General features: G+C 28.5%; 52 protein-coding genes, 4 tRNA genes and 1 other RNA gene. 41 read left to right on the forward strand and 16 right to left on the reverse strand.

The features are described 5' to 3' along the window. Positions 1–78 precede the first annotated feature (78 nt). Genes VBM86_RS00635 through VBM86_RS00645 form a run of 3 tightly spaced genes read right to left on the reverse strand, consistent with a single transcriptional unit; the run spans position 79 to position 1,461 of the window. Positions 79–492 (reverse strand): hypothetical protein, encoded by a 414-nt coding sequence (locus tag VBM86_RS00635; protein ID WP_323189523.1) that lies wholly within the window; start codon positions 490–492, stop codon positions 79–81. Then, positions 473–979: a hypothetical protein gene (locus VBM86_RS00640; RefSeq protein WP_323189524.1), complete on the reverse strand. Its 507-nt coding sequence runs from the start codon at positions 977–979 to the stop codon at positions 473–475. Before VBM86_RS00640 ends, VBM86_RS00635 begins: the two co-directional genes overlap by 20 nt. Beyond that, positions 979–1,461, reverse strand: a complete 483-nt coding sequence (locus VBM86_RS00645) for a hypothetical protein (RefSeq protein ID WP_323189525.1) — start codon at positions 1,459–1,461, stop codon at positions 979–981. The genes VBM86_RS00640 and VBM86_RS00645 overlap by 1 nt, the downstream gene beginning before the upstream one ends. Positions 1,462–1,527: 66 nt before the next feature. On the opposite strand from VBM86_RS00645, the gene VBM86_RS00650 reads away from it, so the two are divergent. Beyond that, positions 1,528–2,397 (forward strand): Cof-type HAD-IIB family hydrolase, encoded by an 870-nt coding sequence (locus tag VBM86_RS00650; protein ID WP_323189526.1) that lies wholly within the window; start codon positions 1,528–1,530, stop codon positions 2,395–2,397. Positions 2,398–2,484: 87 nt separating this feature from the next. Here the strand turns inward: VBM86_RS00650 and rpsT are convergent, their stop codons facing one another. Both rpsT and VBM86_RS00660 read right to left on the reverse strand, forming a co-directional pair. Further along, complete coding sequence (gene rpsT, locus VBM86_RS00655) at positions 2,485–2,745, reverse strand: 30S ribosomal protein S20 (RefSeq protein WP_257088867.1); 261 nt, start codon at positions 2,743–2,745, stop codon at positions 2,485–2,487. Positions 2,746–2,800: 55 nt separating this feature from the next. Next, positions 2,801–4,486: a hypothetical protein gene (locus VBM86_RS00660; RefSeq protein ID WP_323189527.1), complete on the reverse strand. Its 1,686-nt coding sequence runs from the start codon at positions 4,484–4,486 to the stop codon at positions 2,801–2,803. A gap of 236 nt (positions 4,487–4,722) precedes the next feature. On the opposite strand from VBM86_RS00660, the gene VBM86_RS00665 reads away from it, so the two are divergent. Together VBM86_RS00665 and VBM86_RS00670 are read left to right on the forward strand one after the other, a co-directional pair. Next, positions 4,723–6,240, forward strand: coding sequence for a phospholipase D-like domain-containing protein (locus tag VBM86_RS00665; RefSeq protein ID WP_323189528.1), 1,518 nt, complete (start codon positions 4,723–4,725; stop codon positions 6,238–6,240). 106 nt (positions 6,241–6,346) lie between these two features. Continuing rightward, positions 6,347–6,610 (forward strand): HPr family phosphocarrier protein, encoded by a 264-nt coding sequence (locus VBM86_RS00670; RefSeq protein ID WP_257088861.1) that lies wholly within the window; start codon positions 6,347–6,349, stop codon positions 6,608–6,610. An 88-nt stretch (positions 6,611–6,698) separates the two neighbouring features. Here VBM86_RS00670 and VBM86_RS00675 read toward each other — a convergent pair. Further along, a tRNA-Leu gene (locus VBM86_RS00675) sits at positions 6,699–6,783 on the reverse strand. 104 nt (positions 6,784–6,887) lie between these two features. Here VBM86_RS00675 and VBM86_RS00680 point away from each other — a divergent pair. The 13 genes from VBM86_RS00680 to VBM86_RS00740 all read left to right on the forward strand — a co-directional run bounded on the left by VBM86_RS00680 (position 6,888) and on the right by VBM86_RS00740 (position 24,249). Continuing rightward, on the forward strand, positions 6,888–7,967 hold the full coding sequence (locus VBM86_RS00680; protein WP_323189529.1) for a M42 family peptidase: 1,080 nt from the start codon (positions 6,888–6,890) through the stop codon (positions 7,965–7,967). A 47-nt stretch (positions 7,968–8,014) separates the two neighbouring features. Then, a complete protein-coding gene (locus tag VBM86_RS00685; RefSeq protein ID WP_323177362.1) occupies positions 8,015–8,260 on the forward strand; it encodes a YneF family protein in 246 nt (81 codons plus the stop codon). 207 nt (positions 8,261–8,467) lie between these two features. Further along, positions 8,468–10,039, forward strand: a complete 1,572-nt coding sequence (locus tag VBM86_RS00690) for a potassium transporter TrkG (protein WP_323189548.1) — start codon at positions 8,468–8,470, stop codon at positions 10,037–10,039. Between the two features lie 14 nt (positions 10,040–10,053). Next, positions 10,054–10,731 carry a TrkA family potassium uptake protein gene (locus VBM86_RS00695; RefSeq protein ID WP_323189046.1) on the forward strand — a complete coding sequence of 226 codons (678 nt, stop codon included), beginning with the start codon at positions 10,054–10,056 and terminating at the stop codon, positions 10,729–10,731. A gap of 311 nt (positions 10,732–11,042) precedes the next feature. Next, positions 11,043–13,448 carry a P68 family surface lipoprotein gene (locus VBM86_RS00700; RefSeq protein ID WP_323189530.1) on the forward strand — a complete coding sequence of 802 codons (2,406 nt, stop codon included), beginning with the start codon at positions 11,043–11,045 and terminating at the stop codon, positions 13,446–13,448. Between the two features lie 87 nt (positions 13,449–13,535). Beyond that, positions 13,536–14,951: a thermonuclease family protein gene (locus VBM86_RS00705; protein WP_323189531.1), complete on the forward strand. Its 1,416-nt coding sequence runs from the start codon at positions 13,536–13,538 to the stop codon at positions 14,949–14,951. A gap of 70 nt (positions 14,952–15,021) precedes the next feature. Further along, on the forward strand, positions 15,022–17,100 hold the full coding sequence (locus VBM86_RS00710; protein WP_323189049.1) for an ATP-binding cassette domain-containing protein: 2,079 nt from the start codon (positions 15,022–15,024) through the stop codon (positions 17,098–17,100). Continuing rightward, positions 17,084–18,151: a carbohydrate ABC transporter permease gene (locus VBM86_RS00715; protein WP_257088846.1), complete on the forward strand. Its 1,068-nt coding sequence runs from the start codon at positions 17,084–17,086 to the stop codon at positions 18,149–18,151. Before VBM86_RS00710 ends, VBM86_RS00715 begins: the two co-directional genes overlap by 17 nt. Beyond that, positions 18,075–19,097, forward strand: a complete 1,023-nt coding sequence (locus VBM86_RS00720; protein ID WP_257088844.1) for a carbohydrate ABC transporter permease — start codon at positions 18,075–18,077, stop codon at positions 19,095–19,097. The genes VBM86_RS00715 and VBM86_RS00720 overlap by 77 nt, the downstream gene beginning before the upstream one ends. 3 nt (positions 19,098–19,100) lie before the next feature. Then, positions 19,101–19,373: a hypothetical protein gene (locus tag VBM86_RS00725; RefSeq protein ID WP_257088842.1), complete on the forward strand. Its 273-nt coding sequence runs from the start codon at positions 19,101–19,103 to the stop codon at positions 19,371–19,373. Between the two features lie 6 nt (positions 19,374–19,379). After that, entirely contained in the window at positions 19,380–21,422 is a 2,043-nt protein-coding gene (locus VBM86_RS00730) for a hypothetical protein (protein ID WP_323189532.1), read from the forward strand. A gap of 175 nt (positions 21,423–21,597) precedes the next feature. Next, positions 21,598–23,400 (forward strand): hypothetical protein, encoded by a 1,803-nt coding sequence (locus VBM86_RS00735; protein ID WP_323189533.1) that lies wholly within the window; start codon positions 21,598–21,600, stop codon positions 23,398–23,400. A gap of 105 nt (positions 23,401–23,505) precedes the next feature. Continuing rightward, the gene (locus tag VBM86_RS00740; protein WP_323189534.1) at positions 23,506–24,249 is read left to right on the forward strand and encodes a hypothetical protein; all 744 of its coding nucleotides are present in this window, start codon (positions 23,506–23,508) and stop codon (positions 24,247–24,249) included. A gap of 41 nt (positions 24,250–24,290) precedes the next feature. Here the strand turns inward: VBM86_RS00740 and VBM86_RS00745 are convergent, their stop codons facing one another. From VBM86_RS00745 to gap, 5 genes are all read right to left on the reverse strand, one after another. Further along, positions 24,291–25,061: a hypothetical protein gene (locus tag VBM86_RS00745; protein ID WP_323189535.1), complete on the reverse strand. Its 771-nt coding sequence runs from the start codon at positions 25,059–25,061 to the stop codon at positions 24,291–24,293. A 75-nt stretch (positions 25,062–25,136) separates the two neighbouring features. Next, complete coding sequence (gene asnS / locus VBM86_RS00750) at positions 25,137–26,492, reverse strand: asparagine--tRNA ligase (protein ID WP_323189536.1); 1,356 nt, start codon at positions 26,490–26,492, stop codon at positions 25,137–25,139. Positions 26,493–26,505: 13 nt separating this feature from the next. Further along, on the reverse strand, positions 26,506–26,967 hold the full coding sequence (locus VBM86_RS00755; RefSeq protein WP_323189537.1) for a YhcH/YjgK/YiaL family protein: 462 nt from the start codon (positions 26,965–26,967) through the stop codon (positions 26,506–26,508). Positions 26,968–27,121: 154 nt separating this feature from the next. Next, positions 27,122–27,892 carry a hypothetical protein gene (locus VBM86_RS00760; RefSeq protein WP_323189538.1) on the reverse strand — a complete coding sequence of 257 codons (771 nt, stop codon included), beginning with the start codon at positions 27,890–27,892 and terminating at the stop codon, positions 27,122–27,124. Positions 27,893–27,983: 91 nt separating this feature from the next. Next, positions 27,984–28,985: a type I glyceraldehyde-3-phosphate dehydrogenase gene (gene gap, locus VBM86_RS00765; protein ID WP_323189549.1), complete on the reverse strand. Its 1,002-nt coding sequence runs from the start codon at positions 28,983–28,985 to the stop codon at positions 27,984–27,986. Between the two features lie 197 nt (positions 28,986–29,182). Between gap and VBM86_RS00770 the strand changes: the two genes are divergently transcribed. From VBM86_RS00770 to VBM86_RS00855, 18 genes are all read left to right on the forward strand, one after another. Next, positions 29,183–29,959 (forward strand): class I SAM-dependent methyltransferase, encoded by a 777-nt coding sequence (locus tag VBM86_RS00770; protein ID WP_323189539.1) that lies wholly within the window; start codon positions 29,183–29,185, stop codon positions 29,957–29,959. Between the two features lie 108 nt (positions 29,960–30,067). Further along, positions 30,068–31,111, forward strand: a complete 1,044-nt coding sequence (locus VBM86_RS00775; RefSeq protein WP_323176531.1) for a heat-inducible transcriptional repressor HrcA — start codon at positions 30,068–30,070, stop codon at positions 31,109–31,111. 36 nt (positions 31,112–31,147) lie between these two features. After that, entirely contained in the window at positions 31,148–32,044 is an 897-nt protein-coding gene (grpE, locus tag VBM86_RS00780; protein ID WP_323189540.1) for a nucleotide exchange factor GrpE, read from the forward strand. A gap of 102 nt (positions 32,045–32,146) precedes the next feature. Beyond that, on the forward strand, positions 32,147–33,949 hold the full coding sequence (dnaK, locus tag VBM86_RS00785; protein WP_257088817.1) for a molecular chaperone DnaK: 1,803 nt from the start codon (positions 32,147–32,149) through the stop codon (positions 33,947–33,949). Between the two features lie 211 nt (positions 33,950–34,160). Continuing rightward, positions 34,161–34,235: transfer RNA gene (locus tag VBM86_RS00790), tRNA-Cys, on the forward strand. A 5-nt stretch (positions 34,236–34,240) separates the two neighbouring features. Beyond that, positions 34,241–34,317: transfer RNA gene (locus tag VBM86_RS00795), tRNA-Arg, on the forward strand. A gap of 95 nt (positions 34,318–34,412) precedes the next feature. Continuing rightward, a tRNA-Gly gene (locus VBM86_RS00800) sits at positions 34,413–34,486 on the forward strand. Between the two features lie 122 nt (positions 34,487–34,608). Continuing rightward, the gene (locus VBM86_RS00805; protein WP_323189541.1) at positions 34,609–36,027 is read left to right on the forward strand and encodes a hypothetical protein; all 1,419 of its coding nucleotides are present in this window, start codon (positions 34,609–34,611) and stop codon (positions 36,025–36,027) included. A 105-nt stretch (positions 36,028–36,132) separates the two neighbouring features. Continuing rightward, complete coding sequence (locus VBM86_RS00810; RefSeq protein WP_323177381.1) at positions 36,133–36,576, forward strand: transcription antitermination protein NusB; 444 nt, start codon at positions 36,133–36,135, stop codon at positions 36,574–36,576. Further along, positions 36,576–37,094, forward strand: a complete 519-nt coding sequence (locus VBM86_RS00815; RefSeq protein ID WP_257088811.1) for a hypothetical protein — start codon at positions 36,576–36,578, stop codon at positions 37,092–37,094. The genes VBM86_RS00810 and VBM86_RS00815 overlap by 1 nt, the downstream gene beginning before the upstream one ends. Further along, complete coding sequence (locus VBM86_RS00820; RefSeq protein WP_323189542.1) at positions 37,094–38,248, forward strand: aminotransferase class V-fold PLP-dependent enzyme; 1,155 nt, start codon at positions 37,094–37,096, stop codon at positions 38,246–38,248. The genes VBM86_RS00815 and VBM86_RS00820 overlap by 1 nt, the downstream gene beginning before the upstream one ends. Next, positions 38,238–38,660 (forward strand): Fe-S cluster assembly sulfur transfer protein SufU, encoded by a 423-nt coding sequence (gene sufU, locus VBM86_RS00825; RefSeq protein WP_323177383.1) that lies wholly within the window; start codon positions 38,238–38,240, stop codon positions 38,658–38,660. The genes VBM86_RS00820 and sufU overlap by 11 nt, the downstream gene beginning before the upstream one ends. After that, entirely contained in the window at positions 38,644–39,858 is a 1,215-nt protein-coding gene (locus VBM86_RS00830; protein ID WP_323177384.1) for a DNA polymerase IV, read from the forward strand. The genes sufU and VBM86_RS00830 overlap by 17 nt, the downstream gene beginning before the upstream one ends. A 5-nt stretch (positions 39,859–39,863) precedes the next feature. Next, positions 39,864–40,988, forward strand: coding sequence for a nicotinate-nucleotide adenylyltransferase (locus VBM86_RS00835; RefSeq protein WP_323177385.1), 1,125 nt, complete (start codon positions 39,864–39,866; stop codon positions 40,986–40,988). Then, the gene (locus VBM86_RS00840; RefSeq protein WP_323177386.1) at positions 40,988–41,707 is read left to right on the forward strand and encodes a pseudouridine synthase; all 720 of its coding nucleotides are present in this window, start codon (positions 40,988–40,990) and stop codon (positions 41,705–41,707) included. Before VBM86_RS00835 ends, VBM86_RS00840 begins: the two co-directional genes overlap by 1 nt. Before the next feature lie 324 nt (positions 41,708–42,031). Then, a complete protein-coding gene (gyrA, locus tag VBM86_RS00845) occupies positions 42,032–44,470 on the forward strand; it encodes a DNA gyrase subunit A (protein ID WP_416234934.1) in 2,439 nt (812 codons plus the stop codon). Between the two features lie 141 nt (positions 44,471–44,611). Beyond that, positions 44,612–45,037 carry an MscL family protein gene (locus tag VBM86_RS00850; protein ID WP_257088799.1) on the forward strand — a complete coding sequence of 142 codons (426 nt, stop codon included), beginning with the start codon at positions 44,612–44,614 and terminating at the stop codon, positions 45,035–45,037. 554 nt (positions 45,038–45,591) lie between these two features. Then, complete coding sequence (locus VBM86_RS00855) at positions 45,592–47,445, forward strand: transglutaminase-like domain-containing protein (protein ID WP_323189544.1); 1,854 nt, start codon at positions 45,592–45,594, stop codon at positions 47,443–47,445. Between the two features lie 70 nt (positions 47,446–47,515). Here VBM86_RS00855 and whiA read toward each other — a convergent pair whose 3' ends face one another. After that, positions 47,516–48,388, reverse strand: coding sequence for a DNA-binding protein WhiA (gene whiA / locus VBM86_RS00860; RefSeq protein ID WP_323189545.1), 873 nt, complete (start codon positions 48,386–48,388; stop codon positions 47,516–47,518). A gap of 472 nt (positions 48,389–48,860) precedes the next feature. Between whiA and infC the strand changes: the two genes are divergently transcribed. From infC to rplT, 3 genes are all read left to right on the forward strand, one after another. Next, positions 48,861–49,409, forward strand: a complete 549-nt coding sequence (gene infC / locus VBM86_RS00865) for a translation initiation factor IF-3 (RefSeq protein ID WP_416234920.1) — start codon at positions 48,861–48,863, stop codon at positions 49,407–49,409. 1 nt (position 49,410) lies between these two features. After that, positions 49,411–49,599, forward strand: a complete 189-nt coding sequence (gene rpmI, locus VBM86_RS00870) for a 50S ribosomal protein L35 (RefSeq protein ID WP_257088789.1) — start codon at positions 49,411–49,413, stop codon at positions 49,597–49,599. 62 nt (positions 49,600–49,661) lie between these two features. Continuing rightward, entirely contained in the window at positions 49,662–50,012 is a 351-nt protein-coding gene (rplT, locus tag VBM86_RS00875) for a 50S ribosomal protein L20 (protein WP_257088787.1), read from the forward strand. Positions 50,013–50,129: 117 nt separating this feature from the next. Here rplT and VBM86_RS00880 read toward each other — a convergent pair whose 3' ends face one another. After that, positions 50,130–50,783, reverse strand: coding sequence for a hypothetical protein (locus VBM86_RS00880; RefSeq protein WP_323176545.1), 654 nt, complete (start codon positions 50,781–50,783; stop codon positions 50,130–50,132). 458 nt (positions 50,784–51,241) lie between these two features. Between VBM86_RS00880 and rplJ the strand changes: the two genes are divergently transcribed. Together rplJ and rplL are read left to right on the forward strand one after the other, a co-directional pair. Next, the gene (rplJ, locus tag VBM86_RS00885; protein ID WP_257088783.1) at positions 51,242–51,739 is read left to right on the forward strand and encodes a 50S ribosomal protein L10; all 498 of its coding nucleotides are present in this window, start codon (positions 51,242–51,244) and stop codon (positions 51,737–51,739) included. Between the two features lie 31 nt (positions 51,740–51,770). Next, positions 51,771–52,142 (forward strand): 50S ribosomal protein L7/L12, encoded by a 372-nt coding sequence (gene rplL, locus VBM86_RS00890; protein ID WP_257088781.1) that lies wholly within the window; start codon positions 51,771–51,773, stop codon positions 52,140–52,142. 129 nt (positions 52,143–52,271) lie between these two features. Here the strand turns inward: rplL and ffs are convergent. From ffs to VBM86_RS00905, 3 genes are all read right to left on the reverse strand, one after another. Further along, positions 52,272–52,366: signal recognition particle sRNA small type (ffs, locus tag VBM86_RS00895), an RNA gene on the reverse strand. A 15-nt stretch (positions 52,367–52,381) separates the two neighbouring features. Further along, entirely contained in the window at positions 52,382–53,092 is a 711-nt protein-coding gene (locus VBM86_RS00900) for a pseudouridine synthase (RefSeq protein ID WP_257088779.1), read from the reverse strand. 1 nt (position 53,093) lies between these two features. Continuing rightward, positions 53,094–54,371, reverse strand: a complete 1,278-nt coding sequence (locus tag VBM86_RS00905) for a hypothetical protein (protein WP_257088777.1) — start codon at positions 54,369–54,371, stop codon at positions 53,094–53,096. A 219-nt stretch (positions 54,372–54,590) separates the two neighbouring features. Between VBM86_RS00905 and VBM86_RS00910 the strand changes: the two genes are divergently transcribed. Both VBM86_RS00910 and VBM86_RS00915 read left to right on the forward strand, forming a co-directional pair. After that, positions 54,591–56,462, forward strand: coding sequence for a ribonuclease J (locus VBM86_RS00910; RefSeq protein WP_323189546.1), 1,872 nt, complete (start codon positions 54,591–54,593; stop codon positions 56,460–56,462). A gap of 170 nt (positions 56,463–56,632) precedes the next feature. Next, a complete protein-coding gene (locus tag VBM86_RS00915) occupies positions 56,633–57,538 on the forward strand; it encodes an SPFH domain-containing protein (RefSeq protein WP_323189547.1) in 906 nt (301 codons plus the stop codon). The last annotated feature ends 34 nt before the right edge of the window (positions 57,539–57,572 follow it).

A 57,572-nucleotide genomic window follows, 5' to 3' on the forward strand; every position in this document is an offset into this window, starting at 1 on the left:
TAAACAAAAAGTAGACAGTTTTTTATTTTCTGTCTACTTTTCTTGTCCTAGTTTATAATTCAGTTTCATTCATCCATTTTATTCAATAATTTGCTTAATAACTTCGGTATCATCATCAGTTATTTGAGTTTGTTCTTTAAACTCTTTTAAGAATTCAACATTTCTTGAAATCTTATCTTTATATTCATTTGTCTTGTTTGTTATAGCCAAGAAGCTTTGAATTGATACAAGCATTGTTATGATAACAGAGAATAAAGCAATCGCAACAAACAAGTCCATTGTTTTATCAGGCAAGATATTAAATCTAATTGAATATAAGTTTAGAACAATAATTGAAGCAGATAAGAAAATAGAAATAACGTTTAATAATGTAAATAAAGTTTTACTTGTAATGTACTTAAAATAAACTCTATTTTTGACCTTATCAATATCATTAATGCTGTTTATTTGTAATTTATTTTTCTTTTGTTCTTTAGTTTTGTTTTTGTACATTATTAACCTCTTTTTCAATGTCGCTTGATTTATATCTGTCTATTTCTAATATGCTCATTGTTCTTTTAAATAATGTAAAGTTTGCTTCTTTATTATTTAAATCCTTATATATGTGTAATTTAGATTTGTATAAAAGGTGCTCAAGTTGAATTGCTTTAATTTTAGATTGGTAAAAGATTGCTTTTTTATTAATAACAAAGAATGATAATATACCTGAAGTAAAAGTGATTATTGCATTAACAATTGTTAACAAGATAATGTAGTTACTATTTGAGTTTAAAAAACTTGTGTACGGATTAGTTACACCGTCAGGATAATAAGAAGATGCTCCTGCAAGGAATAAAATTGCTATCACACCGTTTAAAAGTGTAAACAAGATTATTGATGCATTTAGTAAATAATATAGAACTGAATACACAATAAGCTTAAGTTTTGTTTCTCTATAAAGCTTGAAATAAGCATTCAATGTAATGTTTTTCTTTTTCATTATTTCTTACCTCCTGATGGTGAGGTAATTTCATCCTGAATAACTTCTAAGATTACTAATTTCTTGAATGATTTAGCTTCAGTGTACATATAGTCAATGAACTTAATTAAGTTTTCTTCTGAAATTAAACCATTAGCATACTTAATTTCAAGATATTCCAAGCTTTCATAAACTTTCTTATAAGTTGACATCTTAGTATTGCTGCGATAAATAGCTATTCCAATGTTTAAGAAGAATAGAATAATCATAAACACACAAAGTAAGATAACTGAAATGTATGATGAGTTTCTTTGCAATTCAAGATTTCCATTTATTTTTCCATGTGACACAATGATTGAAAGTGCAATTGCAGCTATGATAATTGATGAAATATTAAGCAGTGCAATTATGATAGAAAAACTGATATCGATAATCTTGTAAGTAAGCAGTTTCTTCTTATCATGCTTAAGTCTTTTGTTTAAATATTTAATAATATCTTTCATGAAATATATTTTAATTGAAAATATTATTTTTAGCTATATTTTGATAGTTTAATTTATAATATTCCCATGAATAAATCATTTGCAGTTTTTAGTGATGTGGATGGAACAATTTACGGATTTCCACATAAAAAATTATCAGAAAAAGTAAAAGAACAAGTTTTAGATTTATCATCTAAAAATATTCCATTTGTAATCAACACAGGTAATCCTGTTTTAGAAAAAATCAAACGTTTAGCTAGAGAACTTAATTCAAGATATTTATCTTGTTCAAGTGGTGCAATTATTTATGATATGCAAGAAGAAAAACCATTGCACATTGAAATAATTGATCCTAATGAAGCTAAAAAGGTTTGAGATTTAGCACTCAAAGCTGATGTCACATTGTATTATGCAGGTGTTGATCAATTCTACTTATACAATGTTCACGATGATATCTATGAGTTTTTAACATCATTTAATGAATATGATAAGTGAATTACAGATGGAACTATTCCTGCTGACTTACACAGAATTGAAGCTTATGGGACAAAAGAACAATTAAAAAAATTTGTTGATTTATATAATCAATCAGATATTAAATTAGACTTAGTTAATGTTGATTATTTATATATCGAAATGTCTAATCCTGGTGTAAATAAGGGTTCAGGAATGAAATGATTGTGTGAAAACATTTTCAATGCTGATTTAGCTGATGTTATGACAATTGGAGATAGTCCAAATGACATTCCAATGTTTAAATTATCAGGATATTCATATGCAATGGATAATTCTGACCAATATACAAAATCATTTGCAAAATATTACACATCAGATGTGCTTCAAGATGGATTAGCTGAAGCTATTGTTGATTATTTATATCGTGGAGATTATGAACTTAAAAGAGCTGTTTCTCAAATGGGAAATATTGCAAAAACAAATAAGAAAATTATGTATTAAAAAACTTTTATAACTTGCACACTATTGTAAAAGTGAAAAACAGAAATAAAAAAGCGGACATTAGTCCGTTTTTTTATGATATTTAAACTATTTGTTTTTGTTTACAAATTCATCTAAACGTGAACGTTTTCTAGCACCTTTGTTTGGGTGGAAAACACCTTTAGAAACAGCTTTAGCAATTGTTTTGTGAGCAAATGCAACTAATTCAGCAGCTTTTGCATCTTTAGCTAAAACAGCTTCTCTAGCTTTACGTATAGCTGTTTTAACTCTTGATTTCATAGCTGCGTTTTTAACACGAGCTTTTTCCATCTTAGCTATACTTTTAACTTTAGATTTAATGTTAGCCATAAATCCTCCCTTTTTCTAAATATAAGTGAAAAATCTTTTCTATTATACTATATTTTTAGCTTTTGAATTTTTGGTTATATGCAATTCCGATTTTTGAAGATAAGTTGTCATCTACACCATTTATCTTAGTGTGTGTGACTTTTTCGTTTGGATCGTTTTCAATTTGATAAATGTATAATGCACTATTATCTACTTCATTGTCATCTGTAATGAAGTAATTTCTTTTAACTAACTCATATTCAAATCTTGTTGGAGGAGTATAGTTAACAAAGTCGAAGTTATTAAGTTGTAAGTATTTTTCATTCATTATTTCAACAAATTTACTATTGGAAAAATCGATGTGATTTACTATAAACTCAATCTTTTTCTTAAATTCATCTTCATCATTGATATCGATTGCATTTTCAGGATCTTCATTATTTAAATCTTGAATTAACCTTACAAAAACATTTTTAGTTTCTTGAATACTAAATAATTCTTGAACTTTTGCTTTATATGAACTAAGTGTATTGATATCTATTAATGTAGCTTTATAAAGCTCGTGCAGTTGACTCTTGAAATCATTATATTTATTTAAATCTGTATAGTAGTCTCTGAACACTAAATCAATATATTCATCATACATTTTAAGTGAATAATTATTTAGACCTTCCTGAATATCATTTTTAAATTGTTTTGTGAATCTATATAACTCACCCATATTTGAATAAATTGATGAATTTAATGTTTCGTAAAGTTGATCAAGAGTTCCTTGTGATGTGTTTTTAGCAACTACTAATCCATCTATAAGTAAGATGTTTTGTGCAATTTTAAATGATTGTACTGTTCCGTTTTCAACTTCTTCATAGTTGTTATCTGAGAAGTAAGCATCCAGTGCATCACCATTATACATAACAGCTGAGTCAGCTTCTGGATACTGTGGATTAATTAATTTATTCAAGATACCTTGACCATCACCATCATATGTGATGTACTTGCTATCATTTGGATTTTTTCCAGTACCTTTTTGAACAAGTGAATAGAAGTTATCAATAAACTTTGTGTAGTTATCTTTAGTAACATCGTTATTTGTGTTTAAGACTACACCGGTAGGTTTAAAGTCGTAAAATGAACCATATAACATATTAGCTCTAACAGCATCTGTAATAGTTAAATTAGAATATCCATTATTAAACAATGTATTTAATTGGTTATATAAACTAAGTGAACCGAACTCTTCAAGGTTTGTTCCGTTAGCTTGTAATTCTGTTTTATTTTTATCTAATAATTCTTTTGTGATTGGTTGTACACCGTTAGTTTGTTTTTGTTTCTTTGTGTTAAATGCAACTACTGCATCTTGCATAAAGTATGGAACAAAGTATTCTCATAAGTGTCTTGGTTCCTCATATTTTTTACCTGATTGATCTGTTTTTAGATCTTCATCATAACTTGCTAAATGTTCAAACACAATAGGTGTGTAAATAGTTTGCAAGATGTTTTTAAGCAACTCCTTATCAGGCTCTTCTGATAAATTTAGCAACTTTTTAAAATCAATTGGTGCTAATAGGTCTTTTTTGATTAAATTAACTGCTTGGAAATCACTTCCAATTCCAGCAATTGCTTTTGAATTTACAAGGGCAACTGTGAATTCGTTAATTTCATCAAATGTTTTGTAAGAGAAGTTTTCTTGAATTTTATTCCTATTCTCATCTGAGATATAAGACTTGTAATTAAAGAAGGATGGTTTAAATCTGTTACTCATTTTTACACCGGCTAAAGTAAAGGTAAAAATTGAGATTAAAGCAATTATAATAATTGCTGATCAAGCTTTGAGTTTTCTAAGTAAATTCTGCTGTTTCATAAATCCTTTTTGTCTTAATTTTAATTATTTAAAATAATGTTTATTTTATACCAAAACCAAATTTATTTTTGTGATTAAAATATTTTTTAAGTGCTATTTTTTAGGACAAAAAGAATAAAATGATATAAAATTAAATCATGCTTACTAAAAATAACTTAAAGTGATTAATTTCATTTATCATTGCATTTTTTATTGTTACATTAACTGTTGTTTTTGTATCGTTTTTAGTGCTTAATATTTACAAAGAAGTTTCATATTTTTTCATCTTCTTGTTCTATGTAATTAATGTGACTTTTGTCTTTGTTATTTACAGTCAAAAGAAGCAACATGAGTCGAAATTTTCTTGAATTTATTTAACGATGTTATTACCAATAATCGGACATGTTATTTTTATCGTTTACGGTTTCCATTGAAAAAATAAAAATGAAATTAAGGTTAATAAAAATCCGATGTACTGTTTAAAACAATATGTTCCATTGTTTATGAAAAATCAAAATCAATTAAGTTATAAAAGTAATAATTTAACAGAGCTTACAAATCTTAATAATAATGTTATCCTACCTGCGAACATTGAATTCTATGAAGAAGGATATAGATTCTATGATCACTTATTTAACGGGATCAATGATGCAAAAAAAACAATCTACATTATTACATACATAATTAAAAAATCAGAAATCTCAGAACACTTCTTAAGTTTACTACTTAAAAAAGCTAATGAAGGTGTGAAAATTAAATGACTTGTTGACGATTTTGGAGCTATGCCATCACAAAAAAGAAAGTTATCTAAATTATCTAAACATCCAAACATTGAGTTTGCCTATATCGGAAAAATTTATTATCCATTTATTAATGCAAGTAGTTTCTCAAGAAACCATGAGAAGTTTATTATTATAGATAACAAGATGGTTTTCTCAGGTGGAAACAACATTTCAGATGAATATTCATCAATGTCCAAAAAATATGGACACTGAATTGATCTTAACTATAAGATTACAGGTCCATATATAAATACATATATAATTCATTTTATTAAGTTTTGAAAAATAATAACTAATAAAAATATTGAAATTAGAAGTTCATTATTTATTGATACTAGTGATCAAGAATATGAAAATAATTCGTTTTTAATTTTAGAATCACCTAATTTTGACTATTCAGAATCAGAATTTTTATGACTAAAATTAATTGCAACTGCTAAAAAGTCAATTCGTATTTGTACACCATATTTTTCAGTTACTAATGCACTTAAAAAACAATTGATTTTAGCATTGAGAAATAATGTGAAAATCACAATTTACTTCCCAGGGTTACCAGATAAGAAGTTGGTTTATAAAATCAGTTTATCTCAACTTGAAGAATTAATTCCATATGGTTTAGAGGTAAAAATTTATGATGACCATTTTTTACACACTAAAGCAGGGATAGTTGATGACAAAATTGCTTGAGTTGGAACAACTAACTGAGACAGTAGAAGTATGTTTTCACAATATGAAACAATGGATGTTTTTGAAGGAAAATCAGTCCAAAAACTAATTCAGATTTTTGATGAATATGATAAAAAATCTGAAAATATGAAAAAAAACTGTAAAAATAAGAAAAAAAGTAATCTATTTAAGAAATTTGTTTTTGATATAACTAAACCATTGATATAATAAGAGTATATTTTGGTTAGATAAACTACTTTTTTTAATTTTATTTTTGTTAAATTTTGAAATAGCATTTTATTGAAATCAATTGCAAAGGAACAAAGGAGAAAACATGAAAGAATTCACAGCTAAAATTATTGATCCAATTGGTTTACATGCTAGACCAGCAACTTTAATTGTTTCAACAGCTACAAAATTCAAATCAGATTCTAAACTAATTTACAATGGACGTGAAGCTAATTTAAAATCAATTATGAACATTATGGCTTTAGGAATTAAACACGGAGCTGAAATTACAGTTAAAGTGCTCGGAGAAGATGAAGAAGCAGCAGTAAAAGCTATTGAAGCTGCTTTAAAAAATCATGGTTTAATTTAATTGTTCTGAAAATCGCTGCAATAATGGCGATTTTTCTTTTTGCCTTTTGTACAAAAGAAAATAAAAAAAGACACTTTTTAGTGTCATATGGTGCGCGAGACAGGACTTGAACCTGCATGGGTCGCCCCACTAGAGCCTTAATCTAGCGTGTCTGCCAATTTCACCACTCACGCAATTAGTAAAAATATTATAAAACAAAATTAAAAAAATTTATAAAGATTTATATAATTTAAATTAACTTTAATTTAAAGCTATTTTTACAAATCAGAAGGTGTTTATGAACAACAAAGAAAAATTTAAAAATCAATTAATTAAATACTTAGAAATCGAAGCTATGTCAAGATACGAAGAACCTGTAGCAGATGAATTAAGAAAAAATATTTCATCAGTTTACTTAATTTCAAGAGATAAATTAGGTTCAATCATTTTTCACAAACCATCTAAAAATCCATCTGCTCCAAAAGTTATGATTGCAGCACATATGGATGAAGTAGGTTACATTGTAAGAAGAATTGAAAAATCAGGACAATTATTATTAAGTCCAATTGGTGGAATTTGAGCTTCAACAGTTATTGGAACAAAAGCTAAATTAATCACAGCAAACAAAGAATATTTAGGTGTATTTGGACACACAAGTATTCACATTATGGAAAATTCTAAAGTTTCAAAAGCTATAACTAATAATGAACTTTATGCTGATTTTGGATTTAAGAATGAACAAGAAGCAATAGCAGCAGGAGTAACAATTGGTGATAGAGTTAAAATGAGTGGAGAAACTATTTTATTTGATAATCCTGATTTAATTGGTGGAAAAGCAATGGACAATAGAGCAGGTGTAACTGTTTTAGAATTTATTGCAAACGAAGTTGCTGATTTAGATCTAGATGTTGATTTATATTTAGTAGGAACAGTTCAAGAAGAAGTTGGAACAAGAGGAGCAAGAAGTTCAGTTGCACTTGTTAATCCAGATGTTGCAATAGCACTTGATACAACTTCTTCACACGATACACCAGATGTAATTCCTGGAACAACAGAATTATTTAAAGGTGCTGCTCTTAGAATTAAAGATGGTGGAACTTTAATGGATACAAAATTAGTTCAATTCTTTGAAGAGGTTGCTGCTAAATATAAAATTCCAGCTTACAAATTTGTTGCAATGGGTGGAGGCACAGATGCTCATGAGCTTCAATTTGCAAAAGGTGGAGCTGCAACTTTAACAATTTCACTTCCACAAAGATATTTACATAGCCCTATTGGTGTTTGCTCAATTTCTGATTTAATAGCTGCTAAAGATTTATTGGCTAACTTTTTAAAAGATTTTAATAAGACAAACTATGATAAAATAAAATATATTTAATTTAATTATTAAAACTCATTACAAAATTTATTTTAAGGAGAATAATTATGGTTGAAATGCAAACTGGAGCATTTGTTGGGATGATTATTGCTGTTGTAATATTTGTAGTTATTGCAGCTGCTTTAGTAACATTCTTTATTGCTAAAAGAATGTTTGAAAAACAACTTAGAGAAAACCCACCTATCAATGAAAAAATGATTAGAGTAATGTTTAAACAAATGGGTAGAACAGCATCAGAAACACAAATTCGTCAAATTATGAAATCAATGAATGCTGAAAAAAATAAAAAATAATTTAATAAATTCATTTTAATAATGAATTTTTTTAATTTAATATAATTAAATTACATTTAATAATGTAAGTTTGGAGGAATTTTGAGTAAGACTTCTTATAGTATCAAGTTAAGGATTCAGAACTCGAGATTAGCAAAATTAATTAGAAAGTTTTGATATTGAAAAAACAACATATCAAAACTTAAGTATTTATTATTTATTTACTTATTGATTATTCTAGTTTCCAGTTTGATTTTGTTCTCACCAATAGCACAAAATCCTGAAGCTGCACGTGTTAAATACATTGATGCATTTTTCACAACAGCTAGTGCATTTAGTGATACCGGTCTAGTGACTGTTGATACATTTAGTCAGTGAAATGATTTAGGTCAAGCAATTATTGCTATCTTGATTTTAGCTGGTGGAATTGGTATTTTCGCACTTAAGTTTTTTGCTATTAACTACTTATTTGGTAAAAAAACATCCACCCTTGCTGAAATTAAAATTATGCAAACTGAACGGGGTGTATCAGATGTAACACAGACTACAAAATTAATTATTTCATCAGTTAAATTTATTTTTATTTGTATTTGTTTATTCAGTGTTATTCTTACATTTTATTTCTATTTTGCAACACCAAAACATACAGAGGGAATGAAACAAATTTTAACTGATGGTTCATTCAAAAATCCTCAAGGTAATTTTGTTCTTTCTTTAAAATATGGAATTTTCCATACTATATCAGCAATCAATAATGCTGGTTTTGATATTATGTCAAGCTCTTCACTTATGCCGTATTATCAAAATTACTTCTTACAAATTTGCTTTATCATCTTACTTATTATTGGTGGATTAGGTTATCCAGCTCTTCACGACATTGTGTCTTATATCAAACGCAAACTTAGAAGAAAAGATACACAATTTAAATTTTCAATATTCACCAAAGTTTCACTTACAACTTATGTAATTGTATTTCTAATTGGATTTGGAATTTCCTTAGGATTTGAACTTTCATCTTCAAATCCATATTCATTGTGAAATCAATATCACTTACCTGTGGGTGTTGGTAATGAAACTCACAAAGCTTACATTGAATGATTCTCAAAAGGTGCAAATGTCCAAGATTTAGAATTAGAAAAATTCTCAAATCTTAAGCAATACATTGAAAAAGGTCAATTATACGGAAATACATTTGATAAATTCTTTGCAGTATTCTTCACATCTCTTTCAACAAGAAGTGCTGGATTTGCTACTGTAAATATGAAACATTTTACACACGGTTCAACCTTTGTGTTTATCTTTATGATGATAATCGGTTCAGCTCCTGCATCAACCGGTGGAGGTATAAGAACCACAACTTTAGCTCTTATAATTTTAGGTCTATATAGAATTTTATTTGGTAGACCAAGAGTTAGAGTGTTCAAGAGAGCTATCAACCAAGACACTGTTAATATGTCTGCAAAAATATTAACAATTGCAACAATTATTATTCTTATTGCTTCAATGATTCTATTCAGTTCATTCCAAGATTATGGTGGAAAAATCGAAAACGCATTCTTGCAAGATCCTAATGAAGGATTCTCAATGGAAAATGTAATTTTCGAAGTAGCAAGTGCCTTTGGAACAACTGGTTTATCATCAGGAATTACAAAAAACTTAAATATAGTTTCAAAATTAACATTAATTATTGTTATGTTCATTGGGCAATTTGGAATTAGTTCAACACTTAATGTTTGAAAACGTAAAAAAGATTTTAGTCGTACCTATGAATATGTTGAAGCTGACATTATCATTGGTTAATGATTGGAGAAAATATGAAACTCAAATATGAAAATGAAATAGTAGTTATCGGAACAGGAAGATTCGGTCAAGCTGTTATCGATCAATTAATTAAACTTAAAAAAGACGTTGTTATTTTAGATAAAGATGATGAAAATGCGAAACTTTATGCAGATGAAGTTGACAAAATTATCATTGGTGATGCAGCTGATACAAGAACACTTCAAGCTATTGGTATTGACCAAATGGAAACCGTTGTTGTTGCTGTATCAGACAACATTGAAATTGTTGCTGCACTTTTAGAACTTAAAGTAAAAAACATTATTGCAAGAGCATCAACAAAACGTCATGCAAGAGTTTTAAAGCAAATTGGTGTTAACGTGATTATTCGTCCTGAGTTTGAATCAGGCACAAGAACAGCATTAATTGCAGCTAACAAAAACTTTATTCGATATAGTGAAACACTTCAAGAAATTGGAGGAAACTTTGTTGTTGGTTCAACAAAAATTAAGAACCAAAACTTATTTAACAAACAAGTTAAGGAAATTGGTTTAAATGAAAAGAGTATCACTATTGTTTTAATTCAATCAGCTGATAAAGTTTTTAAACGCGCAACAGGAGATGTTACATTACATAAAGATGACAATATTACAATCATCGGTGAGATAGGTGATGTAACAACTGCGCTTGAATGATTTAATAAAGTAGACTAAAATTTCAATTCCACATGTAAGTTATCCACATGTGGAATTATTTTTTTCTTAATTTTTCACAAAATGTGAAAAAAATAAGTAATTTTTGAAAATATTTATAAATAAATTTATTTATTTATTTATAATAAATACGAAATCTAATATACAGAAATTAAATTGACTTTTTTTCAATTTTAGAAATTAGAAATTTCCACATTCATATTCATAAAAAATATTTGTGTATATTGATTTCTAATAGAATCTCATAACAAAAATATCTAAACAAAACAATTTAAATTTATTCAAATTTTTATTTCAATATAGGAGATAAAATGACAAAATTCAAAAAATTATTAATTAACGGAGCAGCTTTATTAGCTCTTACAGCTCCAGTTATTTCAATCTCTTGTGGTAAGGAAGGCAGTGTAAGCGCATCTGGTGAAACATTTACTCAAGAAGAAAAAAATGGATCAGAAATTAATGGTTCAACATTAGGTGACAGAATTTTAAACAATGAAACACCTAACATGTCATCAATTGAACCTTACACAATTACAGTTGGTGACAAAATTCTTATTGGTCACACATTCTCAGATGGTGGTGTTCAACAAAAAGCTTTAGCAGCTTTAGTTGAAAAATACAATACAGAAGTTGCACCAAAACTTAAAGGTTCATTACCAGTAGGACTAAAACGTTTAGGTTCAGGATACTCAGCTGGTAAAGACATTGTTACAAAAGGTCTTTCATCAAAACAAACCTCAGACTTTATGAACCTTATCTTAAACTATAGTACAGTTGCTTCAGAGTTAGCAAAAGCAAAAATGCTTTTAAGCTTTAATGATAACTTAAAATCAGCAAGTACAGATTTATCACAATTCTCAGAAAAATTCATTACTTCTAACTTCCAAACAGAAAATATTGATTTACCATCAACATGAATTTTACCTGCGTTTAAATCAACAACAATTTTCTCAATTAACGCACCGGTTCTTTCATACATTCTTGATACTTTAGTAGAAAAAGGTATGGAAGTTGCAGAAGATTTTCAAGAAGAATACAACAACATTAAAGCAAAAGGTCAAGGAGACCGTGCAGGTGTTAAGAAAATCTGAGGAGAACCTGTTGCAAACGTTGAAACAATTGTTAACGAATACAAAGGAACAGGTGGTAATGTTAAGAAATTAAGTAAAGCAATCTTTAACTCATATGCTGAATTACTTGATTTTGCAGCTATGGCACAAAAATTATTTGTAAACTCAGCTGCAACAAATTCAACAATACACGTATTTGGGGTAGACGACTATACAGCTTTATATAACCAAGCTTTATATAGTGCTTTACTTAAAGAACAAGTTGATGCAGCTAAATTAGCTGGAACAAAATTAACTCAAGAAGATGCCCTTAAACAAGCTTCAGCAGCAATGATTGAATCAGTATCAAGAAATGGTGGAAAATTATCTATCAACTATGATGTTCTTAAAAAACAAAGTACATCAGCTTATGTAAAAACACAAGAAATCTTTAACAAAACAAAAGCTGCTATTGAAACAGGAGGATTAAAAATCTATCCTGGTGGTCAATATTCATCAAATGACCAAACAAAACACTACATGGCATTTTCAATCGGTTCAACTGCTGGATATTCACACAACTATGTTTCAGGTGAATCATCAAATTTAATTAACAGCCTTAACAAAGGTGCGTCATTAAAAATCGATGAAAAAGGAAGCTCATTAAAACTTTCTGAAAACAAGAGCACTCCTGGATTAGTTTTATTATCAAAATTAGAATCTGGAAAATTAGCATTCGGAAAATACAAAAATGCAATTCACAGCGCATCAGAAGCAACATTCCCTGATGGTAAAAGTGCTAATTATGAACTTCAATTTGTTAATGCGGCTGAAGAAACAACATTCACTAGTGCATTAACAGATGATGCATTACCAAAAGCATCATTAATCATAATTAACAAAGATGGTAGCGACAAAATTATCGAAAAAGCTAAAGCACAAAACGTTCCAGTTGCTGAATTGAAAAAGAAAAATGACACAAGATACTATGGTATTTTACTTTTAGATTCAGTTGATAACAAATCACTTAAAAACACTGACCAAGCTCTTGTTGCTAAATTAACTGCAATGGGATACACAATTAAAGTAACTTCAGCTCTTGAATTATTAGGTAAAGAGGAATTAATTTCTCAACCAGTTCCACTTAGATGAACTTCTGAAGATCCATATAATGTTGTTTATGTACAAGGACCATCAATGATCGGTGTTCATACAACAGAAGCAGGTGATCTTGCAACAAAATTATTTGTAAACTGATTAATGACATCAGAAACTACATATGAAAGATTTACAATTCAAGGTAACGATGGAAAAGAAGAAGTTATTGCTGAAAACTTAACACCACGTGACATGTTCCAAAGTGCTATGGGATACATTCTTCCTTACAAAGGATTTGAAAAGAATACAGATTTCCCTACAAAAGGAAAACTTAACCCATACTTAAAAACAGCATTCGAATTATTCTCAAACGTTGCTAAGTCAACAGATGCAGATGAAGTTCCATATGTAACATTTGAAGAACCAGGGGCAATTTTTGCTGATTCATTCAGAAGTGGAGTTCAAGGAGCATGAGACTCATTACAAGCAGGAATCGATTCAAACAAAGCAGATTCTTCACATGCAAAACCAACATTTGAGGACTTTATTAGAAACGCTACAGTTAAATAACAAAAATTCTCATACATTAAAAAACAAATGAAAATATAGTTTTAATTATGTTAAAACTATATTTTTGCTTTTAAATTAAGGAGAAACATGAAGCTAAAAAATAAATTAATACCTTTAGTATTAGGTTCAGTATTATCATTAACACCAATTGCAATGAGTGTTTCATGTGGTTACGACAATAAAGCTACTGTTGTTAAAGTTCGAGAGGGTACTAACATAGTGGATGTAGAAGTGGGTGGTCCTGTTCGAACTGCTTTAAAATTTGAAAAAAATAAATTTACTAAAACAGCACAAGTTGTTCCAGCATTTGAATCTATTGATTCAAGAGTTGAATTCGCTAAAGCTGTTGATGCTATTAAAGACGTTATTGGTGCTGATCTTAATAATGAGATGACTTCTGGTTTCAGCATTAACCCTGAAATAGTTGCACAATCACAATATTTAATTCCTTCTAATTCAGCTGTATCATATGAAGAGTCATTCATTAATAAAGAATATACATACTTTATTAATGATATAAATGCAGGCAAAAAATATGAAGTTATTGTAAAAATAGATAAAAAAAATCCATATTCAATGGGATTAAATACAAAAAGTGATTATTTCAAACAAGATTTACCAAATAGAGAAACTTTATTACAAAATATGGCATCTATTCCTGTATTAATTAACTTTAATTTCGAAGTTTCAATTAAATTAGATGGTCAATTATGAAAAGTGCCTAAATTTAGCACTGTAGCACAAGCTAGCGGTTTAAACGTTTCTTCTACAATTACGCCTAAATTGTCTGATTTCCAAGTACAACCATCTTATTCAAAAATGAAAAAATTATCTATTGATTGAAACAACAAACTCATTGATAGTAACTCATTTAGAGCTAAAGTTATTAGCGTATCAGATGGTGATACAGCAACTGTTGTAGCATTAGAAGACAAGAAAATGATTAACACTTCTATAACAAAAGGATCAAAATACACAATTAGATATTCAGGAATTGATACACCAGAAAAAGCTGTATCAAGTACTTTATCTTGTCCATTCGAATATGGATTTGCATTATTATCATCAAAATTTGGAAAACAAATCCTATTTAATGATGATCCAAATTCAGAATTCTATAATGTTAAAAAGGAAGTTAAAATCGGATTCACATCTGGTTCTGACTCATATGGTAGATTAACTGCAGATATATTCTTTGGTGAGGATTTTGGATATTCATATAACGCAGAGATTACAAGAGAAGGATTAACATTACCGTATGACTCATTTGCTAACTGAAAAGCAAATTACAATGAACCAAAAACTTCTCCAAACTACGTAAACAGCATTTATCCAGAAATTGCATTAGCATTTAACCATGCTCGTGAAAACAGATTAGGATTTTTCCACTACTTTGAACAGGCAGAACAAATTGAAAAATATGTTTATATAGCAAAAAGAAATAGTAAATGACAAGCATTTGAGGAACTTTACAAAATCTTACAAAAAAATAATGAGGCTTAGAATTAATAAAATTAACAATATTGATTTAAGCAATTTTAGTTTTTAAATTTTCTTATTAAGAAAGGATAAAATGAAACAAAAAGAAAATACAACATTTTCATCAGCTCACGAAGCAGATATTCGTAAAATTAATCAATATGTTTCAGAATTAGAAGCAACTGATGTTGATTCTATTCCTGCTATTGAATTAAAAAACTTAAACATTGACTTCGGTGAAACATTAGCTGTTGATAATGTTAGTTTTAGAATTCCAGAAGGAAAATTAGTTACATTACTTGGTCCATCTGGTTCAGGTAAAACAACAACTCTTAATGCTATTGCAGGTTTATTAACAGTTACATCAGGAAAAATTCTTTTCAGAGGTAAAGATGTTACTGACTTCACACCTCAAAACAGAAAAATCGGGTTCGTTTTCCAAAACTATGCTTTATACCCACACATGAGTGTTTACCACAATATTGCATTCCCATTAAGAAATGACTCAGAATGACAAAGAAAATTCTATTTAGAAAAAGAAGAAGCTAAAAATGGAATTCGTTCTATTTACTTAAGAAAATTAGGAGCTTCTGAAGCAGAAATTGAACACTTAAATAAAGCATTCAAAAACTATAAATTAGTTAAAACTGAAATTTCACGTCAAGTTAGTGAAGCATACTCAAGAATCAGTAACAAACTTGAAAAAGCACATACTGATTATTCAGTTTCAGTAGTTCACGAAAATGCAGAAATTTCAGTATTAACAAAGAATGTTATTAAAACTAACAAAAAAACAAAACAAGATTCAGCGACAAAAATCCAAGACATTAAATACAAGTTCGCTCATGATAAAGCTAATGGGTTAATTAATGAAAATGAATTAAAACAATCAGAATTCTTAGCTTCATATGACAAGAGCATTCTTAAATTCTCAAAACCAAAATCAGAAGAAGAGTATCAAGAAAGAATTAATAGTTTACAAGATTTCACAGCTGAGTTAGTTCAACTTGATTTAAGTGAATTAGTCTTAAAAGACAGAATAGCAATTATTAAATTAGAACAAAAAGCTATTAAATTATTAACTCGTTACAAATTCTTATTAAAACAAAAAGAAATCATTGCTAGATATCAAGTAGAAAAAGCTGAAAAAAAAGCTGCATACTTAGACGCTAAAGCAGAATATAACAAAACAATTAAAGAAGATGAAGAATACTTAGGATTAGTTTCTGATGAAAAGAGATTACCAAAAGTAGCTGAAGAACACTTCTACAGTATTGTTGAAGAACTTGAAGACAAATATTCTGTTAAAGAAGCAATGAAAAGAGAAAGAAAAACTATTGGTTTTGCTTTATTATCAGATGAAGACAGAGAACAAATTAGAGAATTATCTAAGAAAGTTATCAGTCTTAAAAAAGCTATTCACAACGAAGTTATGGAAGTTGCTAAACGTGTAGAAATTGTTCACATCTTACAAAAGAAACCTACTCGTTTATCAGGAGGTCAACAACAACGTGTTTCTATTGCACGTGCTATTGTTAAAAAACCTCAAATTCTTTTAATGGACGAGCCACTTTCAAACTTAGATGCTAAATTACGTATCTCAACTCGTCAATGAATTAGAGAAATCCAACAATCATTAGGTATTACAACAGTTTTCGTTACACACGACCAAGAGGAAGCTATGTCTATTTCAGACATTATCGTATGTATGTCAACTGCTAGAGTTCAACAAATGGGTACACCAATGGAACTTTACTCAAAACCAAGAAACCAATTCGTTGCAAGATTCCTTGGTATGCCAGAAATGGGATTATTCAAATCAGAAGTTAAAGATGGTGTAGTTACAATGGCTGACGTAAAACTTCCAGAAATCAAACTTCACGACAATAAAGACAACATCACATTAAACATTGGTGTTCGTTCAGAAGATTTCATTATTAAATCAAAAGAACAAGGTTCTATGTTCAAAGGTAAAGTAGTAGTGGTAGAAAACTTCGGAAAAGAAAGTAAATTAGTTGTTTTAGTTGAAGGAGTAGGAAGAATTAACTTCTTATTAGACAACAACTACTCATTTGCTAAAAATGATGAAATTTACTTCGATGTACCATTGAAGAAATTACACATTTTCGACGCTTTATCTGAAGAGAGAATAGAATATGATATCAAGAAATAAGTTTCATAGTTTTATACAAGAAAATTTTCCTTTCTTGTTTAATTGATCTATAAAAAAACAAGCAAAAAGAAAATCTACTTTATCACACACAATATTAGATAAGAAAACACCGTTCTGAATTCCGATGTTATTCTTATTGCCAGGTGTTATATTGTTATCATTATTCACAATTACACCTTTATTCATTAACGTTTATGAATCATTAACAACAGAAACAGGATCATTAACAGGACAAAACTATGCAAGTGTTTTCACAAACCAATACTTTGCTGTTGGGGTTAGAAACTCATTTATCTATGGTTTATTTGTTCTTCCATTTGTTATGATGATTGCCTTAGTAGTATCATCAGTTATTGCTAAGCTTTACAGAAAATGAGCTAGAGGATTTTGACAAACAGTATTCTTCATGCCTTATGTTACAAATGCTGTTGCTGTTTCTTTAGCATTCATTCAATTATTCAGTACATATGGACTTGTTAACCAATTAATCGGAAAAAATATTCCATGATTAACAACAGGTGATCCTTACACATTCAACGCTCTTGTAGCTATGATTATTAATGGTATTTGAAGTGGTCTTGCTTTCAATATCTTAATCTTCACAACAGCTATGTTGGGTGTTGATAAAAACTTATACCGTTCAGCATCAATCGATGGAACAGGTGAAGTTAAACAATTTTTCGCAATTACATTACCATCAATTAAAAGTACAATTAACTTCTTAATTACATTAGGAATTATTGGTGGTCTTAAAGTATTCCCATTAGCATTATTTGAAAACAAACCAAATAACGCTTTAAACAACGGGGGTTCATCTCTTATGATGTTCGTGTACTATGCTACATCTACAGGGGACAGACGTTTAGCAGGAGCAGCAAGTATCTCGCTATTCGTGATCGGGGTAATATTCTCATCAATGATCCGTGGAGGATTCTTCTTGATGCAGTTAACATTAAATAACTTAGGAGAAAGAAATGTTTGAGTTAAAGTTATGAATACACAAGCGCATGATGCAAAAGAAATTGCGCAAAAATCAAGAGAAGTCAGCTAGTCAAGTTAAAGAGACTTCATTTTCAAAAGTTCTTACCTCATCAGCATTAAAATTATTCTTACTTGCATTATTTGGAGTTATTATCCTATTCCCATTCTTCTACATGATCTCAATTTCATTAATGAACGATGGTGAATCTCAATCATTAAAACAACAATTTAAATTCTTACCTTCATTTGCAGAAGGAAAAACATACATAGAAGGGCACCTTGTTATTGCTTCATGATCTGAAGTTGTAGCTAACACTTATAAGAGAGCATTCTCAACAGGTTATGGCAAGGCCTTTGTATTCACAACGCTCAACGTTATTATTTCAGTTGTGCTTAAGGTCTTTGTTACATTCTTAATGGGATATGCATTCTCACTAAGAAACTGACGTGGAAAAGGACTTGTGTGATTTATTGCCCTTGCCTTACTTGTATTACCAGAAGTTGCCTTATTATCAGGACAATACTTAATTGTTCTTAAAACAAAACTTTACAAAACTTACTTTACATTCTTATTAGCAGTTGCATTCCCATTCACAGCAAGTATTTTCAATACAGTTATGTATAAAAATGCTTTCGAAGCAATCCCTGGAAGAATTAAAGAAGTTTCACTTGTTGATGGTGCTGGAGGAATGAAATACTTATTCAAAGTTGCATTCCCAATGGTTATGCCAACAACATTAACAATCGTTATTCTTACATCTCTTGCTTCATGAAACTCATACTTATGACCAGCACTTATTTCTACAATTGGTGGTCAAGACTTACAAGTTATGTCAGTGTGATTATTCAAAGCCGGATTCGATCCAAGTGATCCAGAATCAGGAGCAAACACAATGCAAAACGTTAAATTAGCTGCATCACTTCTTTCAATTATTCCTGTGTTCTTATTCTTCTTAATCTTTAGAAAACGTATTATGGCATCAATCAGTAGACAAGGTTCAACAATTAAAGGATAGTATATGAAAAACGTCAGAACAAAAGTTGTTATTTGAGCAATATTAACAGTGGTTGCATTAGTTGCAATTATTGGTTTATCAATTTTAATTAATAATGTTCAATCATTACTTGATATTAAAAAAACTACCTTAGATGCTAAAATTTTACAATCATATCAATACACAAAAGCTTATTCAATAGGAGGTTTAGCATTTTCATGCTTATTATTCTTGATGGGTTCAGTCATAACATATGCTGGAATTAAATCTTGAAGATATTCTGAAATGCTAGGATAGTTATTTATGAAAAAATTATTCTCTAAAAAAGCTTTCCCATTTTTACTAGGAACAGCTGCAGTTATAACAATGCCACTTACAGCAGTTTCATGTTTATATGAAGATGATGTTACTGTAAAATTTGCTAAAAACTATGATGTCAATAACTCATTTATAAAAAGAACACAAGAGAGAAGTAAAGATGCTGATGTTATAGCTAAATTTAAAGAATGAGAACAAAAACCTGGTTTAATTCAATTCTTTAAAGAACTTGATAACAGTAATGTTATGACTTATACATTCACATACTGAGATTTCTTATTCAAAAATTCATTCGATATTAAAAACGATGATGTAAAAATTGTTGCTGATAAGTTATATACAATTAGCGAAAACCACAAATCAATTTCAGTAGATGAAAAAGTATTTTCAGAAACATTAAAAGATGCAAATAATGATGCAAAAGATAAGGCACGTACATTAGTTGGTAGCGTTGCAACATTACTTAATGACTATTACGCTTCAAAAGATACAAATACAAAACACCCTACTGAAAAAGTTGAAGATTTCGAAAAAGTTGCAATTCAAAAATTAGCTGCTAAAGAGTTAGAAACTGCTGGTTACTCAGAAAAACAAATTGCAATCATTTCAAAAATTGATTCATTAATGAAAGTTGTTTTCTTCAACGAAGATCCTGCTAAATTCATTTCATTAGAAGATGTTAAAGAAGCTCTTAAAATTTACTTTAAAAATTCTCCATTTATGGATGCTATTATTGAAGATGAAACAAGAGATTCAAATAACAGAATTCTTAAACAAAATGCAGCTGATAGAAGTTACACAATCAATTTCTCAGTAGTTAACAAAACTAATTCAGGTATTTCTTCATCACTTTTCCAATCATTCTTTAAAACAATTCAAGGTTCATTATTAAACTTTGATTATGATTCAACAATTTCTAAAGAACGTGATATGGTTTCTAATATTGTTAACTTATTAATACAAAAATCACAATCATTCACAATTAAAAGAGATAAAGATGGAAATATTATGACTCAATCATTAATGGGAGTCGGAGGAGGGTTTTCACCTTTATACTTCATTGATGGATTAAACCCAGATACAAATGAACCATCAGATGATTTCAAAATCTTTAAACAAATTTCAATTGATAACATTAATAAGATAACATCTCATAATATTACAGAGTTCAATCAAACAGCTCTTACCCCTGAAGAGGCATCTGAATTTAGTGCTGACCCACTTAAATTCTTCCAAACACACAAATATTTAGCTTGATTTGGTACAGAACCTCTTACAGCATACGGATACTTCACATCATTACAAGGGCAATACCAAAATGCTAGAATGAAATTAGAAGCATCAACAACTAAAGCCAAAGATAGAGAAGCATACCAAAAGTATCTTGATCACTGTCAACCAATTTATGACCAAATGATGATGGATATTGCAAGATTAAAAGAAATTGAGCTTCAAAAAATTGCTTTATTAAAAGCAAATAATGGTGTCGAAAATGAAGAAACTAAAGCTATTGATAAAGAAATTGATGCAATTATGACTCATCAATACAAGTTACCTAGAAGAGCAACAAACTTACAATCAACAATAGATGTAACTTTACAAGAAGGTTATGAACAATCATTCAAAAAGTTATTACAAGGAAAAGCTAAAGTTGGTACAAACGTTCAATCATTTGCAGAATTATTTGCAAAAATTGGATTTACATTAGGTATCACAAACATCCAAGTAATTCGTGGAAATTCACCAGAACTCGAAAATAGTTACTGATTAGAATTCCAAAATAGAAAAACAGGTGAATGATACTTCTTAGATGTATTTAAACTTTACACAGAATTCTATTACACAAGCAATGAATATGTAACTGAAGGTGAAGGGGAAAATGCAACTAAGAAATTAGTTAACAGTATTGGTTCAAGAAAAGATATTTCAAACTTATCAGTTGAATACATTAATAGTCAAATTCAAACTTCATTACCAACAGGATACACAGTATCAGCTGAGTATCTTCCATATGCAAATATTAAATAAGAATTCAAAAAAGTTGAAAAACAAAGGCAAAATCTTAAAAAGGTTTTGCTTTTTTAATTTTCACAAAATGTGAAAAAAATTAATTAAATTTGAATTTAACCTTAACAAATTTCGTAAATTTATTACAATTAAAAATATGTAAAGTTCATATTAAATTAAGTTAAGGAGGCACGATATGCAAACTAAATTTAAATTACTTTTAACTTCACTTATTTCAATACCAACAGTTGCCACTGTTGCTGTTTCATGTAATTCAACAGAAGCAGATAAACCAGCAACTCCAGCTAATGGACAAAACCCATCTAATCCAGAACAACCTACATCATCATTATCGGTTCAACCTCTCAGTGTTTCAGTTTCATTAGATAATACAAAAGAAACATTAACAAACTATGTAGAATCATTAGACCAAAACAACGCAAAAGAAGTTGAATTTGATTTAACATTAGATAATGATGGTAATGTTTTTGTTAAAAAAGGAACTGTTAAAGAATTTGTCTTCAGATTCGACAGAACAAAGCATGATTTATATAAAAATGAAACTGATGCTAACAATAAAAGATTAAGAACAAAAAAAATTAGATGTAGATTTAACAAAAAGGATAAAAAGGTTACTCTTCGTTTCTGAGATAAACTACACAACAAAGGAGGAGAACAAGTCTTCTCATTTGGAGAAGAAACAAATACAACTCCAGAACAACCAACTACTCTACCAAATAACCCAGGTACTCAAAATCCTCCTGTAGAACCAACAAGTCCACAACCAAGCAATCCTGATACAGGAAATGAGAACCCTAACCCTCAACCAGATTCTGAAACCCAACCAGAACCTGTTAACCCAGAAGAGCCTGAAGGATACATTATTAATAGCGAAAAAAGAACAGTATATGTTAGACCACCTTTTGGAGCACAATTTAAACTCAAAAATGACAATACATACTTCACAACAATTTTCGCTCACTTAGACTCTCCAGGTGTTGCTAAAAATGCTAAAGATGAAAAATCAATAAATACAGACTACTTCAATATTAAAACAGCAAATGGTAAACCAAAATCAGCAGGTGCTCAAGAAGTCTCTGAATTTTTAGGATTACCAAATGTAGCAAGACATTTTGAATCAATTTCACAAGATAATAGTTTTGTTATTTTTGGTGGTGATACAAACATTAGTGCTGATTTCTTCAGTATTCAAAATCTTTATCCAGAAAGCTATAAATTTACAATTACTAATTTAGGCGAAGGTGACAATAAGACTCACTACACTTCATTAGGTAGAACAAATGGTGTATATTCACAACCATATGATAAAATGTTCTTTAAGAACAAGAATAAACAACATTTAGGAACATTGACACAAGTTAATACACCTGAATTAGCATTTAAATTTGATATTTGAAGTTCATTTAGAAACAATGTGCTTGCACCTGAAGATATGAACTTAAATTACTACACAAGTAATAAACCTAAAGAACCAATTAGAGCTAGATTATCAGATCATGCTCCTGTGTGAACTGATGTTAAAGTTAAAAATAATGTTACTTTACCACATTCAAACCATTCTATAGATTTACATAGAAAAGATGCTAATGCACTTCGTATAGCTCACTGAAATGTGTTAAACTATGGAACATCTGGTGATTATGAAACATTCCTAAGTGACAGAGATTTCAAATATATAGCAATCTCAAAAATTATTAAAGCATTAGGATTTGACATAGTTGGTTTAACTGAAATTAACTACGACAGGGCAGATAAAGTTCAAGCTATATTAGATGAATTGAATAAAGATGGTTCAAATTGAAAAATGATTGTTCAAGACAGAGAAGAGGCAGTATATCCTCAAGATAGTAAATGAGCTAAATATGACTCACAAAAAGAACAAGTTGTAATTATCTATGATGCAAATATCTTTGATCCTACAAGTTTTAAAAACAACAAAATTGGAGATTCATTCAAAGCAGAAATTCCATTAATATAATGATTATATAAATTTGAAAATAGCTAGATTAATCTAGTTATTTTTATTTTAATTTTAATAATGTAAAATTATTAAAATAAATATCAATAAACTAAAAGGAGTCTTATGTCAAGTGTATTTTTTTGATTAGCAGTTGCATTTAGTAGTACAGGACTATTGCTATTTGCATCTATTGCTATTACTTATGGAAACTTCATTAATCATGCAAAAATGAATGCAGTACATTTTCAAAATAATGAAAAATTCTTTAATTCTTACAAAATTGACGAAAGAATGAATAAATATTGAAACTTTCATTACATTATGTTAATTATTTTAATTTCGCTGCAATTTATTTTTAATGTATTTGCAATTTGTAATGCATCAGTATATTTTTTAAAAGATTTTTTAGGAACAAATACTGACAAAGGTATTACTAGAATAACAAACTTGCTTATTATCATTGCTTTAATCTTAATGAATGGATACTTCTCATATTTATTATTTAAAAACTTCATCGTAGTAGCTCGTGTATGACATAAAACAATGAGAGGTTGAGAAATTATTGATATAACAGAAGAACATAAAAATCTTGCAGATTATTTCTATTCAAAAATTTCAACTAAAGAATTTCCTAAAAAAATGAAATTAGACAAATTAATAATTAAAAACAGAGCAACGACACTCTCATATAGACTTCCAAATTTCACAAAATTATATAAAAACGCAATATTACCTAAATGATTTAAAGAGGGTAAGGTTCTATACTATGCATTATTTGACACTCAATATGTAAATGTTGATTCAATGCATGTTGATGATACAAATGTCATAGAATCACTTTACCAATTAATTAAAAAGTTTTATTAATTAAAAAATCAACTAGAATTTTCTATCTAGTTGATTTTCATTTACTTTTGATTTAATTCTTTTCAAACTCTAACATACGAATCATTTTCATTAACTAAAAATTCTTCGATATCTTCAAAATTGAATACAAAGTATGTAATATCGTTATAGGTTTCTTTGTTTCATTTTCATAATTTAGGAGCAAACAACTCTCTTACACCCTTAACAGCTAACCCTATAACACCATTGTTCATAAATTTATTGAAGTCGCTATTTGCACCAATATGTTTAAGTTCAAAGTCAGTTGATCTTTCATTATTGTCATATGTTTTAGTGAATAGTTTTGCATTTTCTTTTCATTGTATTTTGCTATTTTTAATTTGTTTAAGCAATTTAACAAATTTTGAATATTGTATAGAATACATAACAATATGAAAAATGAACATTAATGTGATTATTATGCAGCTGCATGCTATTATCAATGTATATAAAACAGATGTATCAAATGAATCACTAATACTTAATTCTCTAGCTGCATATACTATATCCATAATAGAAAAGACAAGTGAAATAAAAATTCAAGCAGAAAGCATGATAAATGGTATGGTGATATATTTAAAAATCTTTTTAGCTCCATTTAAATACTTTTTATTCACAACTTTATTTTCTTCACTTCATTTTTGAATTTGTACTTGTTTATATGAATTTGTTAATCTTACAGTTTTTTGAATGAAAGAATGTGCGAAAGTTAGTATTACAATCAAAATTGCAAAAAATACGGCTAAGATGAGTAAGTGTGCTCAAATTGGCAAATTGTTAAATATTAATTTCATTAAACTCCTTTATTTAATTATTATATTATTTACATGTCTTTTTAAAAATAAAAACACTCATAAAGAGTGTTTAAATTACATTTTGATGCTTCCGTTTGATCTTGGGTATGGAATTGTTTCTCTAATGTTTTCTGTACCAGTGACATACATAACTAATCTTTCAAATCCAATTCCAAATCCTGAAGTTAACATATGCCCAAATCTACGTAAGTCTAAGTATCATTGTAAGTCTTCTTGGTCAATACCTAATTCTTTTACACGTGTAACTAATTTATCATAATCAGATTCACGTTCAGAACCACCGATCATTTCTCCTACACCAGGTACTAATAAGTCAAATGCAGCAACTGTTTTACTATCTTCGTTTTGTTTCATATAGAATGCTTTGAAATCTTTAGGGAAGTTAATTACTGCAACCGGTGCTTTATAAAGTTTATCTGTTAAGTATTTTTCGTGTTCTGAAGCTAAATCTAAACCGAAGTAAATATCCTTGTTTTCAAAAGTATCTGCGACTTTTTTAAGTTCTTCGATTGCTTCTTTATAGTCAATGATTTTTAAAGGTGTTTCAACAAAGTGTTCTAATCTTTCGATTAAACCATTGTTTGTTACTTTATCTAAATATTTAATTTCAGTTTTGTTTTTAGCTAATGTGTTTCTTACAACAACTTTAAGCATATCGTCTGCTAAATAAATAACATCAAATAAGTTGTAGAATGCAACTTCAGGTTCTATCATTCAGAATTCTGCTAAGTGTCTTTTTGTGTTTGAGTTTTCTGCTCTAAATGTAGGTGCAAAAGTATAAATTTTGTTCATTCCAACTGCGTAACTTTCACCGTGTAATTGTCCAGTAACACCTAATGTAGCTTTCTTAGATTTTCCAAAGAATGGATCTTTTGATTCGTTATCTGAAACTATAAAAGTTTCTCCAGCTCCCTCTCCATCGTTACTTGTAATAATTGGAGAAGCCATTAAGAAGAATTCTTTTGAAATGAAGTACTTGTGAATTTCGTGAGCTAATGTTGATCTAACAAGCATAATTGCTTTAATTAAGTTTGTTCTGTGTCTTAAGTGTGGAATTTCTCTTAATGTTTCAAGATTGATTTCTTGGTTTTGAATTGGATAATCTTCATCAACTTTTTTTATTGTAACTTCTGTAGCTACTAATTCAATTGGTTGAGGCGCATTTGGTGTTGCATGCAATGAACCTTTAATAATGATTGCTGAACCAGGTTTGGTTTGGTCTAATAAGTCAAAATCAAAAGCTTCGCCTTTGAAGACAACTTGCAAGTTTGAAATAGTTGAACCATCGTTTACTTCAATGAAACGAATTTTTTTGTTTCCTCTGTTTGATGAAACTCACCCTTTAATAGTTACATCAGTTCAACCGTCAAAAAACTCAGGTCTTAATAATATTTTTTTAATTGAGTACATAAATTTCTCCTAATTAATTATTGGTCTTAATTTTAATTATTATCTTGTCTTTTGGACTGTTTTTGTCTAATAAATCAAACATATGTGTTTCATTCTCAAAGAAAAGAACAAACTCATTTTTGTTTAACATTAATTTATTATCGTATGAATTCACTTGAACGAATTTAACATCATTATCTTTATTTTCATTCAAAATTTCATTGTTTACATTATTTGGATTTAAATCATAATAAACAACTTCTTTTGTATCAAGTAAATTAATATGAATATCAATAGTGCTATTATGAATTTCACCAAATAAATGGTTATAAAATGGTGTGTAATTAAGTTTCACTATTCTAATATTTTCATCAATATTAGTTACACCATATGGTAAATTATCAAAATCATATGAATTAATTAAATTCATTGCTTTACTTAAACTACTATTGCCATAATCATATTTACCTACGTTGACAAACTTGTCATATATCATTTAACCCTCCTAATAATATAATATTTTAATATTATATTATTTTTTACAACTTATGAACTTAAAGAAAATAAAAAGTATTTTCAGTTAATTTTATAATAAGAAAAACTACTTTTAAGCTTGTGAGTAAGCTTTAAAAGTAGTTTTATAGTTTAATTTATAAGAAATTTTGAGTTTCAAATAATGCTCTATATACTTTAACATAAACTTGCTTATCTTCTGATTTGAGCCAATCTCCAATTGAATCGAAGTTTAATAAGAAGTATGCTATTTTTTCGATGTCAGCTCTATTTTTCATTTTTCTTGAAGCTATATTAATAGGAAAAATTGAACTAAATGATTCAGCTTTATCATAGAACATAATAGGTTTTCAAATAATTAATCTAGGGTTTTTATCATTAAATTTGAATAAGTTTATGTCAGATATTTGTGGTTCAGTTAATTCAATCCCTTCAAACATTTCTACATTAGAACTAAATCTAACTTTCTTAGCTTTTTTGAATTCATCATTTAACCTTTTCTTGAACACAAAAAAGTAAGAAGCAATAAACAATGAAAAGAATTGTAAATAACTAATTGGTATAACAACTATAGGGAATAATGTTTTATATATTTCATTGAAACGATCATTGCCAGGTAGCAAAAATAGTTCTAAAAATAAAACAACATATAAAGCTACATGAATGAAAAATAGGACTATTGCAGGAATAATAACCTTGTTTTGGATAGTTTTCAATAGATAATCTTTACCTTCAAGGTATTTTATGTTTACCACTATGTTTTGTTTATTTCAAATTTTAAGTTGTTCAATTTTTGCATTAGTTAATTTTAGAAGTGATTTATAGAATAAAAGACCAGATTTTTCGAAAATAACAAATCATCCTAAGATAACTTCAATCACACAAATTGCGATTAATGTAAAAGGCATATTTTCTCCTTAATATGATTAATATATTAATTATATTAAGTTTTTAAGATGAGTAATAAAAAACACAGCTGTTTAGCTGTGTCATTGATTATTATAATTTAGCGAAGTGTTCTACTGTTCTAACTAATTGTGAAACGTATGACATTTCGTTGTCATATCATGAAACAACTTTGTAAAGTCTTCCATTTTCTGTTTCTAAAACGTCTGTTAATTGAGCATCAAAGATTGAACCATATGTAGCACCAACGATATCTGAAGATACTAATGGAGCTTCTGTATATAATAATGTTTCACTTGCTGCTGCTTTAACAGCTGCGTTTAATTCTTCAACTGTTGGTTGTTTGTCTAAAACAACTGTTAAGTCGACTACTGAACCTGTAATTGTAGGAACTCTAAGAGCTGAACCACTTAAAACACCTGTAGCTTCTGGAACTACTAATCCGATAGCTTTTGCTGCTCCTGTAGATGTAGGAACAATGTTTTGTGCTGCTGCACGTGCTCTTCTTAAGTCTTTGTGAGGAGCATCTTGTAATCTTTGGTCAGCTGTGTAAGCGTGAACTGTTGTCATGAAACCGCTTTTAATTCCGAAGTTGTCAACTAAAACTTTAACAACTGGAGCTAAACAGTTTGTTGTACATGAAGCAGCTGAGATTAATTTGTCTTCGCTTGTTAAGATGTTGTGGTTTACGTTGTAAACGATTGTTTTAACATCTTTATCTGATGGAGCTGAAACAACAACTTTTTTAGCACCTGCTTTTAAGTGTTTTTCTGCACCTTCACGTTTTGTGAAGAATCCTGTTGATTCAACAACAAGGTCAATTCCTAATTCTGCTCAAGGTAAGTTTTCAGGGTCTCTTTCTGATAAAACTTTAATTTCATTTCCGTTAACTACAATAGCACCTTCTTTAACTTCAACATCAACTGGTAATGTGTGGTATGCTGTATCGTATTTTAATAAGTGAGCTAATGTAGCTGGATCTGTTAAGTCGTTAACAGCAACAACTTGCATATCTTTTGAGTTTGTTTGTAATAATCTACGTAAGAATAATCTTCCGATTCTTCCAAATCCGTTAATAGCAACTTTTTTCATAATTTTGCTTCCTTTCTATATCTAAACTAAACTTTTGATAATTTATAAAGCTATTTATAAATTGCTTATATATTATACTTTTTTTAAAAAAGAGTATTTATTTAATTTTGTAAATTAAATATTAGTTTTTTATCTTTATGCATCTTATGAATTAGTCTAAAAATTGAGTGCGATAATCTAACTTTTAATATAATTGCTTTATGAAAAATTTACAAACTATTACTATGTCTGTTAATGAGTTAACTTCAGTTTATGATACTGATAGTTCACTGAAACATTATTTTGAAGCTATTGAAAATGTTGGCATTTTAAATGCTGAAAAATATTGACTAAAAAACCTAAATATTTCTAAAACTGCAAACATTGCAGATTTAGGAACAGGTACTGGACGTTTTATATTTGGAGCACTTGATTTAGGATTTTTAAACCTTGACGGCTATGATATTAGTAAAAATTCAATTAAAAAAGCTAAAGAATATTTAGCTCAAAATTATTCAAACAAAACTAACATAAATGTGAATTTTTATGAAGTTGATTTATCAAATTATAAATATCAAAAGCAATACGATTTTATGATCTTCACATTCAATTCACTAATGTGCATTCCTTATAGAATTAATAAAATTAATGCATTAAAAAATGCTTATACTGCACTAAAACCTAATGGATACATAGTTTTTAGTGCTCACGAAGCTAAAGGTGATATTAATAGAGAAAAATTAATTAGACAGCAAGAAAAAGAAATTAAGTTTAAAAATATTTCTAACTGAGATAAAGGTGACTTTGTCTACTATCAGGAAGGACAAAAAGGTGTTTTATCTTATTATGATTTTGATGAAATTATGTCGCTTTTAAATGAAGCTGGAATTAAACAAATTTATAAATATGCACATAGAGATAGTTTAGGAAAAGAAACAAAAAATGCATTAGATTTTAGTGATAATGCTATCTATTATGTAATTAAAAAACAAAGTTAATTGTTAATTAAACAAATGACTTCTTTATTAAAATAAAGAAGAATTCATCTTGTAAATAATTTTAGCAATTAGCTTTGTTTTTTGCTAACTTATGCTAAAATATTTTCTATGGAAACAAAAAAAGAAACTTCAGATTACACAAGATTAAAACCAAAACACGAACCAGTTTTAAGATCTACAGTTCAAGCTTACATTGAAACAGGAAACGCTGTAAGTAGCGCATATTTAGTTGAAAAATATAGTAAGGTACATCCTGAATTAGATTTTTCAAGCGCTAAAATGAGATACATTTTAGGTGAGCTTGAAGAGTTAGGTTACCTTATAAAAGAGTCAGGAACAAGTGGAAGAATTCCTACTTTATTAGGTCTTAATTATTATGCTAAATATCTTGCTAAACCACAGACATCTGAATTTGAAAACAAAATTGAAGCTATATTAGCAAACAAAAAAGTTGATATTGATAATACAGTTGAAAAAGCAGCTCAAATTATTGCTGATATGTCAGGTTATACAATGATTACAACTAATAATATTGATGATCAAACACTTCTTAAAAGTATTGATTTAGTTGTATTGTCACCTACAAAAGCAACAATTGTATTAGTTACATCAAATGGTGATGTATTTTCAAGAATTTTAAATATTGAAAATAACGAATTTAAAATGACTGATGTTAAAACAGCAGTAAGAATTTTCAAAGAAAGATTAGTTGATAAACCACTTTGTGAGATTCCTGAAACTGTTGCAATTTTAGAACCTATTTTAAAAGAAGCAGTTCAAAAATATCAAGAGCTTATCAACTCATTTGTTAGAAATGTTTTTGGCAACTTCAAGACTAGAACAAGAAATAAAAATAATGTTTATGGAAAAAATAACATTATATTGAGTCAAAATATTCAAAGAGAAGACCTTTCAAAAATGATTGAGTTGATTGAAAATCACTCAATTTGAGAAAGTATTGAATCTCAAATTGAAGATGAGGAAAACATAAGAATTCAAATTGATAATTCAGGAACATATATGTCTAAGAAAATTAGCAATCATAATCAAATCACTGAAATTGCTATAGTAGGTGCTACTACTTCAAAATATGATGATATGAAGACTGCACTTGCAATGTTGGAAAGAATTTTAAGCAATAAGAAAAAATAATCTTGCTGTAAAAATTAGGAGTAAAAGAGGAGAAAAATGAATAATTATTTAACAAAGGGAAAGATTTTTGAGAGTAATAAAATTACTGCTGAATTTGAGCTTTTCTTAGATTCAAAAGAAGTTATTGAATTTAAAGGTAAAAAAACAATCACAGTTGGTAAAAATGAATACTTACCTGATTTTGACAAATATTTAATTGGTCAAAAATTTAATAAAAAATTAACTATCAAATTAGTGTTTCCAAGTGATTACATTTTTAAAGACTTCCGTGGTAAAAAAGCTTATGTTAATTTAAAAGACATAAAACTTCAGATTTCACACATTAAAAAAGAAGAATCAAAAGCTAATGATAAAGAGAAAGAATTATTAGCTGCAGAAATTGAAAAACTTAATGCAGAAAAAATTCAATTATCTTCACAAATTGATTCTTTAAATGCAAAAGTTAAAGAATTAGAAAACAAAATTCAATTAGACCAATATACATACAAATTAAAACTTCAAGAATTAGATGGAAACTTCAAGCAAAAATATGAAGAATTAGTTACAAAAACTAATGAAGCAAAAAAACAAGAAGTTTTAGAAAACAAAAAGTATGCATTATCTAAGTTTTTAGAAGAATTTATGGAACCATATAACAATTATATGGGGGCTATGAATGCTGGTTTAAATTCAGATAATGAAGTTGTTAAAAACTACTGCTTTGGATTTTCAATTGTTGCAAAACAATTTGAAAATCTATTTAACGAAAATGGTGCTCAATTAATTGACCCAATTGTAGGTTCTGAATTTGATGCTCAAACTCAAGAAGTTATTCAAATCGAACATGATAATAATAAAGCTGACAATTCTGTTATAAGAGTAGTTAGATATGGTTTAAAAATTGGTGATAGAGTAGTTAAACCTGCATCAGTTGTCATCTCAAAAATAAAATAAAAAAATTTAGCAAATAAATTATTGTTTTGCTAAATTTCTGTTATAATATACTCATATTAAAAAGAGGATGAAAAAACATTTTATTGCAAAAGGAGATTAAATATGGCTAAAGAAATAGTATTAGGAATTGACTTAGGTACAACAAACTCTGTTGTTACTGTTATTGAAAATAAACAACCTGTTGTTTTAGAAAATCCTAACGGGAAAAGAACAACTCCATCAGTAGTTGCATTTAAAGGAGATGAAATTATTGTTGGGGACGCTGCTAAAAGACAAGTTGAAACAAACCCAAACACAGTTGTTTCTATTAAAAGATTAATGGGAACAGATAAAACAGTTAAACTAAATGGAAAAGATTACAAACCTGAAGAAATTTCAGCAATGATCTTACAATATATGAAAGATTATGCAGAAGCTAAATTAGGTAAAAAAGTAACTAAAGCTGTTATTACAGTTCCAGCTTACTTTGACAATGCTCAACGTGAAGCTACAAAAATCGCAGGTAAAATTGCTGGATTAGATGTTCTTAGAATTATCAATGAACCTACTGCAGCTGCACTTGCATTCGGTTTAGAAAAAACTGATAAATCAATGAAAGTTCTTGTTTATGACTTAGGAGGAGGAACATTTGATGTTTCTGTTCTTGAATTAGAAAACGGAACATTTGAAGTTTTATCAACTTCAGGAGACAACCACTTAGGTGGAGATGACTGAGATCACGCTATTGTTGAATGAATGATTTCACAAATTAAATCAAAATACGATTTTGATGTAAGAAGCGACAAGATGGCTATGTCAAGATTAAAAGAAACAGCTGAAAAAGCAAAGATTGATTTATCAAACCAATCAACAGCTGCTATTAACTTACCATTCTTAGCAATTACACCAAACGGACCATTAAACGTTGAATTAGAATTAAAACGTAGCGAATTCGAAGCTATGACAGCTAACTTATTAGATAGAACAAGAAAACCTATTGAAGATGCTTTAAAAGAAGCTGGAATTACAGCTAACGACTTACACGAAGTATTATTAGTTGGTGGATCAACAAGAATGCCAGCTGTTCAAGAAATGGTAAAAAGAACATTAGGTAAAGAACCTAACCGTTCAATCAACCCAGATGAAGTTGTTTCAATCGGTGCTGCTATTCAAGGTGCTGTTTTAGCAGGAGACATTGATGACATTTTATTACTTGATGTTACACCATTAACATTAGGTATTGAAACACTTGGAGGTATTGCTACACCACTTATCCCAAGAAATACAACAATCCCAGTTACAAAATCTCAAATCTTCTCAACAGCTGCAGATAACCAAACAGAAGTTACAATTACAGTTGTTCAAGGTGAAAGAGAAATGGCTTCAGACAACAAATTATTAGGACAATTCAACCTTTCAGGTATTGAACCAGCTCCTAGAGGAATTCCTCAAATCGAAGTTAGCTTCTCAATTGACGTTAACGGTATTACAACAGTTAAAGCTAAAGATGTTAAAACAAACAAAGAACAATCAATCACAATTCAAAACTCTTCAAAATTATCAGAAGCAGAAATCGAAAGAATGATTAAAGAAGCTGAATTAAACAAAGAAGCTGACAAAAAACGTAAAGAAGAAGCTGAAACAATCGTTAGAGCTGAATCATTAATTGACCAAATTAAGAAAGCTAACGCAGAACAAGGTGACAAATTAGACGAAAAAGCTAAAGCAGAATCTGAAAAATTAATTAGTGAATTACAAGAATTAATTAACAAAAAAGACATTCCTGCTCTTAAAACAAAATTAGACCAAGTTGAAGAAGTTATCAGAAACTTTGCTAATGCATCAGCTCAACAAAATGCTCAAAATACACAACAAGCATCACAAAATAACTCTGATGAAGATGTTGCTGAAGTAGTTGAAGAATAATTTATATGAATATTAGGACACTATAGTGCAAACTATGGTGTTTTTATTTGCTTTTGTAAGTAAAAAAACTTAATAAAACCAATTTATTTCTATATTTATTGTTAATAAATATATGTTTTTATTAGATTTATAAATAGTGCATTAAATTGTTTAAAAATTTAATAAAAAAATTTTCATAGTATAAAAAATATACTATAATAAGTTAGCACAAGGCACCATAGCCAAACGGCCAAGGCATGAGTCTGCAAAACTTTGATTACGGGTTCGAATCCCGTTGGTGCCTCCATAAATGCGCCCGTAGCTCAATTGGACAGAGCGTTAGGTTACGGCCCTAAAGGTTACGAGTTCGAGTCTTGTCGGGCGCGCCAGATGTTGCTTTGCTTTGTGCGAGAAAATAAAAAATTTAAAAAATTTCGTTATAAAAAATTAATTGTGTGTTATAATATTTACACCAATAACGAATGCGAGTGTAGTTTAATGGTAGAACTTCAGCCTTCCAAGCTGACTGTGAGGGTTCGATTCCCTTCACTCGCTCCATATCAGCGAGAAATCGCTGACCTCATTTGTTTTTTTGTTATGAAAGACAACTCCCTTTTGGGAGTTGTTTTTTATCTTTTTTACTTACTAAAATTTGCTTATTACTTATAATATAAAAATACATGAAGACAAAAATACATGAAGACAAAAATACATGAAGACAAAAATACATGAAGACATTGGAGTATAAAGGTAATCGTTGATATATCAATGATTTATTTAGAAGTTTCCTAAATAAAAAGATGATAATCAAATCAATTTCTCAAATAATAACCTTTTTAATAATTATTACATTTATTGTTTTAGCAATTTGTGGAAAATCAAATGTAGTGGAGAATAATCAATGATATACATATCTAATTTTCGCCCCAATAATTTGAGTTATTTATTCTCTCAAATCATTCTACGACGCTAGTGAGCTGGCTAAAAAAGTTAAAAATGGTTATTACACTTTTAATCCGAGAATGCATTTTGTATTAAGTAATAAAAAGCATCTTTTTAATTTACTTTATATAACAGCAGTAATACCACCTATTGATGTTGTTTACAAAATTTTCTTTGTAAACACTTTATACCTTTCAGATAAGCAAAGAAATTCGATTGAAAAGGTTGATGAATTAATTTATTTAATCAATTTAGAATCTGAAAACAAGTTTTCAAGATTCAAAAATGTTGAATTTAAATTTGATGTTTATGAAATGTCAATTGCCGGCATAACAATGGGATTATTTTTAATAGTCCAAACACTTGTTAAATTTACAGGACTTTCTAAAGCTGGATTAAACTTTGAATATGTGTTTTACATTATCTATGCAATCTTTTTCACAACTTATAAAGCAGCACTTTTAGGAGTTGCATCAGACTTTTTTGCACTATTATTTAATGGTGGAGTTTGATCTTGATATTGAATGTATGCAATAGTTCCAATTGCAGTTGTATTGATTACAAAACTATTCATTTTTATGTATAAGACAAAATCAATAAAAGCAGTTATTGCGACATTTGTAATGATACTTATTTCACTCTTTTCTACCTTCCTTACAGTGGTTTTAGTATCAAATTCAGATAATCCAAAATTCTTTTTTAAGAATAAAAAAACTAACTTAATTGAAGGTCTTAAAATCAGCAAAATTTTTGGAGTTGGTGCTCTTACAGATGCAACTTTATACATAATAATTGCAATTTCATTTATTCTAACTTTTGTTCTATTGTTCATAATGCTTTATGTATACACAAAACAAGATCAAAATAAGAGAATTGCAAGTTATTTCATAAACTTATTTATGATTATTGGAATTGTTCTGATTGTTATGATTGTATGTAGATGAATTTATGGGCCTTATGTCTTCATTAATTATGCAAACTTATTCTTAAAACGTAATTACACAGTAGGAAATAATTATCTAATCATTATGATACCAATCATATTCAGAACCTTAATTTCAATTCCAATTTATGTACTTATTTTATCTACTTTATTCTCACTTCTTGAATTAATCAAAAACAAGATTGAAGCAAGAAAAACTGTTAAATATATCTAACTAAAAGTTAGATATTTTTTTAAACTTTCTATACCATAGAACTAAAAGCAAAATACACAAAAACATTTTTTTAATATAATTAAAAAAATATTTAAGGAGTATTTTATGAGTAATAAAAAATCAAGAAGAGAAATCAGGTTAAATGTTATTCAAGTTCTTTACAAATATGAACTTTTAAATGAAGCAATTGACGTCCCTACTGCAGTTACTGAATTTGATTTTGTTGATATTGAAGAAACAAAAAGATTAAGTTTAATTGCATCTAACTACAAGTTTTTAAGAAAGACTTTATCATCGCTTTTAAACAGTGACTGAAGTTGAGAAAGACTTTCTCCAGTTGTTAGAGCAATAATTTTAAACGGTGCTTTTGAGTTGTTCAATAATCAACCTAAAATTGTTTTCAATGAGTCAGTTGAAATTACAAAAATGTTCTTCCCACCAGCATTAGACCAATCAAACGTGACACAAGAAGAAAGCTACTACAAATTTGTTAATGGTATTTTAGAAAACTATTACAAATTGATTCAGTTAATGGATAAAGCAAAATAATGTCATCAATCAAAATTAATAATCTTAAATTTGTAATTGCATACAACTCACATCTAAAAAAGATTATCAAGCAATTTTATTTTACAATTGAGCAGTTCGCTAACTATAAGTTAATCAAAAAGCAAGCAGATAATTCAGCTTACAGTAAAAAAGAAATGAGTATTTCTTCAAATACACTTAATGAACTTATTGATAAGTTTTTAAGTCACATTGAATTTGAAGAAAATGCAACTGATGCTCAAAAGCAAATGATTAGCAACTTTTATCATTTTATGTTCTATCAACTAATTGCTAAATATTACAACATTGATAATTTGACTTTTGATATTGAGTATTTAGAAAATAACCAAATTAAGTTAGTTAACAATAAGTCATTATCAAAAAAAGAAACTAAACACGAGTTTGATCTTTTAGTTAATAAAGTTAAAAGAACATACTACTATGACTTTTTAGATGAGTTTCAAAAATTACCAAATTACAACACTGTTTTACGTTCTATTCTAAAGAAGGTGCTTTAATGAAAAATAAAGAAATTAGAGAACAATTTCCAATCTTAAAGTCTATTGTTTATTTTGATTCAGCTGCCTTAGTTTTAAAACCCCAAACTGCAGTTGATGCTTTAGTCGATTTTTATTGTAATAAATCAATTTCATCACGTACAGCAGATACACCAATCGGTAGTGAAGTTAATCAAACAATTTCAAGAGTTCGTTCAAAAGTTGCTGATTTAATCAATGCAAAAGAAACAGAAGTTATATTCACATCAGGAACAACTGAATCAATTAATATGTTTGCCCAAATGATGGGGCAAATTCTAAAAGATGGTGATGAAATTTTATTAAGTTCATACAATCACTCTTCAAACATTATTCCTTGATTAGAAATTGCTAAAAAAACAAATTCAAAAGTTGTTATCTCAAATGACATTTTAAGTGATATTAATGAGAAAACTAAACTCATTTCATTTTCTAACGAAACTAACAACTTTAATATTCAGTTAGATATTAATACAATTTGTAAGATAGCAAAAGAAAAAAATATTGTAATTTTAGCTGATGCAGCACAAGCTATTAGTCATAAAAAAACTTCCTTAAATGATTTTGATGCAATAGCATTCAGCACAAATAAATTTTATGGACCAACAGGAATGGGTGTCTTAGCAATTAAAGATACATTACTTTCACAATTTAGACCAGTTAAATTTGGTGGTGGTTCAGTTGATGCGATCGGTAAAGATAATAATTGAACTATTAAAAAGACAATTTCAAGATTTGAACCAGGAACACCTGATTTAGGTGGTTTCTTTATGTTTGATAAATCACTTGATTTTTTCAACTCAATTGGATATGAAAAAACTCAAGAAATTCTTAAGGATTTATCAACTTACTTACACAATCAATTAGCTACATTAGACAATATTGAAGTTTTCTCAAAACCAGGTGACAACATTGCGCTTATTAATGTAAGGGGAATTAATCCTCAAGATGTTGCTACTTATTTAGGTTCAAAAGGAATTTACACAATAGCAGGAATTTTCTGTGCTCCTTATTTAAGAAACATTCAAGATAATTATTCATTTTTAAGAATTTCACTTGGAATTTACAATTCATATGAAGATATTGACAAACTTATTGAAGAGTTAAAAAATGGAGGTGACTTTTATGCATTTTAATCAAAATGAAGCTCGTGAAATGATTATGGAGCATTATAAAAACCCAGTTAACAAAAAAGATTTAGATGATAAATTTCAAACCCATTACAGTAATACTTGTTCTGACAAAGTTCAATTAGACATTCAATGAGAAAATAACAAAATCAAAGAAGCAAACTTTAACGGAATTGGATGTGCAATTTTTGTTGCTTCAACTGATATGTTCTTAAGTTTAATTAAAAACAAAACTAAAGAAGAAATCTCAAATCTTATTTCGCTTTTTGAAAAGTTTGTTAATCAAGAACAATTAAGCGATGAGCAAATTACAAAATTAGAAAACCTTTGAGTTTTCTATAATGTTAAATCACACTTAAATAGAGTTAATTGTGCTCTTTTAATTGCAAAAGCTTACCAAGATGAGAACAACAACTAAAAAACCAATTATTTTCCATATTGACTTTGATAGTTACTTTGCATCAGTAGCAAGATTAAAATATCCATTACTCAAAGGAAAACCAATTGCAATATGCAAAAGCAAATCACATGCAATAGCTGTATCTATTAGTTACGAATTAAAAAACACAAAATTAGTTCGTGTTGGAATGAAAAAAGAAGAAATCAAAAGACTAGTTCCTGAAACAGTGTTCGTTGATGTTGATATGGATTTATGCATTAGTACATCTAACTCTATTTTTGGTTTTTTAGGTAGAAAATACACTGAAAATATTCATATATCATCAATTGATGAATGTTTTTTAGATGTAACTAATTTAGTTTATAAAACAAAAGTTTCACCAAAGTTTTTAGCTAGACAAATCCAACAAGAAATTTTAAGAGTTTTTGATATTCCGATCACAATCGGTATATCTCACAACAAATTTTTAGCTAAGATGACTACTAATATTTCAAAACCATTTGGAATCGGATTTACTAATGAAGCTAATTTCAAAGATCAATTCTTTCACCTACCAATTGGTGAATTTCACGGAATTGGTTGAAGGTCTGCTCCAAAACTTGAATCAATGGGACTAAAAACAATTGGTGACCTTTATAAAGCATCTACAAATATGTTGCTAATGCAAACATTATTTGGTAAGTATGCTGAAACAATACTTAAAAATTTACAACCTTATTATTATGAAAATATTCAACATCACGAAGAACAACTTCAAGGGTTAGGGAATGAAATAACTTTTGAAGATTACTATATGGATGAAGAAATTAAAATCAAATACTTTGATGATCTAATTAAAAAAGTTTCAGGAAGAGCTATTAAACACAATTTAGTTGGAAATGTAGTTTCTGTTTTAATCAGAACCAAAGAGAAAAAATGATTTACAAAGCAACATAAAATTTCCAAATATATCAACACATATGAAGATTTACATAGAGTTGCTTTTGATTTATTTGATAAACACTTCAGGGATAAAGAATACATTGGTATAGGTGTAAGAATATCAGGTCTTAGAGATGTTTTTGATATTTACATACCAGTTCCATTATTTCAGGAAGCGACTGAAATTAAAAAGTATGAAAACTTAAATATTAACTTTGCAAACATTGGTGTAACTAAAAATGTAAACAAAGAAAAAAACAAATTCACCTTACAAGGTAGCTTATACAGAAAGTAGGTATTATGAAAATAGGAATTTTTGGTGGTTCATTTGATCCAGTTCATAAGGGTCATTTAGAAATTGCTAAATATGCAATAAATGAACTTAATTTAGATAAATTAATTTTTGTTCCTACATATTCATCACCATTTAAGACAACTAAAAAAATTGCTTCAGGTGAGCACAGGATTAAAATGATTCAATTAGCGACAGATGGTGAAGATAAAATCGAAGTATCTGATTTTGAAGTTAAACGTGGTGGAGTTAGTTATACAATTGACACACTTAAATACTTTAAAAACAAATACAAAAATGACCAATTATTCTTGCTCATTGGTTCAGACAACTTAATGTCACTTAATAAATGAAAAAATATTGATGAAATTTGTAAGCTTGCAAAAATTGTTGTTTTCAAAAGAAGTAACAATTTCAACAAAATTTATGCAAAAAAATATAATGCTTTAATTTTAAATAACCCAATTAGACCTGAATCATCTACTTTATATAAAAAAGGTGAATTAAACTTTGTTCCAGAAGTTGTTGCAGATTACATTGCAGAACACAGATTATATATAGAGCAAATTATTTTCAATACACTTACTGCACTTAGAGCAAAGCACTCTATGTCTTGTGCTGAATTTGCAGTTGCACTTGCAAAAGCACATGGACTATCTGCTAGAGACGCTTATTTTGCAGGATTAGTTCACGACATTGCAAAAGAAATTGATCCTGAAGTTTCAATGCAAATAATTAAAGAAAATGAACCTGAATTATTAGATGGTTTTGAAAACCATATGTTACACCAATACACTGGTTACTTAATTCTTAAACACGCTTTGAAAATCAAAAATGAAGATATTTTAAATGCAGTTAAATATCACACGTCTATGAGAGAAAATATGACACCACTTGATATTGTGGTTTATATAGCTGACAAAATTTGTCAAGGAAGAAAGTATCCTGGTATCCAAAAAGTAAGAGCTCTAGCTTTAAAAGATTTAAAAGCAGGATTTTCACAAGCGGTTCAAGATGCTTATGATTACAACATTAATAAAGGAGTTGTCTTTTCAGATAAGCAACTTGCTTTATACAACAAATACAGAAGTGGTCAATCGCCTTTAGATATAGATTTGAAAGAAGGTAACTAATGCAAATGCAAGAAAGATTACAAAAGATTCTCTCTAAAGCAGGAGTTGCTTCAAGAAGAGAAGCTGAACAAATGATTTTAGATGGAAGAATTTCTGTTAATGGTTATATAGCTAAATTAGGTGACAAAGCTTCATTTAATGATGAAATTTTAGTTGATGGGTTACCGATTAATGGTGAAGAACAAAAAGTTTATTTTGTTCTAAATAAACCACCAAAAACTGTATGTACACTTAAAGATAATTTCAATAGAGCAAAAGTTACTGATTTAATTGATACACCTTACAAAATTTTTCCTGTAGGTAGATTAGATTATGATACAACCGGAGTTCTTATTCTTACAAACGATGGAGATTTAGCTAACAAATTAATGCACCCATCATATGAAGTTGTAAGAGTTTATAGAGCAAGATTAAATGAACCGCTTGATAAAAAAGAATTAGCTAAATTAAACAAACCTGTAATTATTAACAAAAAATTTTCAAACCAACAAGTTATTCACATTGAATCAAAAAGTTATTTTGTTGTTTTAACACAAGGAACTTACCATCATGTTAAGGAATTATTCAAATTAGTTGATAAAGAAGTTATCAATCTTAAAAGAGTTGAATATGGTGGAATTACAGTTGAAAACATTCCTGTAGGAAAATATAGACCACTTACAATAAAAGAAGTTAAAACTTTAAAAGCGTGAGTAAACAAACCAAAGGCTAAAAAATAGTCTTTGTTTTTTTTACTTTTAAAGCTTGCACACTACTGCAAAAGGTAAAAATAATGTATGTTATATAAATTTGTAAAAAATATATAATATATTTAAATTACATTTAAATATATCCTGTTAGGAGTTTGTATGATAGACAATAAAGACAAAGACAAAAAATTAATTGAAGAAATTGATGTTACATTAAAAGCTTCAGACGATACAGAATTTGAATATGAAGAAAATAACAAAATGATCTTCAAGAAAAAACAACCAGTAGTTGAGCAAGTTGAAGAAGAGGAAGAATTACCTCAAAACAATGATGAATATCAAGTTCAATCTCAAATCATTGAGTCACCAACAGAGGGATTAATTCCAATTGTTATTGATAACGAAATGAAGCAATCATTTCTTGAGTACTCTATGAGTGTTATTGTTTCACGTGCTCTTCCAGATGCACGTGATGGGCTTAAACCGGTTCACCGTAGAATTCTTTACGATATGTCAGAATTAGGAATTACTCCTGGTTCACAACATCGTAAATCAGCTCGTATTGTAGGGGATGTTTTAGGGAAATATCACCCACACGGTGATTTATCAGTTTATGAAGCTATGGTTCGTATGGCTCAAGATTTCTCAATGCGTTATCCACTTGTAGATGGACATGGTAACTTCGGTTCAATCGATGGTGACTCAGCTGCTGCTATGCGTTATACAGAAGCAAGAATGTCTAAAATTGCTTCTGAAATGTTAGAAGGAATTAAAAAAGATACAGTTGATTTTGTAGATAACTATGATGGAAGTGAAAAGGAACCTACAGTATTACCTTCAAGATTTCCTAACTTACTTGTTTCAGGTTCATCAGGGATCGCTGTTGGTATGGCAACTGAAATCCCACCACACAACTTAGGTGAATCAATTGATGCAGCTATTGCTCTTGCTAAAAATCCTGAAATTACAGTTAGAGAATTAATGCAATACATTAAAGGCCCTGACTTCCCAACTGGCGCAATTATCCTTGGAACAAAAGGAATTTTAGAAGCATATGAAACTGGAAGAGGAAGTATTCCTGTTCGTTCAAAATGTGAAGTTATTGAGCAACCAAATGGAAAATCAAAAATTATTATTAGAGAAATTCCTTATGCAATTAAAAAAACTACAATCATTGAAAAGATTGCTGAATTACACAAAGCAAAAGTTGTTGAAGGAATTACAGACTTAAGAGATGAATCAAACAGAGAAGGTATTCGTTTAGTTATTGATGTTAAAAAAGGTGTAAATCCACACATTCTTTTAAACAAGTTATTCCAAAAATCAAATATCCAAACATCATTCAACTTTAACTTAGTTGCTATTGTTAATGGAGAACCTAAAACATTAAACTTAAAACAAGCTCTTCAAGTGTTTATTGAACACCAAAAAGATGTTGTTTCAAGAAGACTTAAATTTGATTTAAATAAAGCAGAAGAACGTGCTCATATTTTAGCTGGATTAAAAATTGCTGTATCAAACATTGATGAAGTAGTTAAAATAATTAAACAATCTAAAACAGATGCTGAAGCTCAAGAAAAATTATCAAGCAGATTTGATTTAACTGAAAGACAAACAAAAGCTATCCTTGAAATGCGTTTAAGCAGATTAACAGGATTAAACATTGAAAAAATGGATCTTGAAATTAGTGAATTAAATGTTGAAATCGCTCATTACAAAGACATTTTATCTTCAGAAGAAAAATTAATTAACCAAATTGTTTTAGAACTTGAAGAAATCAAAGAAAAATTCAATGACAAACGTAGAACTGTTATTGATGAATCAGCTGTTGGTGTTATTTCAGATGAAGATTTAATCCATGAAAGAGAAATTGTTATTACATCAAGCTCAAAAGGTTATGTAAAGAGAATCGACTTAGATGAATACAACACACAACGTAGAGGTGGAGTTGGTTCAGTAAGTATGAAAACTTACGAAGATGATGATATTGCAATGATTATTCATGCATCAACACATACAAACTTATTATTATTCTCAAACATCGGTAAAGTTTATGCATTAAGAGGGCACCAAATTCCAGAAGGTTCAAAACAATCAAAAGGAGTTCCTTTTGTAAACATTCTTTCAGGACTAGATGTCGAAAATGGAGAAAAAATTATCTCAATTCTTAATGTTGATAAATTCTCAGATGATCAATATTTAGTAACTGTAACTAAACAAGGTATGTTTAAAAAATCTGATCTTAAATTATTTGCAAACATTAGAAAAAATGGACTTATTGCATTTAAATTAAAAGAAGGCGATCAGTTAGTTAGAGCATTTGTGATAGGAAATGAAGAATCTGTATTAATTGCAAACAACTACAGAAATGTATGTATGTTCAAATCTGATGACATTAGACCACTTTCAAGAAATTCATTAGGAGTTAAGGGAATTAAACTTGATGATAATCAAGAAGTTGTATCAGCTTCTTCAGATAGCGAAGGTTCATTAATCCTTACACTTGGTGAAAAAGGATTTGGAAAACTTACAGATAAAGAACAATTTAGATTAACAAGAAGAGGTTCTAAAGGAGTTGCTGGCATTGATAGTAACAAAGCTGGAAACTTAGTATTTGCTAGATTTGTTAATACAAACGATGAGCTTTTAGTAATTACATCATCAGGTTCAACAATAAGAACTCAAATTAACCAAATTTCTGAAACAGGAAGAAATGCTAAAGGTGTAAAAATTATTAACTTAAAAGAAAACGATTCAATCGTTGCTGTTGAAGTTATTTCACAAGATAATTAAGAAATACAATAATGCTAAAGTAAATTAGCATTATTTTTTTATTGCTTGCATTAAGTTAAAAAAGGTATAATAGCGTAGTTAATTTATTAAAATACAAAACGACAAAAATATATAAAAAACTTAATTTGGAAAGGAATTGAAATGTCTAAAAAACCTTCAATTTTCAAAAAGTCATTAGTTGATGCTAAAAACAATTTAAAACGTGGAAACATTTTATTATTAGCCATTGCTTTCATTTTAGGAGCAGTATTCAGTGCTTTAGTTGCTTCATTAGCAAACGATATTATTATGAACCCAATTTCTAAAGTATTAGGATTTGACGAATTAGCAAAAATGGAATCAAATGGTGTTCTTTACGGAAAATTCTTAGCTGCATTATTAACATTTATTATTGTTTCATTTGTTGTATTTGCAATTTTATTAGGATACTTCTTAATTGCTAACGCTATTGCAGCTCACAAAGCTGCCAAAAGACCAGCAGTTGTTGAAGCTCCAGCTAAACCTACAACAGAAGAATTAATCTTAAAAGAATTAGTTAAACTTAATGACAAAATGGATAAAAAATAATTTATGCAAAATGAAAAGCTACCTTCTAATTAACAAGGTAGTTTTTTGTGACTTTTTCAAATGAAGTTCAAATTGAAAAATAAATAATGGTCAATAGATATTTTCGATATTGAAAATTAGAGTTTATATCATTCATGTTTTTTATTATTTTTAATACTTTTAAACCTATGACAGTGACGAATAGTTGTTTAAACCTATGTGACGTGGGGGTAAGAAATAAATCTTCGCAATAACCAACGGTCTATAATTAAATTGAGGATGAATTTAATAAGAAAATTGAAGATTTAAGAATTAATAAATGTAATTATTTATGTTCTGCATTTAAAGGTGTTTCCAAGACTGGTCATTTTAAAAAAACGTTTAGATTTTGAGACTGTAAGGAAAACAATCAATTCAATATAAATCCATGGATTTAAATTTCTTTATTTTTATTAATTTATTAAGTTTTTAGAATAAATTAATTAATTAGGTAAAAATATAATAAATGTTATATCATTTAATTATATAAAGAGTAAGTAAAGTAATTATTTGTTTTTACTTACAGATGGAGACTTATGAAAAAATCAAGTTTATTTAAATTATTATTTTTAGCACCTGCAACAAGTTTGTTGATTTCAGCAATTTCTTGTGGTAATAAAAATACTGAAGAGCCGACGCCTGCTGAGTCAGAAAAACCTACGCTAATACAACCAAAACCTGTAAATCCTGCTCCTGCACTAGATCCAGAACCAAATCCAGTAACACCAGAACCGGATGCTCCAGAAAAATTAAATAGTGTTGAATCATATAAATCACAAATTGAGCAAACAAGAGTTGATTTTAACAATTACTTGAACAATTATGCAAATGTTTATAAAGGACGTGCTGAATCATTTGTATTTCATATGGCTAGACCTGAAGGAACTGATGAGCAATATGGATCTTACAAAAATTTTGCCGATGTGATTTTTAGCAAAATTAATACAGTAATTGATGGGTGAGATACTGTAGTAGGAAATAATGTAGAGTCTGCAAAAGAAGAATATGCAAAAATTAACAAAATGTTTTCGACATTTGTTAAAGGTTTTAATAAGCAATTAGCTGCGATAAATCCTCCTACTTATTCATTAAAATCTGAAATGACAATTGATGAAGTTAGAGAACATTTCAAAGAAGTTGTTCAAAGAGTTGTTGCAGATAAAAATGAAGATCATTCAAATGATGAAAACTACAAACAATTAAATGGAAGAATCAATTATGATAAAAATGGATATTTAATTCCTGCTGATACATATTATGAAGTTGTTAAAGATTTCTTAAAATCAGGTTTTAGAAATTTCAAACAAATTTCGTTAGTTGCAACATCAGCAATTTCATTTGAAGTTACACCAGAGAATAAAGTTTATGGAATTTTAATAAATGCAAATGACTTTAGAAGAAATGATATGAATCAAGTTGTTGATAAATATGTTGAAAATGCGCTTAGTTTAGTCGATAACTCAATGAATACTTATGAAAAAGTCTATGTGCTAGGTAAATACGTTTTAGAAAACTTAATTTATAAAACTAAACCAGGTACAGAAACAATGAACTCACTTGACTTTGCTTACATAGAACATAAAGGTGTATGTAGACATTATGTTGATCAAATGGCATTACTTTTATCTAATGTAAATATTCCATACAAAGTGATGCAAGGTGACTACCATACTTGATTGAATATCCAAAATGAAGATGGTAAATGGTTCTCAACTGATCCAACACATGCAGATACAGGAAAAGCTGAAAAATACTTCCCTCTAGGAAAATCAGGTGAAATCGATTTAGATTTTGAAATGAAAAACTTTTTTAATTATCAAAATGCAGTTACAACAGATTTCACATTATTTGATTTAAAACCAAATGATGGTTCAAATGAAGCAATTAACTTTATTTCTCAAGAAATGCACAATTCATTATTTAATAAGTGAGTTTACAAACTTAAAGATATGTATGCAAATGGAGAAGAAATTTCATCATTAAACTATAACAATCATAAGTTGTATTTTGTTTCGATAAAAGATAATCAACCTAAATTACAATACGTTGAAACAAACAAAACTATCCCAATTGAAAATATTGAAAACTCAATTCATACAGTTGATGAATTTGGTTCATTAGTTAATGGATTAAGTTTAAAAGTTTTACCAAAAGCCGCAATGCATGGGGATAAAATGTTCTTTATGGCTAAAAATTACAATGGAAATTATATTTATTCATACAATATTAAAACGCATGGACTTAAAAAAGAATTTGCATATAGTGGAGACTACAAAAACTTCTTTATCTACCTAAATCAAAACGAAAACAAACTCGAGTTTTCATTTGGAGATCAAAATTCAGAAAACAAATTAGTTAAGTTATTCGACTTAAATTTACAAGATCAATAAAATATTGAAGCAGACTAAAATGTCTGCTTTTTGATTAAAAAAACATCTCAAGTTATCGAGATGCAAAACTCTATTTTTTAGCATTCTTGTGTTCTGAAACAATTTCATTAAGTTTTCTAAATCAGTGATTTATTCCACTTTTTGAAACATACATATTATGTTCAGTGTTAAGTAAATTTGATAATTCAGGAAGTGACAATCATTTATTTTCAACTTTTAATCTAAATAAAACAAGTTGATTGTCTGTGAAATGAATATCTAATCCATTTTCAAACATATAGTTAATATTTTCAATATGCTTAATTGTACTCTTTGCAATCTTATTAATATTACTCATATCGATATTATTAATACGGTTAACAACATTTTCAAAGTCACGAGCAATAATTATGTTTTGAAGCTTGTACCAAGACTTTTTAGCATCAATAGCTGCTAAAAAGTCAATAACTTTTTCCTTATTTTTAAGGTAAATTATGTATTTATTATTTCTATTCAAGAAGTTGAAATTAAAGTCATATTGATTTAGTTTTTCTTGAATTTTTACTAAGTGTCCAGGATTATGTGAAGAAATTTCTAAGTGGTATGAAGTTGATGATTTTCCTGAGATGCTACCACTCCCAAAGAATACACCAGCAAAAAAACTTGTAAGTGAATCTTTAAAATCAATTTCCTCAATCATTTCAAAGTCAGAAATCTTAATTAAGATTTTAGTTTTTCATTTTAGATTAATGATTGGTTTAATATTAATTTTTTCAAGTTTTCTAAGCAATTTTGAATAAAGATATTCATTTTTGATTTTGAGAACATAAAACTCTTTTTCAACTTCTGCAGCACAAAAAAGTAAACCACTTAAAAACCTCTTAATTTCGTGTGGTTTAGATAAGTTGTTTATAACTTCTTTTTTCAACTCTCAACTAAACGATGTTTTATGTTCTTTATTCATAGTTTAATTATAAAAAATATAATATTTTATGTAAGTTATTTTTTAACAAATAAGCAATATTTTTAGTTCATAAAAATGCATATAAAAGTTGGATTTAGACAGTCAAATAAAATAAATTTATTTGTAATTATTTGCATAAATAAAATTTCTAAAACTTTTTCACCTTACACATAGGTATATTGGTTAAAAACTAACATATAACATAGTTATATGTAAGGTTAATCAAAAAATATTTTTTTGATAAAATTAAAAAGCAATATAAAAGTTTAAATTGCAGAAAAGTAGAAGACACTTCTCACCTGATGACCATAGTCTTGGGTTTAGCTACAATTAAACGTATCAAAAATTCTGATACCTTTTTTAGTAGAACAAGGAAGTGGGTAACCACTTTTTTACTTAACATTTATTTAAGGAGTATATTATTCAAGCAAAAGGAAAGAAAACACCTTCAGAACATTACGTAAATTCTGATATTCCATTCAAACAAGTTTTTGTAATTGGAGCAGATCAAGAAAAAATTGGTGTAATGTACACATCTGAAGCAATTGAATTGGCAAAAAGCCAGAGAATGGACTTAGTTTTAATAAGCGTTGAACCTAAACCAATCTGTCGTATTCTTGATTACGGTAAATTTAAATATGACCGTAAAAAGAAAAATAAAGAACTAAAAGAAAAACAAACAATTATCCAAAATCGTGAAGTTAGATTAACCGCGATGATTGGAGAAAATGATTTACTTACAAAAAGTAGAAAAGCTAGAGAATTTCTTTTAAAAGGTGATCGTATCAAAGTTTCATTAAAATTAAGAGGACGTGAATTATTGATGAAAGATTTAGGAATCAAGACTTTAGAAAAATTCTTCGCAACATTAGAAGATATTGCTGAAATCACATCAGAACCTAAATTAATCAATAATCGTTTCCTTGACATGAATCTCCAACCAAATAAACAAAAAGTACTTAGATACCAAAAAGAAAAGAATCTTGAATCAAAAGATCAAGATGCTAAAGAAGGAGAATAAAATGCCAAAAATGAAAACTAAAAGTGCGTTAAAAAAACGTATTAAAGTTACAGGAACAGGTAAAATCTTAAGAGAACAAGCTTACCGTTCACACTTAGCACAAAACAAAACTACAAAACAAAAACGTCACTCACGTAAAGCTGCTCTTATGTCTAAATCAGACCTTAAAAGATTTAAAGCTTTAATCTAATCTTGTTAAGTTAATTCATAAACAAGATAATAATTAACATTATTTAAGAAAGGAATTAAATTATGGCAAGAGTTAAAGGTGGAACAGTTACAAGAGCAAGACGTAAAAAATGAATAAAATTAGCTAAGGGATATTTTGGACACAAATCAATCGGTTACAAAGTTGCTAAACAAGCAGTTGTAAAATCTTGAACATACGCTTTCAGAGACCGTAAACAAGTTAAAAGAAACTTCCGTAAATTATGAATCGCTCGTATCAACGCCGCAGTTAGAGCAGAAGGAATGAGTTACTCAAGATTTATTAACGGTTTAAAAAGAGCAGGTGTTACAATTAACCGTAAAATGCTTTCAGAATTAGCTATCAATGAACCAAAAACATTTGCAGTTTTAGTTGATATTGCAAAACAAGCTTAATTTTAAATTGCTATTCACACATCCGAATGGATGTGTTTTATTTTGCTTTTTGATGTCTTAAAATTACAAAATAAAATCTCAGAATAAACTTCCGAGATAGTATATAAGCTATATAAATTAATTTTGAGGTTTGTCAACAAAGTTTCTAATGATACTTTTAGCTGTAACATCAACATTAGCAAAGATTGGTTTTCATTCTCAATCTATTAATGTATTTTGAGGAACAATATGATCGAAACTAATGTTTACTAATTTATCAAAACTTGTTTCAGTTGAGTTGTCATCAACACCTTTAACAAATTTTTCAGGGTCAAAGTATTTTTCAATTCTGATTGAAACAATTTTGACTTCATCATCAGGTGAAACCATTTCTCTAACTGAATTAATGTTTCCTTTGAAGTATTCTAGCTCATTAGGGAAACGTAAGTCATCAATGATGAATAAACTGCTTTTACCTGCTTTAGAAGATTCGCTAGCAATTGATTTAATTTTTTCAAAAACTCTTGAACATCAAATGTTTGTATCGATGTTTCTTCCGACTTCCCCCATAGCAATTCAAAGTGGTCTAACAATTTCTTTGTCTTGACCATTTCAATTAATTTCATCTAAGATTGGCTGAGTAATTTGTTTAATTGGTTGTGCAAAAGATAAAATGTGTGTGTTATCTTCAAATTGAGGTTTTAATTGTTTTGAAAGTTCATTACTTAATAAACCTTTTCCACTACGTCTTTTTCCATTGATTAAAATAATAACGTGTTTATTTTTGCTCATATTGTCTCCTTGTAAATCTATATAAATTTATTGTTAATAGTGCATTAAATTATGCGTTTTATCAATCTAAATTTGAAATAAAAACAACGATAGAAATTGATTAATTTCTGATTGCTGTAAATGAATTATAAAGACAAAATTTAAAAACAAAAAGAAATAGCTGAAATTTTCACAAAATGTGAAAAATAGGAAAATTACAATTTTTTTGATTAGCAAAATTTACTAATAACATTAGAAAATTAAAAATTTAATTTTATTTCATAAAACTACTTTTATTACTATGCTATAGGTATAAAAGTATCAAAAGTATTATTTTAATTTTTAAGTTATGCTATATAATATAAAAGCAATACATATAGACAGTAACTGTATAAATGCTTATACTTAATTTGTTACCGAGTGTATCTCATTCCTGTTCAAATTGTATTGCGTAATAGATTTTGAAGGGAGGCACAAGTATGTCAGAATCAAAATTAAAAGCAGCTAAAAAAGAAGTTGTTTTAGAAATTGTTGATAAAATTCAAAACTCTAAAGCTGTTGCTTTTGCTGAATACCGTGGTTTAACAGTTTCTGAATTAGAAGATTTCAGAAAAGAAGCTAAAAAACTTGGTGTTGACATCAAAGTTTACAAAAACCGTTTATTCAACTTAGCAGCACAACAAACAGGATTTGCTGACTTAGCAGAATACTTAGTTGGTCCAAACATTTTCGCATTCTCAAACAATGACGATATGTCAGCAGCTAAATTACTTACAAAATATGCTAAAACTCACAAATTATTAGTTGTAAAAGCTGGAACATTTGAAGGTAAAGTTATCAACGCTGCAGGTGTTAAAGAAGTTGCTACTCTTCCAACATACGAAGAAGCACTTGGAATTCTTGCACGTTCAATGATGGCACCATTACAACAAATTTCATTATCACTTAAATTAGTAAGTGAAGGTAAAACAGAATAATAAAAATATTTAGTTTGAAAGGAAACATATTATGGCTAAATTAACAAAAGAAACATTCATCGAATCATTAAAAGAAATGTCAATTAAAGAAGTTATGGAACTTGTAGACGCTATGAAAGAAGAATTCGGAATCGACCCTACAGCTGCTGTTGCTGTTGCTGCAGCTCCTGCTGAAGGTGGTTCAGAAGAAAAAACAAGCGTTAAAGTTGTTTTAAAAGCTGACAACGGTAAAAAAGTTGCAATCATTAAAGTTGTTAAAGACTTATTAGGTGTTGCTTTAATGGATGCTAAGAAAATCGTTGACACATTACCAGCTGTTGTTAAAGAAAACATTAAACCAGAAGAAGCTGAACAAATTAGAGCAGCTTTAGTTGAAGCTGGTGCAGATGTTTCAGTTGAATAATATAACTTCAATTAATTCAAATTTATAATTAAAAAACCTTACAAAATCTGTAAGGTTTTTCTTTTTTATCTCATTAACTATAAAAAAAGTGAGAGCTCATGGCTGTACGTGAGACTCTCTTTAAAAATATCTAAACAAAACCACCAGACACAGCACTTCCTCATGTGGCTGCTACATTTCTGTCCTGACCAGGTTAGTGGGTTACTGTTCTGATGGCTTAAATATTATAACACCATTTTTTAATATTCTCTATTTTTTAATTTTAAAATTTCATCTTCAGTTAAATATCTAAACTGACCTTCTTGTAGTGTTTCGTTTTTAATGTCTAAGAAAGCAAATGAAATTCTTTGTAATTTAGTCACTGTTAAATCAAAATGTTTAAACATTCTTTTAACTTGATGGTACTTACCTTCATTTATTGTAAGATTTGCAGAATTATCTGAAAGAATTTGAAGTTTTGAAGGTAAGACAATTTCATTGTCTCCTATGTCAAAACCTTTTTCAAATTCAGTTATTAAGTTTTGGTCAATTTTGTTATCAACTTCAACATAGTAAGTTTTCTCAACATGTTTTTTAGGTGAAAGCAAATCGTGAGTTAATTGTCCATCATTTGTTATTAATAGTAACCCTGTAGTGTCTTTGTCTAATCTTCCAACTGTGTGAATATCTTTATATGAGTTAATGCTTTTGTCTAATAATTCAAAAACAGTTTTATTTAAGTTATCGTAATTTGCACAAACGTAGTGAGCAGGTTTGTTTAGTAAAACATAAATAAATTCTTGTTTAGGAACAATTAATTTATCATCCAAACAAACTTCTTCATTGATTATATTAATAATTGATTTAACCACTTTGTTATCAACTTTAATTCTTTTAGAGGAAATTAACTTTTTAGCATCAGTTCTACTGATGTTTAAGTTAAATGAAAGTCATTTATCTAATCTGGTCATATTATTTTAGTAAAGCATTATAAATGTTGTGTTTATAAACTTCTACTCCTGGTTGAGATAATGGGTCAACTCCAAATAACAATGAAGATAAGATTGCAACAAACTGGAAGAAAGCAAATAAATGAGCTAAATTATTGATTGAAATTTCATCAAATTCAATAATTAAATCATTATTATCAAATGCATTATTTTTAATATTAAAATTAGGTTGATTTTCACCTTTTGTACCTAGGAGACCTAGCTGGTCGAATTTTTTATTGTCTTGATTTAAGTTGTATTTTTTATTGTTAAATACAATATTTGTTGTGATTGAAAAATCGCTATCCAAACTATTTGTATTATTAACAGAATCCTTAATTGTTAAATAACCTTTTTTCTCTTTATTTTCACTTGAGTTATATAATGAACAAACGTATTCAACAAAGGAATCTAATATAAAATCATTATCATTAATAACTTCAACAGTCTTGTTATTGTATCTTGCAAAAATGTATCTAAAAATAGCTGTAAGGAACACAATATTTTCTTTTATTGGTGTGTTCAAGGTCTTTTCAATAATTGAGACAAATGTCTCGATTAATTCTCTTGAATTAAAATTCAAGAATTCAAGTACAAATAATGATGATGAATCAAATATTGAAACATATCTTTCAGGTATGTTTGTAGGTAATTTCAAGAATAAATAATTATGAATTTTAGCCATCTTATTAAGTATATTATCTGCTTCAGTGCTTGCGACTGTAATAAGTGCATTTAACATTTCAATACTATCGATTTTTTTTAAGTTAGCTTCAAGTAGTTTTCTATATTCTCTAAATGAAACAGAGCTTTCAATAGAAATTGCACTCTTTGAAATGTAATAGATAGCAAATTTTTGCCCTATTAATGAAGAAAGTTGATTTGTTAAAACTTCAGGAGAAATGTTGTTTTGTGTAAAGATAATATTAAAAGCAGGTTTATTATTTAAATAATTATTAAAAATAAAATCATAAATCGCTTTAGTAGTTAAATATGATTCTCCATCAGCAATTACAACTAATGTATCTATTTTGGTAGATTTTAAAAATTCAACTTTAGCTTTAATTAACTCTAAGTTAAATTCAAGATTATCATCAATATACTTAAGCACATTAGTTTCTTCATCGTCAGTGTTTTGAAAATTTAAAACTAAGTTGTTATGAATACTGTTAACTTTTTTAATAATTTCATTAATTTTGCTGTGTTTTAATATTGAATTCACATCCTTAAGTTGGATATTTAGGTTACCGAATTTATACATTTTTCTCCTTATTAATAGTGTTAATTAAATTTTATATTTATTTTTAGAGTTCGCTATCTTAAAACACTTATTTTTATAATAAAATTCGATATTGTCATGATATAAACTAATAATAGTTTATAATATAGCAAGCAAATACATATTTATATGTATTTAACATTATTTTATTTAAATAATTTGATTAAAAATTACATTATTTATTCATATTTTGGAGGTAATATGAGAGAGAAACAACCGACTTACATATTTGGTTTAGGTGGTGTTGAAGAAATCGGTAAATCCACATTAGTTGTAGAGCATATGAATCATATTTTCTTAATTGACTCAGGGATTAAATTTGCAGACACTTACAACACTGGTGTTAAAGGTATTATTCCTGACTATTCATACTTAAATCAACCTGGAAAAATAATTGAAGGTTTATTCATTACACATGGACATGAAGATCACATTGGTGGTGTTGTTTATTTAGTTAAACAAACAAAAATCAAAAAGATTTTTGCTCCAAGAATTGCAATTCAATATTTAAAACTTAAATTTGAAGAGCACAAAATTACAAGAAAAATTGATTTTATTGAAATCAATAAATCAGATGTTTATAAGTTTGCAAATGGATGTAGAGCTGACTTTTGAACCGCTCAACACTCAATTCCGGATGCATTTGGTGTTAGATTGACTACACCAAACGGTTCACTTATGTGTACAGGAGATTTTAGATTTGACTATACACCAATCGGAAACTATACAGACTTTGCAAGATTAGATGAAATCGGTAAAGAAGGACTCACGGTTCTTTTATCAGATTCAACTAATGCCATGAGACCTGAGCATTCACCTAGTGAATCAGATATCTTAACTGACTTGGAACGTCATATGCGTGCCGCAAAAAGAAAAATTATTATCACTTCATTTGCTTCTAACTTAACAAGAGTTAAAGTTATTATTGAGCTTGCTGTTAAATTAGATAAAAAAGTTATTCCATTCGGTCGTTCAATGATCCAAGGGATTAAAATTGGTAGAAAATTAGGTTACATCAATGTTCCGAATGGTGTGATTGTTGATAAAAAAGACTTGCCTAACATCAAAGATTCAGACCTTGTTGTTTTAACAACAGGTTCTCAAGGTGAAGAACTTGCTGCATTATCTAGAATGAGTTATGGTAAACATGCAACAATTAAAATTGTAAAAGGTGATATGGTTATTTTCTCATCAAGTCCAATCCCTGGAAACAGAATGGTTGTCGAGTTACTTACAAATAGACTTTACAAATTAGGTGCAATCATTAAAGAAAATGGTGTTGATGGTTACTTACATACATCAGGTCACGCTTATGAGTGAGAGCATGATAAAATCTTTAAATTAACTAGACCTAAATATTTCCTTCCATACCACGGTGACTATAGAATGTGTTTAGTTCACGGACAAACAGCTATTAAAAATGGAGTTAATCCTAAAAATGTTTTAATACCTAAAAAAGGTCAAGTGTTTGAAATGTACAATAATGTTATTAAGCCAACTAATAAAACAATTAACTTTGGTCCTATTTACATTGATGGAAACACAGTTTTAAACATTTCAGAAAAAATGCTTCAAGAAAGAGCAAAACTTAAAGATAGTGGATTTGTTAATATTGTTTTCTTAATTGATAGAAACAAAAATGCAATCGTTAATAGACCTCAAATTGTAACAAGAGGAAGCTTCTTTGTGAAAACTTCTAAACAATTAATTGAAGAAACAAGGAGAGTTGCTCACGGTGCAGTTCTATACTACATTAAAAATAATCCAGAATGATCTGTTAAAGATTTGGAAAAATTAATTCAAGATAGATTAAGCACATTATTCTACAAAGAAAAACGTAGAAATCCTATTATCATTCCTACAATTATGTTCCTTGACGAACCAACTGATGAAAAATTAGCTAAAGTTAAACTTAACTTCGGTAAACAGTTAGATATTGATGAACAATTAAATGATCCTACAACAAAGAATTTAAGCAAATCACAGAAGAAACAATTACTTAAGGTTAAAGAATCAATTTTTGGTGAAGTTGAAAACGATGAATTAGAAATTGATGAAGAAGATGAAATTTAACCAATAACACTTGAGCACATAGATAAACACTCTATGTGCTTTTATTTTGCGAAAATAAAATCCTAAATTTTATGTAAATTTTCCATATTTTTAAGCAAACTTTTCGAATAATATAAGGTATATAAATCAAAGGAGTATAATTAAAATAACCAAATTATTAAGGAGGTTATATGTCAGGTATTATCATTGCTGTGATTATAATTGTTGCAGTGCTTGCTGTAGTAATGCTTGTGATTACAAGTTGTCTTTCAGTGAGAATTGTTAGTGAAACTAACTTTTGTATTGTTGAAAGACTTGGTAAATACAAGAAAACAATGACTAAGGGTGTAAACTTTATGGCTCCTTACATTGATAAAATCAGAGTTAAAAATAACTTTAAGGAAAAAGTTTTTGACTACCCTGCTCAACACGTTATTACAAAAGATAACGCTACTATTCAAGTGGACACAACAGTATATTTAAAAATCTTTGATCCAAAATTATTTGCTTATGGAGCTGAAGATCCATTTTTAGCTATTGAGTTTTTAACATCAACAACACTTAGAAACTTAATCGGTGAACTTGAACTCGATGAAGCATTAACATCCAGAGAAATTATTAACGCTAAGTTAACTAAAATCTTAGATGAAGCTTCAGATGCTTGAGGAATTAAAGTAAAAAGAATTGAAATTCAAAACATTATTCCACCAAAAGAAGTTCAAGAAGCTATGACAAAACAAATGCAAGCTGAACGTATCAAAAGAGCTCAAATCCTTGAAGCTAGTGCTGAAAAAGAAAGTAAAATTCTTAGAGCGCAAGGGGAATATGAAAGTACAATCTTACGTGCAAAAGCAGAAAAAGAAAGTATGATTGAAAGAGCGACAGGTAAGAAACAAGCGATTGAACTTATTACAACCGCAAACATTTCAACTGAATACTTACAATTACAAAGCATTGAACAATTAGAAAAACTTGCAAATGGTCATGCTACAAAAATCATTATTCCACCTAACTTAGCAGATGTTGTTAAATCAATGTCAGTCGCAAAAGAAGTTTTAGATTTACCTTCTAGAGAAGAAACTAAAGCAAACAAATAGAAATTAAAAATGAACAGTGTAATTATTAAAAACA

It is taken from the genome of Mycoplasma sp. 21DD0573 (assembly GCF_034863425.1).
In the GTDB taxonomy this organism is placed as follows: domain Bacteria; phylum Bacillota_I; class Bacilli_A; order Mycoplasmatales; family Metamycoplasmataceae; genus Mycoplasmopsis.